This is a genomic window from Hydrotalea sandarakina, from assembly GCF_003254115.1.
In the GTDB taxonomy this organism is placed as follows: domain Bacteria; phylum Bacteroidota; class Bacteroidia; order Chitinophagales; family Chitinophagaceae; genus Hydrotalea; species Hydrotalea sandarakina.
Map to the genome: position 1 here is coordinate 61,458 of NZ_QKZV01000008.1, position 57,671 is coordinate 119,128.

56 protein-coding genes (1 of these 56 only partly in view) are annotated in these 57,671 nt (G+C 36.5%); 32 read left to right on the top strand and 24 right to left on the bottom strand.

Annotated features, from left to right (window positions below; all coding sequences use genetic code 11):
* A partial coding sequence (locus LX80_RS14505; protein WP_170120451.1) for an Ig-like domain-containing protein occupies positions 1 to 2,276 on the bottom strand: 2,276 nt, incomplete at its 3' end.
* A 176-nt stretch (positions 2,277 to 2,452) separates the two neighbouring features.
* On the opposite strand from LX80_RS14505, the gene LX80_RS11685 reads away from it, so the two are divergent.
* The 9 genes from LX80_RS11685 (at position 2,453) to LX80_RS11725 (ending at position 9,922) form a co-directional block, all read left to right on the top strand.
* A complete protein-coding gene (locus tag LX80_RS11685) occupies positions 2,453 to 4,804 on the top strand; it encodes an efflux RND transporter permease subunit (protein ID WP_111296664.1) in 2,352 nt (783 codons plus the stop codon).
* A 135-nt stretch (positions 4,805 to 4,939) separates the two neighbouring features.
* Positions 4,940 to 5,245, top strand: coding sequence for an ArsR/SmtB family transcription factor (locus tag LX80_RS11690; protein WP_111296798.1), 306 nt, complete (start codon positions 4,940 to 4,942; stop codon positions 5,243 to 5,245).
* A gap of 47 nt (positions 5,246 to 5,292) precedes the next feature.
* Entirely contained in the window at positions 5,293 to 5,532 is a 240-nt protein-coding gene (locus LX80_RS11695) for a thioredoxin family protein (RefSeq protein WP_111296666.1), read from the top strand.
* Positions 5,533 to 5,538: 6 nt separating this feature from the next.
* Positions 5,539 to 5,799, top strand: a complete 261-nt coding sequence (locus LX80_RS14590; RefSeq protein ID WP_211307759.1) for a rhodanese-like domain-containing protein — start codon at positions 5,539 to 5,541, stop codon at positions 5,797 to 5,799.
* A 215-nt stretch (positions 5,800 to 6,014) separates the two neighbouring features.
* Positions 6,015 to 6,989: a permease gene (locus LX80_RS11705; protein WP_111296668.1), complete on the top strand. Its 975-nt coding sequence runs from the start codon at positions 6,015 to 6,017 to the stop codon at positions 6,987 to 6,989.
* 10 nt (positions 6,990 to 6,999) lie between these two features.
* Positions 7,000 to 7,449, top strand: coding sequence for a DinB family protein (locus tag LX80_RS11710; protein ID WP_111296670.1), 450 nt, complete (start codon positions 7,000 to 7,002; stop codon positions 7,447 to 7,449).
* An 82-nt stretch (positions 7,450 to 7,531) separates the two neighbouring features.
* Positions 7,532 to 8,272: an SDR family NAD(P)-dependent oxidoreductase gene (locus LX80_RS11715; protein ID WP_245898053.1), complete on the top strand. Its 741-nt coding sequence runs from the start codon at positions 7,532 to 7,534 to the stop codon at positions 8,270 to 8,272.
* Positions 8,273 to 8,389: 117 nt separating this feature from the next.
* Positions 8,390 to 9,289, top strand: a complete 900-nt coding sequence (locus tag LX80_RS11720; RefSeq protein ID WP_111296673.1) for a cation diffusion facilitator family transporter — start codon at positions 8,390 to 8,392, stop codon at positions 9,287 to 9,289.
* A gap of 177 nt (positions 9,290 to 9,466) precedes the next feature.
* Entirely contained in the window at positions 9,467 to 9,922 is a 456-nt protein-coding gene (locus LX80_RS11725; protein WP_211307760.1) for an OsmC family protein, read from the top strand.
* A gap of 70 nt (positions 9,923 to 9,992) precedes the next feature.
* On the opposite strand, the gene LX80_RS11730 is transcribed toward LX80_RS11725, so the two are convergent.
* Together LX80_RS11730 and rpoN are read right to left on the bottom strand one after the other, a co-directional pair.
* A complete protein-coding gene (locus LX80_RS11730) occupies positions 9,993 to 10,658 on the bottom strand; it encodes a hypothetical protein (RefSeq protein WP_111296676.1) in 666 nt (221 codons plus the stop codon).
* A 1-nt stretch (position 10,659) separates the two neighbouring features.
* Complete coding sequence (rpoN, locus tag LX80_RS11735) at positions 10,660 to 12,150, bottom strand: RNA polymerase factor sigma-54 (RefSeq protein ID WP_211307761.1); 1,491 nt, start codon at positions 12,148 to 12,150, stop codon at positions 10,660 to 10,662.
* A gap of 109 nt (positions 12,151 to 12,259) precedes the next feature.
* Between rpoN and LX80_RS11740 the strand changes: the two genes are divergently transcribed.
* Complete coding sequence (locus tag LX80_RS11740) at positions 12,260 to 12,595, top strand: hypothetical protein (protein ID WP_111296680.1); 336 nt, start codon at positions 12,260 to 12,262, stop codon at positions 12,593 to 12,595.
* Here LX80_RS11740 and LX80_RS11745 read toward each other — a convergent pair.
* The 5 genes from LX80_RS11745 to LX80_RS11765 form a co-directional block, all read right to left on the bottom strand.
* A complete protein-coding gene (locus tag LX80_RS11745) occupies positions 12,582 to 13,037 on the bottom strand; it encodes a hypothetical protein (protein WP_111296682.1) in 456 nt (151 codons plus the stop codon). The two genes, LX80_RS11740 and LX80_RS11745, sit on opposite strands and share 14 nt — an antisense overlap.
* Positions 13,038 to 13,055: 18 nt before the next feature.
* Entirely contained in the window at positions 13,056 to 14,273 is a 1,218-nt protein-coding gene (locus tag LX80_RS11750) for a DegT/DnrJ/EryC1/StrS family aminotransferase (protein WP_111296684.1), read from the bottom strand.
* A gap of 201 nt (positions 14,274 to 14,474) precedes the next feature.
* On the bottom strand, positions 14,475 to 15,095 hold the full coding sequence (locus tag LX80_RS11755; protein ID WP_111296685.1) for a class I SAM-dependent methyltransferase: 621 nt from the start codon (positions 15,093 to 15,095) through the stop codon (positions 14,475 to 14,477).
* Positions 15,096 to 15,188: 93 nt separating this feature from the next.
* Positions 15,189 to 15,863, bottom strand: a complete 675-nt coding sequence (locus LX80_RS11760; RefSeq protein ID WP_111296687.1) for an SDR family NAD(P)-dependent oxidoreductase — start codon at positions 15,861 to 15,863, stop codon at positions 15,189 to 15,191.
* Between the two features lie 159 nt (positions 15,864 to 16,022).
* Positions 16,023 to 16,781 carry an SDR family NAD(P)-dependent oxidoreductase gene (locus LX80_RS11765; RefSeq protein ID WP_111296689.1) on the bottom strand — a complete coding sequence of 253 codons (759 nt, stop codon included), beginning with the start codon at positions 16,779 to 16,781 and terminating at the stop codon, positions 16,023 to 16,025.
* 156 nt (positions 16,782 to 16,937) lie between these two features.
* Here LX80_RS11765 and LX80_RS11770 point away from each other — a divergent pair, with 156 nt between their 5' ends.
* From LX80_RS11770 to LX80_RS11780, 3 genes are all read left to right on the top strand, one after another.
* On the top strand, positions 16,938 to 17,594 hold the full coding sequence (locus LX80_RS11770; RefSeq protein WP_111296691.1) for a DsbA family protein: 657 nt from the start codon (positions 16,938 to 16,940) through the stop codon (positions 17,592 to 17,594).
* Between the two features lie 152 nt (positions 17,595 to 17,746).
* Positions 17,747 to 19,282: a S10 family peptidase gene (locus tag LX80_RS11775; RefSeq protein ID WP_111296693.1), complete on the top strand. Its 1,536-nt coding sequence runs from the start codon at positions 17,747 to 17,749 to the stop codon at positions 19,280 to 19,282.
* A gap of 77 nt (positions 19,283 to 19,359) precedes the next feature.
* The gene (locus LX80_RS11780) at positions 19,360 to 19,713 is read left to right on the top strand and encodes a ParB N-terminal domain-containing protein (protein WP_111296695.1); all 354 of its coding nucleotides are present in this window, start codon (positions 19,360 to 19,362) and stop codon (positions 19,711 to 19,713) included.
* Positions 19,714 to 19,722: 9 nt separating this feature from the next.
* Here the strand turns inward: LX80_RS11780 and LX80_RS11785 are convergent, their stop codons facing one another.
* Positions 19,723 to 20,331 (bottom strand): DNA-3-methyladenine glycosylase family protein, encoded by a 609-nt coding sequence (locus LX80_RS11785; RefSeq protein ID WP_111296697.1) that lies wholly within the window; start codon positions 20,329 to 20,331, stop codon positions 19,723 to 19,725.
* A 173-nt stretch (positions 20,332 to 20,504) separates the two neighbouring features.
* Here LX80_RS11785 and LX80_RS11790 point away from each other — a divergent pair, with 173 nt between their 5' ends.
* Together LX80_RS11790 and LX80_RS11795 are read left to right on the top strand one after the other, a co-directional pair.
* Positions 20,505 to 21,266 (top strand): toxin-antitoxin system YwqK family antitoxin, encoded by a 762-nt coding sequence (locus LX80_RS11790; RefSeq protein ID WP_111296699.1) that lies wholly within the window; start codon positions 20,505 to 20,507, stop codon positions 21,264 to 21,266.
* A gap of 182 nt (positions 21,267 to 21,448) precedes the next feature.
* Positions 21,449 to 22,654: an MFS transporter gene (locus tag LX80_RS11795; RefSeq protein WP_111296701.1), complete on the top strand. Its 1,206-nt coding sequence runs from the start codon at positions 21,449 to 21,451 to the stop codon at positions 22,652 to 22,654.
* Positions 22,655 to 22,798: 144 nt separating this feature from the next.
* Here the strand turns inward: LX80_RS11795 and LX80_RS11800 are convergent, their stop codons facing one another.
* The gene (locus LX80_RS11800) at positions 22,799 to 23,182 is read right to left on the bottom strand and encodes a DUF6567 family protein (protein WP_211307762.1); all 384 of its coding nucleotides are present in this window, start codon (positions 23,180 to 23,182) and stop codon (positions 22,799 to 22,801) included.
* 221 nt (positions 23,183 to 23,403) lie between these two features.
* On the opposite strand from LX80_RS11800, the gene LX80_RS11805 reads away from it, so the two are divergent.
* Entirely contained in the window at positions 23,404 to 24,813 is a 1,410-nt protein-coding gene (locus tag LX80_RS11805; RefSeq protein WP_111296703.1) for a hypothetical protein, read from the top strand.
* Positions 24,814 to 24,971: 158 nt separating this feature from the next.
* On the opposite strand, the gene LX80_RS11810 is transcribed toward LX80_RS11805, so the two are convergent.
* The gene (locus tag LX80_RS11810; RefSeq protein ID WP_111296705.1) at positions 24,972 to 26,861 is read right to left on the bottom strand and encodes an OmpA family protein; all 1,890 of its coding nucleotides are present in this window, start codon (positions 26,859 to 26,861) and stop codon (positions 24,972 to 24,974) included.
* A gap of 385 nt (positions 26,862 to 27,246) precedes the next feature.
* On the opposite strand from LX80_RS11810, the gene LX80_RS11815 reads away from it, so the two are divergent.
* The 4 genes from LX80_RS11815 to LX80_RS11830 all read left to right on the top strand — a co-directional run bounded on the left by LX80_RS11815 (position 27,247) and on the right by LX80_RS11830 (position 30,722).
* Positions 27,247 to 29,190 (top strand): sensor histidine kinase, encoded by a 1,944-nt coding sequence (locus tag LX80_RS11815; RefSeq protein WP_170120452.1) that lies wholly within the window; start codon positions 27,247 to 27,249, stop codon positions 29,188 to 29,190.
* Positions 29,187 to 29,801: a response regulator gene (locus tag LX80_RS11820; RefSeq protein WP_111296709.1), complete on the top strand. Its 615-nt coding sequence runs from the start codon at positions 29,187 to 29,189 to the stop codon at positions 29,799 to 29,801. Before LX80_RS11815 ends, LX80_RS11820 begins: the two co-directional genes overlap by 4 nt.
* Before the next feature lie 76 nt (positions 29,802 to 29,877).
* Positions 29,878 to 30,279, top strand: a complete 402-nt coding sequence (locus tag LX80_RS11825; RefSeq protein WP_111296711.1) for an OsmC family protein — start codon at positions 29,878 to 29,880, stop codon at positions 30,277 to 30,279.
* Positions 30,276 to 30,722, top strand: a complete 447-nt coding sequence (locus LX80_RS11830; RefSeq protein ID WP_111296713.1) for a (4Fe-4S)-binding protein — start codon at positions 30,276 to 30,278, stop codon at positions 30,720 to 30,722. Before LX80_RS11825 ends, LX80_RS11830 begins: the two co-directional genes overlap by 4 nt.
* A gap of 39 nt (positions 30,723 to 30,761) precedes the next feature.
* Here the strand turns inward: LX80_RS11830 and LX80_RS11835 are convergent, their stop codons facing one another.
* Positions 30,762 to 32,294, bottom strand: coding sequence for a rhamnogalacturonidase (locus tag LX80_RS11835; protein ID WP_211307763.1), 1,533 nt, complete (start codon positions 32,292 to 32,294; stop codon positions 30,762 to 30,764).
* 263 nt (positions 32,295 to 32,557) lie between these two features.
* Here LX80_RS11835 and LX80_RS11840 point away from each other — a divergent pair, with 263 nt between their 5' ends.
* Positions 32,558 to 33,865 carry a sugar porter family MFS transporter gene (locus LX80_RS11840; RefSeq protein WP_111296717.1) on the top strand — a complete coding sequence of 436 codons (1,308 nt, stop codon included), beginning with the start codon at positions 32,558 to 32,560 and terminating at the stop codon, positions 33,863 to 33,865.
* 22 nt (positions 33,866 to 33,887) lie between these two features.
* Here the strand turns inward: LX80_RS11840 and LX80_RS11845 are convergent, their stop codons facing one another.
* From LX80_RS11845 to LX80_RS11860, 4 genes are all read right to left on the bottom strand, one after another.
* Positions 33,888 to 34,856, bottom strand: coding sequence for an alpha/beta hydrolase (locus tag LX80_RS11845; protein WP_111296719.1), 969 nt, complete (start codon positions 34,854 to 34,856; stop codon positions 33,888 to 33,890).
* 1 nt (position 34,857) lies between these two features.
* Positions 34,858 to 35,604 (bottom strand): BlaB/IND/MUS family subclass B1 metallo-beta-lactamase, encoded by a 747-nt coding sequence (bla, locus tag LX80_RS11850; RefSeq protein ID WP_111296721.1) that lies wholly within the window; start codon positions 35,602 to 35,604, stop codon positions 34,858 to 34,860.
* A gap of 73 nt (positions 35,605 to 35,677) precedes the next feature.
* Positions 35,678 to 36,385 carry a hypothetical protein gene (locus tag LX80_RS11855; protein ID WP_146250493.1) on the bottom strand — a complete coding sequence of 236 codons (708 nt, stop codon included), beginning with the start codon at positions 36,383 to 36,385 and terminating at the stop codon, positions 35,678 to 35,680.
* A 161-nt stretch (positions 36,386 to 36,546) separates the two neighbouring features.
* A complete protein-coding gene (locus LX80_RS11860) occupies positions 36,547 to 37,494 on the bottom strand; it encodes a 3-keto-disaccharide hydrolase (protein WP_111296725.1) in 948 nt (315 codons plus the stop codon).
* 468 nt (positions 37,495 to 37,962) lie between these two features.
* Between LX80_RS11860 and LX80_RS11865 the strand changes: the two genes are divergently transcribed.
* The 6 genes from LX80_RS11865 to porZ all read left to right on the top strand — a co-directional run bounded on the left by LX80_RS11865 (position 37,963) and on the right by porZ (position 47,629).
* A complete protein-coding gene (locus tag LX80_RS11865) occupies positions 37,963 to 38,382 on the top strand; it encodes a DUF5606 family protein (RefSeq protein WP_111296727.1) in 420 nt (139 codons plus the stop codon).
* Positions 38,383 to 38,598: 216 nt separating this feature from the next.
* A complete protein-coding gene (locus LX80_RS11870) occupies positions 38,599 to 41,646 on the top strand; it encodes a glycoside hydrolase family 3 N-terminal domain-containing protein (protein ID WP_245898054.1) in 3,048 nt (1,015 codons plus the stop codon).
* Between the two features lie 72 nt (positions 41,647 to 41,718).
* On the top strand, positions 41,719 to 43,422 hold the full coding sequence (locus LX80_RS11875) for a DUF4836 family protein (RefSeq protein WP_111296729.1): 1,704 nt from the start codon (positions 41,719 to 41,721) through the stop codon (positions 43,420 to 43,422).
* A 17-nt stretch (positions 43,423 to 43,439) separates the two neighbouring features.
* Positions 43,440 to 44,087: an ATP-binding cassette domain-containing protein gene (locus LX80_RS11880; protein ID WP_111296731.1), complete on the top strand. Its 648-nt coding sequence runs from the start codon at positions 43,440 to 43,442 to the stop codon at positions 44,085 to 44,087.
* A 21-nt stretch (positions 44,088 to 44,108) separates the two neighbouring features.
* Positions 44,109 to 45,281 (top strand): hypothetical protein, encoded by a 1,173-nt coding sequence (locus LX80_RS11885; RefSeq protein WP_146250495.1) that lies wholly within the window; start codon positions 44,109 to 44,111, stop codon positions 45,279 to 45,281.
* A 20-nt stretch (positions 45,282 to 45,301) separates the two neighbouring features.
* Positions 45,302 to 47,629 (top strand): type IX secretion system anionic LPS delivery protein PorZ, encoded by a 2,328-nt coding sequence (gene porZ, locus LX80_RS11890; RefSeq protein WP_146250497.1) that lies wholly within the window; start codon positions 45,302 to 45,304, stop codon positions 47,627 to 47,629.
* A gap of 37 nt (positions 47,630 to 47,666) precedes the next feature.
* Here the strand turns inward: porZ and LX80_RS11895 are convergent, their stop codons facing one another.
* The gene (locus LX80_RS11895) at positions 47,667 to 48,077 is read right to left on the bottom strand and encodes a DUF4258 domain-containing protein (protein ID WP_170120453.1); all 411 of its coding nucleotides are present in this window, start codon (positions 48,075 to 48,077) and stop codon (positions 47,667 to 47,669) included.
* 155 nt (positions 48,078 to 48,232) lie between these two features.
* Here LX80_RS11895 and LX80_RS11900 point away from each other — a divergent pair, with 155 nt between their 5' ends.
* The 5 genes from LX80_RS11900 to LX80_RS11920 all read left to right on the top strand — a co-directional run bounded on the left by LX80_RS11900 (position 48,233) and on the right by LX80_RS11920 (position 52,201).
* On the top strand, positions 48,233 to 48,979 hold the full coding sequence (locus LX80_RS11900) for a LiaF transmembrane domain-containing protein (protein WP_111296739.1): 747 nt from the start codon (positions 48,233 to 48,235) through the stop codon (positions 48,977 to 48,979).
* Positions 48,980 to 49,013: 34 nt separating this feature from the next.
* Positions 49,014 to 49,967: an NAD-dependent epimerase/dehydratase family protein gene (locus tag LX80_RS11905; RefSeq protein WP_111296741.1), complete on the top strand. Its 954-nt coding sequence runs from the start codon at positions 49,014 to 49,016 to the stop codon at positions 49,965 to 49,967.
* Positions 49,968 to 50,054: 87 nt separating this feature from the next.
* Positions 50,055 to 50,411, top strand: coding sequence for a DUF4288 domain-containing protein (locus tag LX80_RS11910; RefSeq protein WP_111296743.1), 357 nt, complete (start codon positions 50,055 to 50,057; stop codon positions 50,409 to 50,411).
* A 7-nt stretch (positions 50,412 to 50,418) separates the two neighbouring features.
* Entirely contained in the window at positions 50,419 to 51,471 is a 1,053-nt protein-coding gene (locus LX80_RS11915; protein WP_245898055.1) for a sensor histidine kinase, read from the top strand.
* 1 nt (position 51,472) lies between these two features.
* Positions 51,473 to 52,201: a LytR/AlgR family response regulator transcription factor gene (locus tag LX80_RS11920; protein WP_111296804.1), complete on the top strand. Its 729-nt coding sequence runs from the start codon at positions 51,473 to 51,475 to the stop codon at positions 52,199 to 52,201.
* A 52-nt stretch (positions 52,202 to 52,253) separates the two neighbouring features.
* Here the strand turns inward: LX80_RS11920 and LX80_RS11925 are convergent, their stop codons facing one another.
* From LX80_RS11925 to ffh, 7 genes are all read right to left on the bottom strand, one after another.
* A complete protein-coding gene (locus LX80_RS11925; protein WP_111296806.1) occupies positions 52,254 to 53,528 on the bottom strand; it encodes a metal-dependent hydrolase family protein in 1,275 nt (424 codons plus the stop codon).
* Positions 53,529 to 53,664: 136 nt separating this feature from the next.
* A complete protein-coding gene (locus LX80_RS11930; protein WP_111296748.1) occupies positions 53,665 to 54,303 on the bottom strand; it encodes a peroxiredoxin in 639 nt (212 codons plus the stop codon).
* 110 nt (positions 54,304 to 54,413) lie between these two features.
* The gene (gene dinB / locus LX80_RS11935; protein WP_111296750.1) at positions 54,414 to 55,562 is read right to left on the bottom strand and encodes a DNA polymerase IV; all 1,149 of its coding nucleotides are present in this window, start codon (positions 55,560 to 55,562) and stop codon (positions 54,414 to 54,416) included.
* Between the two features lie 86 nt (positions 55,563 to 55,648).
* Positions 55,649 to 56,053: an acyl-CoA thioesterase gene (locus LX80_RS11940; RefSeq protein WP_111296752.1), complete on the bottom strand. Its 405-nt coding sequence runs from the start codon at positions 56,051 to 56,053 to the stop codon at positions 55,649 to 55,651.
* 3 nt (positions 56,054 to 56,056) lie between these two features.
* Entirely contained in the window at positions 56,057 to 56,581 is a 525-nt protein-coding gene (gene rimM / locus LX80_RS11945; RefSeq protein WP_245898056.1) for a ribosome maturation factor RimM, read from the bottom strand.
* A 91-nt stretch (positions 56,582 to 56,672) separates the two neighbouring features.
* A complete protein-coding gene (gene rpsP, locus LX80_RS14685) occupies positions 56,673 to 57,122 on the bottom strand; it encodes a 30S ribosomal protein S16 (RefSeq protein ID WP_111296754.1) in 450 nt (149 codons plus the stop codon).
* A 149-nt stretch (positions 57,123 to 57,271) separates the two neighbouring features.
* A protein-coding gene (gene ffh / locus LX80_RS11955; RefSeq protein WP_111296756.1) for a signal recognition particle protein crosses the window boundary here: on the bottom strand, positions 57,272 to 57,671 show its end. It continues 923 nt past the right edge of the window; only the last 400 of its 1,323 coding nucleotides appear in the window; its start codon lies beyond the right edge, outside the window — the gene reads right to left on this strand; it ends in the stop codon at positions 57,272 to 57,274.

Genomic DNA, 57,671 nt, shown 5'->3' on the forward strand with positions numbered 1-57,671 from the left:
CCACCCGGTGTGGCATTGCTTACAGTTAAACTGCTGCCGGCGCATACTTGACCACCATTGGTGTTAATCGGTTGTACGGTTGGTAATGCATTTACGGTGATGGTAACTGACTGACTTGCTACCCCGCATTTATTTTGTATGGTATAAGTAATAGTAGTAGTGCCCGGCTGCAACAACTTAATAGTTCCATTTAAACTATCAATCGTAGCAACATTGGTATTACTGCTTGTCCAGAATCCGCCTGTTGAAGTGGTAGAAACTGTTACAGTATTTCCTAAACATACAGAATTAGTTGAAGCATTTATAGGACTTACAATAGGTTTTGCCTGCACAACAATATTTCTACTTACTGTTTGTCCGCAACTATTCGTATAATTTAAAATTGCATTACCTGCTGCAACGGCGGTAACCAAACCTGATTGATTAATGGTTGCAACGTTGGTATTAGAAGATGACCAAGTACCTCCCGGTACAGGATTTACAAATGAAACAGTAGCACCAACACATAGAGTGTCCGCACCGCCTGTAATAGGGGCGGTTGAACGAATATAGAGTACTGTTGTTGCTGTACAAGTAATATTATTAGCTGTGAACGCAATAGTAACAGTATCAATTGAATTATTATCAAATTTTATTTGAGGATATGCACTAGTATTGGTTGTCCCTGCAACATAATTGGTATTACCTCCGGCAACTGTCCATAAATAGGTTCCTGAGTTGCTTCCATAAGCAGGAGCATTTGGCGCATCACTAAATTTTATGGTTCCATTATTACAGTCGGTAATGGCTGGAGGCAATTTTACACTATTAACAGTAAAGTTTTTGTTTACGGTTACACTACATCCATACTGATTGGTAACTGTATAACTAATAGTTGTATTACCTGCAGCTATAGCTGTTACTTTTCCGGTATTATCAATTGTTGCTACACCGGTATTACTACTGCTCCATACACCACCGGGGGTACTATTACTGAGTTGTTCAGTTGTACCTGCACAAGCACCATTATTCCCGGTAATGGGATTTACAACCGGTAAAGGATTAACAGTTGCGTTGACTTGGGCTGTATTAGAACAACCATAATTATCTGTTAGTGTAAGTTGATAATTTCCTGATGCTGCAACTGTAGCATTTGCAATTGAGGGATTCGCAGAAGATGAAGTAAACCCATTTGCACCTGTCCAACTATAAGTATAATTTCCGGTAACGCCACCATTAACTGTAGAAGTTAAATTAAGTGTATTACCTGCACAAATTGGACCATTTGATTGTATCGTTACAGTAGGCAATGGATGTACCGAAAGCTGAATGGTATTAGAGGCCGTAATACAAGAAGCACTGGTTAAACTATTGGCATTAGGACCAACTAAAACACGATACAAACCATTATCTGATACTTGAACACTATTAATGGTAAAGGAAGCATTAGCTGTTGGCGCACCCACATTTTGCCAAGTTACTCCATTATCAGTACTTTTTTGCCATTGGTACGCAGGCGCAGTGAAAGGATTATTAACTAAGTTAGCTACAATATTAGCCTTGCTTCCTACACACACTGAATTAGCAGTTGTAATATTTGCAGTAACATTAGGTGTGCATGCCGTAAACAAAATATCATCCAAAGCCAAATCATTTCCACATTGTGCACCACCGCCATAATAATCTACCATTTCCAGCACTAATGAATTCATTCCTGATGGCAACGCAAATTGAAAACCATATTGATTCCAATTTAAGGGTCCGGCAGCTGGCGATAAGGGAAGATTAGGAGTAGTTACTTTTCCCAACAGGTTGCCATTTAAATCTTTAACCTTAAAAACTACTCTTGCATAAACCAATGTTTTGCCGCAAACTGACTGTGTATTAGGCGAATTAACATTAGCTAACCAAGCAGAAAAATTAAAAATAGAGCCGTCACATAAATTTCTAACGGTGTCTCTAAAATATATAGAATCATTTCCACCTGCATTCACTAAAAACATGTTGCCATTAGGGTTGCCGGTATGGTCGCCCCCCTTGGCCCAATCACTCTTATTGGCATTTTGTACATAGGGCGTAACAATATAATTTCCATCAGTACCTACATTACCATAATTATAATTGGTTGAACCGGGCGGTGCTTTTGAAGTTGCGGTAGAAGAAGCGGCAGTTCCAAAATCTTGTTTGAACACAGGCTGAAGTGCACTGCTGTTGCACAAACCTTGCGCTTGCAATTGTTGGGTAAACCCGGCAATCGAGAATAACACCCATAGCAATATGCGAGTTGGGTTCTTCATAGAAAATTGGAATTGTGGCACTAATTTACGAACTACTTTTAACGAAAGTTTATCAGTTCTATTTTTTAATAAAAGTGTATTTGTATGGCTACATGCTATGTAAATATTATACTACAAGCTCCAGTCTGCATTTTATTTTATTTATTTGCACAACCGGAAAATTTTAAATCTGCATCATGTGGTATTCTTTAGGTAAGTTTATTATAAAAAACAGGGTTGTTTTATTAGCGGCTTTGCTATTATTTATTGGTTTTATGAGTTGGCAGGCCAGCAAAGTGCAAATGAGTTATGATTTCACCAAAGCCATACCCACTAACAATAAAAAATACCAGGAATATGAATCTTTCCTAAAAACGTTTGGAAGCGATGCCGGCGTTATGGTTATTGGCATTCAGGATAGTGCTTTTTACACAACTAAGGTTTTCAATGCAGTTGCAGCTTTGGGAAAATCACTCAAAACCATTTCCGCAGTACAAAATGTATTAAGTATTCCGGATGCTTTTAATTTAGTAAAAGATAGTGCTACAGAAGCGCTGGTTCCCCAAAAAATATTTCACTATCCCTACACCCAACAAGACAGTTTGAATGTTGCAGTTAATCAATTCAATAATTTACCTTTTTACCGAAATCTACTGTATAACCCCGATACGCATGCCTATTTAATGGCAGTTACATTAAACAATGATACCGTAAACAGCAAAGCACGTACCTTTTTAATGCAACGCATTCAGCAAAAAATTCAACAGTTCGAACAGCAATCCGGCATTCAAGCTCACATCAGTGGCTTACCCTATATTAGAACTGTAATGAGTAACCGCATTAAGCAGGAAATGAACTGGTTTATTTTCGGTTCATTTCTACTATCGGCCATTACTTTGTTTTTATTTTTTCGTTCAATAAGTACCACTATCATGAGTTTGTTGGTGGTGGGCTTTGGTGTGGTTAGTACTTTAGGAACCATGGTGCTGGTAGGCTATAAAATCACTTTACTTACTGCACTTATTCCTTCGTTGATAGTGGTAATTGGAATACCCAATTGTATCTATTTTTTAAACAAATATCACTTGGCTTACCGCGATACGGGCAACAAAGAACAAGCGCTTACACAAATGATAGGCCGTATGGGCATTGTTACCCTGTTCTGCAATTTGGCCGCCGCCATCGGGTTTGCAGTTTTTGCCCTTACCAAAAGCCAGCTACTAAAAGAGTTTGGTGTTGTATCGGGTATTAACATCATGCTACTGTTTTTTATCTCACTTATTTTTATCCCAATTGTCTTAAGTTATTTACCTGAGCCTAAAGCAAGGCATATCCGTTATTTAGACAATAAAATATTGGAAAAAATATTAGTAAACATTGAACGTTGGGCATTATATCATGCTAAATGGGTGTATGGTGTAACCATAGTAGTTACCATTATTGCTATTGCAGGTATCTTTCGATTGAAAAGTGAAAGTTATATTGTGGATGACCTTCCCAAAAACGATAAAATTTATACCGACTTAAAATGGTTTGAAAACAATTTTAAAGGCATTATGCCCTTGGAGATTATTGTAGATACAAAAAAGAAAATGGGCTTGGTGCGCTCAACGCGGCCTTTGCAAAAAATAGATGAATTTTCGCAATACATTGCACAAAATCCCAACACGGCAAAACCATTATCTATTGTACAAGGTTTAAAATTTGCTAAGCAGGCTTACTTTGATGGTGATAGTGCCAGCTATACCGTACCCTATGAAAGTGATATGATTTTTTTGGCACCTTATTTACGTGCAAAGGCAGATACTTCTAATAAATCGGGCTTTAGTAAACTAATGAATAGTTTTATGGATGCCGATAAAGAAAAAGCTCGTATTAGCGTGAATATGAAAGATGTAGGTAGCACTGAATTGCAAAAACTCATTCATCAGTTTCAACAAAAAGCAGATAAAATTTTCGATACAGCCGATTATAAAATTACTTTTACCGGAAGCAGTGTTACCTTTTTAGAAGGTTCCAGCTTTATTATTCATGGTTTAAAAGACAGTATTTTTTGGGCATTTTTATTAATTGCGCTTGCCATGTTTTTACTTTTTAAATCAATGCGCATTTTAATTTGCTCTTTAATTCCTAACCTTATTCCATTGGTTATTACTGCAGGATTAATGGGGTGGTTGAATATTCCTTTAAAACCCTCAACCGTATTGGTATTCAGCGTTGCACTGGGCATTGTAATTGATGTTACCATTCGTTTTCTGGTTAATTACAAGCAAGAACTGCCTCACTATAATGGCCAGGTTAAGCAAACTATTGTTCAAACCATTCGCTATACCGGTGTAAGTATTATTTATACCTCATTGGTGCTGATTGCCGGATTTGTTATTTTTTGTTTTAGCAACTTTGGCGGCACACAAGTTTTGGGTTGGTTAACTTCATTTACCTTGGTAATGGGTACCTTAACTAATCTTATTTTATTGCCGGTACTATTAATTAGCGTGGCTAAAAAAAGCCAAAAGAAAAATGAAGCAACACTGAGCTCAATAAAATAGACAATAACACTATCCAAACTTCCTACTTTCACACATCTTGCAATTGGTTGCATTGCTATTTCGCAGCAATGTGACAATGATCACAAAAAGTCAAAAAATATTCATCGTAAATTTGCGATGAACTATTTAATACATATGCAAAGAACAGCCGCCCCTATTGATTATTCTATTCAGGAAGAAAAAATTGCCCGGTATGCCAAGGCCCTAGCGCATCCTATTAGAATAAGAATTTTAAAGTTTCTCGATCAACAAGCTTGCTGCTTTACGGGAGAGTTTACAGAAGAAATTCCTTTAGCGCAATCAACCATATCGCAACATTTGAAAGAATTAAAAGATGCCGGTTTAATTCAAGGAAATGTAATGCCCCCTCGTATAAAATATTGCATAAATAAAGAAGCTTGGATGGAAGCAAAACAATATTTCACAAACTTTTTCTCATAATTTTTTTATTCAAACCAATCGTAAAAAAACGATAAAACAAACAGTATATGAAAACAAACATCAAAGTTTTAGGCCCCGGATGCCCAAAGTGTAAAACCACTTATAACAATGTTTTAGAAGCAATAAAACAAACCGGTATTGATGCCGAAGTGCAAAAAATAGAAGACATAGAAACCATGATGCAATACAATGTATTAACAACACCTGTATTAATGATTAATGAAGTGACAGTTGTAAAAGGTCGCGTTGCCGACATAAATGAAATTAAACAATTACTAATGCAATAACTGAAAATGGAAACACAAAATTTAGTAAAAGAAATTTGCCCAACTACCACACAAAAATGGGTAAAAGAGGGTGCTTTATTAGTAGATGTCAGAGAAAAGGAAGAAGTTGACTTATTAGCTTTTGATGTACCCAATATTGTCAACATTCCTTTATCGGAATTTGAAGATCGCTTTCAGGAATTACCGAAAAACCAAGAAATGGTGATGGTATGCAAAAGTGGAGGGCGCAGTTTACGTGCAGCCGGCTTTCTAATTAACCATGGATAAAATCCTAATCTGGTGGTAAACATGCAACACGGCATTGTACGTTGGGTACAAAAGGGATTTCCGGTAAAAGGGAACACTGCAAGCATAATCAATAATGAACAAGCAACTGGCTGTTGCGATATTATAATTGACGTTACTCAAGGTGATAGCGGATGTTGTAATAACAATAACAGCACAAACAACAATTGTTGCTAAAATTTATAAATAAGCATTTTATGTTTGATTGGCTACAGAATTTCGCAGACTGGCTAATTTATACTGTGTTTGCAATTCCGGCAAACAGCCGCTTAGGTGAATCATTGAATTTTTTTGTTTTTGATACATTGAAAATTTTCATTTTACTTTTTATCATTACCACCATTATGGGTATAGTTAATGCCTATTTTCCGGTTGAAAAAATTCGTAATTACTTAAGTAGAAATAAACTTTATGGGTTGGAATATATTTTTGCTTCAAGCTTTGGAGTAATTACACCCTTTTGTTCCTGTTCCTCGGTTCCACTATTCATTGGCTTTGTAAAAGGTGGCATTCCTTTAGGAATAACATTCACCTATTTAATTACTGCACCATTAGTAAATGAAGTAGCCATTGCCATTTTTGCCGGAGCTTTTGGCTTTAAAGTAACTGCACTATATGTAATCACAGGAATTGTTCTGGGTATAATAGGCGGATTTACTTTAGGAAAATTAAAATTAGAAAAACATTTAACACCCTGGGTTCAAAATATTATTGCAAATGCACACACTGAGGAGGTTTTAGAAGTAGAACATATTTCATTGAAGAAAAGATTTCCCGGCATACTAAAAGAAGCTTTAAACATTGTAAAAAATGTATCCATTTATATCATTATAGGCATTGGAATAGGTGGGGCTATGCATGGCTTTTTACCTACCGGTTTTTTTGAACATTATATTAATAAAGGCCAATGGTATGCAGTACCTTTAGCTGTAATAATGGGTGTTCCCATGTACAGTAATGCCGCCGGCGTAATTCCGGTTATACAAGTATTGGTTGCAAAGGGCATACCGTTAGGAACAGCCATTGCATTTATGATGGGTGTTATTGGACTATCATTGCCCGAAGCTATGTTATTGAAAAAAGTAATGAACTGGAAATTAATTGCGATTTACTTTGGCACCATTGCATTTTTCATGATTCTATCAGGATACTTGTTTAATATTATCTTATAAATCTAAAGTTATGACTACAACTGAAACTTTGTTAACAACCTGGTTAGAAGCGAGAACAAGATTCACGAATTTATTATTGAAAATTGACGAAACAACACTTTCAAAAAAACTGATAGGCACGCAAAACAGTGTAGGATTCTTAATAAGGCATATTGCAGAAGTAGAATTATTGTTTGCCAAAAATGTATTTGGTGCAACAAACATTAATGTTCATGCAAAAACAATCATTGCACAACACGATACCGGTGAATGGACGAATTTAAGTGCATTAATCCAATTTCAGGAAGAAGCATTCAACGGGTTAAAATCAGTCATTGAACAACAACCTGATACAGCCTGGGAAGAATCAATTACAACAAAAGAATTTGGCACCAAAACCAAAGCAGAGGCATTGGGCAGAATAATATCTCATACCGCCTATCATGCCGGACAACTTGCCATTATTTTAAAATACGCTTAGTAAGAAGTGTTATATAATGACATTGGTCATTTTTGAATTGTTACCAACATTTTAATTTCACTTAAAATTGAAAACAATGACCATGAATAATAAAGTTGCCGTTGTTACCGGTGCAGCATCCGGTATTGGCAAAGCCACCGCAGAATTACTTGCTAAACAAGGGGCAAAAGTAGTAATATCCGATATTCAGGAAGTTGAAGGTAAAGCCTTGGCAGATTCTATAAACAGCAACGGTGGCAAGGCCCTATTTATTAAAGCAGATGTTGGAAATGCTTCCGAAATGGAAGCATTAATAATTGAAACAGTAAAAAACTTTGGTGCTTTACATATTGCAGTGAATAATGCAGGTATTGGTGGTGAAAGTAATGCAGTAGCAGACATGAGTATTGAAGGATGGCTGAAAGTAATTAACATTAATTTAAACAGCATTTTCTTTGGCATGAAATACCAAATTCAAGCCATGCTAAATACCGGTGGAGGAAGTATTGTAAATATTTCTTCCATACTTGGCTCTGTGGGTTTTGCAAATGCAGCAGCCTACACAGCTGCAAAACATGGCATAATAGGCTTAACACAAACCGCCGCTTTGGAATATGCCGCAAAAAATATTCGTATCAATGCAGTTGGCCCAGGCTTTATTGATACACCTTTATTAAATGGCCTTGATGCCTCGTTAAAACAACAAATTATAGCATTACACCCTATTGGCCGATTAGGTAAAAGCGAAGAAGTGGCCGCTTTAATTGAATGGCTGGCCAGTGATGCGGCTTCTTTTGTTACCGGCAGTTATTATGCCATTGATGGAGGTTATTTAGCAAGATAAATACTTGCAAAAATTAAAACGAAACGCTGTTGCATAAATAAAATAATTTTAACATACAAAATAAATTACGAAATTTATGCTACGGTACTATTTGCCGGTTTTGCTAAAAAAAGTTACATGCACGACCATCATCATGAACACACACCCAGCCTTAGCAATTTAAACAGGGCATTTATTATTGGCATCATATTAAACACGGTATTTGTTATTATAGAAGTCATTTCAGGGTTTTATTACAACTCTATGGCTTTACTTTCCGATGCAGGACACAATCTAAGCGATGTGGCCAGTTTATTATTAGCCATGCTGGCATTTAAACTTTCCAAGTCAAAAGCAACTGAAAATTTCACTTATGGATATAGAAAAACCTCAGTACAAGTTTCCTTACTCAATGCCATAATACTGTTAATTGGTATTGTAGCTATTATTTGGGAAAGTATTACTCGTTTTAAAACACCCGAAAAAACCAATGGTGAAAATATGGCCATTGTTGCTGCCATTGGCATTTTTATAAACGCTGCCACCGCTTTGCTTTTTCTAAAAGATAAAGAAAAAGATTTAAACGTAAAAGGCGCTTATTTACATATGGCTGCCGATGCAATTGTTTCATTAGGTGTGGTAATTGCAGGTATTGTAATTATGTTCACGCATTGGTATTGGTTAGATGCAGCCTTAGGTATTGCCATTGCCATTGTAATTTTATTTAGCACACTCGATTTACTGAGAGATAGCTTTAATTTAAGTATTGATGCCGTACCGAAAGGCATTCACGTTGCAGACCTACAAAAGCAAATGGAAGCAGTACCCGGTGTAATCAGTGTTCATCATTTGCATGTATGGGCTATTAGTACCACTTACAATGCCCTAACAGCGCATATTGTAGTAGCAAACAATACCAACATAAATACTATTACCAATATCAAGCAAAATATTAAGCACTTGTTAGAACATGCCAACATTCAACACAGCACATTGGAATTTGAAATGGACTGTGATGAATGTGAAGAAGAAATTTAAAATTGAACGAAAAAAAGCTCAACGATTATTCGAATGTTTTTATTAACAACCATTAATACAGCAAACAACCAATTAAAAAATAAGCTGACAATCAATATGCAATCAGCAACGCCCATCTAAAGTTTCAAAACTTTATAGCAAATCATTGCATATTCAATTCAACTAAAATTTATCATCATGGAACCACATTTTTATCAAGTTGACGTAACCTGGAATTCAGAACGCAAAGGAATTATGTGTTCACCCGAATTAAATAATGCATCAGGCAGTTGTATTGAAGTAGCTACTCCACCAGACTTTCCCAAAGGAATGCCCGGCATTTGGTCGCCCGAACATTTGTTTACCGCTGCAGTAAGCAGTTGTTTAATGACTACCTTTTTGGCTATTGCCGAAAATTCCAAACTAACGTACACGCATTTTAGTTGCAGTTCAAAAGGAAAATTAGAACAAGTTGACGGCAAATTCATGATGAGTGAAGTGCTGCTGGAACCTACCCTTATTATTGAAGAAGAAAAAGACAGAGAGCGTGCAGAACGAGTTTTACAAAAGTCTGAAGCCGCTTGCTTAATTTCTAATTCCGTAAAATCAAAAATTACAATGATTCCCAAAATTATTGTTCAAGCTGCAAGCTAACAAACCTAAAATAAACCTCAGCATTAGCCTATAAAAATGATTGAACCAAAATACTAATAAAGGCCGGTTATTACATTACAAAAAAATAACCAATTAACTGGCAGGCAATACCCAATAATAACCCTGCATAAATTTCCTGATTAGTATGTTCATTCAACAATAAACGGCCGGTGCTTACCAAACCGGTAAGTATGGCTGTAATACTTATAGCCATACCCATAGGTGCATGATAATAAAACGATAATAAAATCATGGCAGCCAACAAGCTGCCCATTGCAATACCATGTAAGCTGATTTTTATAAAATTATTAATTACCAAACCTATTGATGTAGAAATAAAAATCCCGAAATAAAAATACTGCAATGCATCGGGCTGGTTACTCATGTTTTTACTTAAGTAATACATCCACCAATAAAAAAACATGGTAATCATGTAGGGCGCAATGCGTTCCTTGGCTGTTCGCAAATAAATACTTTGAATAAACTTTAATTTGTATAACAAAAACACACCAAAGGCCGGAAAAAAAGCCGTCATCCAAAATACACTAAACACCTTCAACTTAAGTTGATAAACCGTAATATCGGTAAACAAAAAAGGAAAGCGATACACCAAAAAAAGAAAAAAATAAGTGGGTATAAATAACGGATGAAACAAATACGATAAAAACTTAGCCGGCAAAACCAACCATAAATTTTTAGCGGAAGTATATTGTTGTTCACTATTTTCTGCCATCATATTATAATTGTTTACGCAAACGCGCTACCGGTATATTCAATTGTTCGCGGTATTTAGCAACAGTTCGTCGGGCTATATTATAGCCTTTTTGGTTTAATAAATCAGTTAATTGTTCATCACTTAAAGGCTTACGCTTTTCTTCCCCTTCAATTAAATCGCTCAGTATTTTTTTAACCTCACGTGTACTTACTTCTTCACCACTGTCGGTACTCAAGCTTTCACTAAAAAAGTATTTTAAACGGTAAGTACCAAATTCTGTTTGCACAAATTTGCTGTTGGCAACCCTACTTACAGTTGAAATATCTAATCCGGTTTTTTCGGCAATATCTTTTAAAATCATGGGCTTTAAATTGGTTTCATCGCCCGTTAAAAAAAACTCTTTCTGGTGGTTCATAATGGCTTCCATGGTAACCATTAAAGTTTGCTGGCGCTGTTTTATCATATCAATAAACCATTTTGCCGAATCAATTTTTTGTTTAATAAATAAAACAGCTTCTTTTTGGCGTTTATCCTTTTTACTGCCCCGCTCATATTCACGCATCATTTCGCGGTAGGTGTCGCTAATACGCAAATCGGGTGCATTTTTATTATTCAAACTTAATTCAAGTCTTCCGGCATTGTTAAAAATAAAAAAATCGGGCACTATATACGTATCCGCTTTATTGGTTTCGCCGGCATCACCACCGGGTTTCGGATTAAGTTTTATAATCTGTTGTATTACTTCCTTTAATTCCTCATCAGACAAGTTCATGCCGCGCTGAATTTTTTCGTAATGCTTCTTCGTAAACTCATCAAAATATTTTTGTAAAATTTCAATAGCCAATTCAACGGAATGTCCCTCATGTTTTTTTCTTTCCAATTGCAGTAATAAACATTCCTGCAAATTGCGTGCAGCCACACCGGGTGGATCAAACTGCTGAATTTTTTTTATTAATGCTTCTACTTCTTTTTCATTGGTATCAATATTTTGCCTAAAGGCCAAATCATCTACTACCGATGATATTTCGCGTCGCAAATAACCATCATCATCTAAACTGCCAATAATTTGTTCCGCAATTTTATATTGCCGCTCATCTAAATGCAATAAACCCAATTGTTGCACCAGTAATTCATAAAAACTGGTTTCACTTTTAATGGGAATTACTTTGGCATCATCCAATTCCGGATAATTTTCATCGCGCATTTTGTAATCAGCAATCTCCCCATCTTCATCTGCCACATATTCACTTAAATCTAAATTCTCATATTCATCCTCACTGCCATCTTTATCAAAATCTTCTTCTCCACTGCTATCAAATTCATCTATCATTTCCGGTTCCATACCCTCTTCATGTTCATGCTCCTCCATTTCAAGTGCCGGATTTTCTTCCATTTCTTCCTTAATTCTATCTTCCAAATATGCGGTAGGTACCTGCAACAACTTCATTAACTGAATTTGTTGGGGCGATAATTTTTGTAATAGCTTTTGCTGTAAACCCTGACTTAATGCCATAATTGTTGCTTCCTCAAAATTTTTTTATGTTACCGGCTGCAGCAATGCTATTTAGCACCGGTTGCGTCGCACACTGCAACGTTTTGTTCACTGTTCAGCTAAACAAATCATGCAGCCTACACAAAATCGCGGTAAATTTACAAACAATGCAGGCAACATGGTTACGAAAGTATTCGGTTTACTTCTCAATTTACTGTTAATTACTGCTGTGCATGCACATGCACAATCTTCAGAAACGAAGTACAATGCAGCTTTTGCCGATACTTTGCACACAATGCCTTACCATCTTAAACCCAATTTTTACACCCAACATTTGCCCTTTTTTTGCCGTGAAGAATGGAAGTGGGAGCAAAAAACCAAAATACCCTTGCGCTTTAGGTTGGGTAGTTATCAATATGTAAATAAATTAGAAGGCAAGTTACCCAACATTGTTAACGCCGAATAGCAACACCATTGGCTTTTGCTTGTTGCTGAACTGCTGCAAAAATTTGCTGAATTTGATGAGGTTCATACCCTAACTGTAAATCAATTGCTGCCTGCTGCCCATTTTGTAAAGTCAATAACAAAGTATTAGGTTGTATTTCAATGGCATTCATGCCCGACCAACTATAGGTTTCCGCAGCTTTAAAAAAAGGAAAATGCCAGGTAATGCCTTCCTTATCAACCAATAAATAATGTCGTGGATTTTTGGTACTCACTAATCGCAATACACAATAACCTATCAACAATAAGGCATACAACATATTGAAAATACTTCGCTTGTCGTGCCCATGAACATATACCGCAATCTGAAACGCAATAAAGGCAATATTTAATAGAATAATGGCATATAATAATTTGCGTTGCCAACCGGGCATAACACTGCCCTTATATGGATAAAGTGCCATAAATAAAATTGTTATTGTTTATGCATGAACAGCCTGTTGTTGTAAAACCTTTTCAATGGCGGCCACCATTTTAGCGCCTTTTTCCGCAATTTGCTCAGGTGTCCACAACAAACTGATTGAAGTTGAAATGCAACGACTCATCACAGCATCACTGGCCGCAAAGTTTTGTGATTGAATTTTTTGCAAAGCCACTTGCTGTGCAGTATTTAGCGCATTCAAGGCTACACCGTTTTTTAAATGATACCATTTGCGTATGTAGTGCCAATTATTATCAAACCAATAAAAATTACCCGCCAATATGCCTTGGGCCTTCATTTCAGCAACAACGGCACGAGTAATATTCTCAGTTGGCAAAAACCAACTTAAAAAAGTACAGCTATCTCCTGAAGGATCTGGTATTGATCTGAAACTTACAGCCGGAACTTTTTCTAAAATACTTTTTAGTTGCGCATGATTACTGCGTTGTATGGCTAAGAACTGCGGCAGTTTTTTAATCTGCGCTAATCCTACGGCAGCATGTAATTCACTAATGCGAAAGTTATAACCTAAAAACGGATGCTCATCTGCACCACGATCAACACCTTTGTGGTCGTGACCATGATCGGTATATCCATCACATTTTTCATAGGTTGACTCACTATTGGTCATTACCACACCTCCTTCGGCACAGGTAATGGTTTTTACAAAATCAAATGAAAATGTACCTGCATCGCCAATGGTACCTAATGCTTTTCCTTTATAAGTTCCGCCAATACTTTGGCAGGCATCTTCCAATAAAATTAAATGATGTTTTTTGCATATTTCTTTCAAAGCATCTAAATCGGCCATGCTGCCACACATATGCACCGGCATTACACATTTGGTGGCAGGTGTAATGGCAGCCTCAACAGCAGCAGGATTCAGCGTTAATGTTTCATCTACATCTACCAATACCGGAATTGCACCTACACTTAATACTGCTTCAAAACTGGCAACAAAAGTAAAAGTTGGCATAATTACCTCATCGCCTACACCTATACTTAATGCAGCCATTGCGGTAGTTAATGCAGCTGTTCCACTACTCGTTAATTGTGCATATTTACAGCCAAAAGTTTGGGTAATGGCCGTTTCTAATTCTTTTGCCTTCCAAATACCTTTACGTGCTCCATCAAAACCATAACGCATTAAGATACCGGTTTCCAGTACCTCATTCACTTGTTTTTTTTCTTCTTCGCCAAATAATTCAAAACCGGGCATATTGTTATTTTTAAAAATTAAAAAGAGTAGGTGGCAAAATTAGCAAAATATTGCGGGATGCATCATTTTGTATCATGAACCTTTTATTGCACACAAAATAGCTTCTATCCCAATCAAATTTCTGTACCTATAGAAGATTAGAGTAAATTAATTTAAAATGCTAAAAATTTATAAAGTATTTAATATGCACTTTAATACTTTTTAAGCTACATCTTTCTTTTTAAAACTACAAAACAAAAAATTTTGAACCGTATGAAACGGTGTTATATGGTCTTCTGTAATACAACGGATTTTCGCAAACCCCATTTGCAATTCATTCGTTAATTCATCCTCACTATACTTGTGTACGGGCAACCCACTGCATTTATCAGGTCCTTTATCCGAAAAAGTACCAATGGTTAAATAATTACTTACTGCCTTTCGTGCTTTTTCCAAATAAGCATGCACTTGTTCAGCAGTTGTTAAAAAATGAAAAGTTGCTCTATCGTGCCAAACATCATAAGTTTCGGTAGGTTCAAAATTATTAATATCACTTACAATCCATTTCACTTTATCGGCCTTTGCACCCAACCTTTTTTTGGCTTTTTCCAAAGCAGTGGCCGAAATATCTAAAACGGTAATATTTTCAAAACCTTCTTGCAATAAATAATCAACCAGTTTACTGTCACCACCGCCAATATCAATAATTTTTGCGGTTTTGGGTAGTTGAAATGTATGTATAAACTGTAATGAGGTAGTGGGTATTTCCTGAGTCCAACTTACCTCATGTGGTTGTTTGGTACTATACACCTGTTCCCAATGTTGTTGTAAAGTATTTTCCATAGTACAAAATTGATATACTTAAGTTAGTCATTTTGTAATAAAAGTTACAATTAACATTGTAGCCCAACATGAAAAAAATTTCTTTTGGCTTTTTTAAACCATCATTACCATAGGCTCCATGCTATTTGAATGAACAATGGCATAGATTTTATCGGCAATGGTTTCGGGCAATGTCCATTTTGAAAAATCGGCATTCGGCATAGCAGCCCTGTTTTGTGGAGTGTCAATAATATTGGGTACAATTACGTGAATTTGTACCTGCGTTCCATTTGCCTCTGCTTGCATTATTTCTGCTAACCTAAATAATAGTGACTTGGACAAACCGTAAGCGGTTACCCCTTTGGCATGCTGTGTATTTAACCCCGCTTTTGAACCTGTTAAAAACAAATGTCCTTTCTTTTGCTTTAACATTTGTAAAAAAACCGGGCGGGCAATGTTGTAAGCTGTTTCAAAATTCAGCGCAAGTTGTTGTTGCATTTTGTTCAAATCAGTTTCAGCAATAGTGCCCATTACAAACCCACCCGCCGTTAGTACCGCTACATCAATATTTTGTGTTTCAGCAATAATTGCCTGAATACTGGTTTCACAATGTTGTTCATTTAACAAATCGGTTGGCAATTGCGTAACCGATAAATTTTTCCAAGCATCTATTTGAGATATTGAATGCACTAACGCATATACCTTGTATGCCTCAGTAGCAAATTTTTGTACTACTGCTTTACCCAAATTACCGGCTGCTCCGGTTACTACTATTGTTGGCTGAGACATTATAAAATGGTTTTAAAAATGAATGATAATTTTTATTAGAATTGAAAGTAGTTGCAAACATTCTCCCAAATAGCACTTATAATATTATAAAATTATGTTTATTAATAATCAAAACCAAGTGTTATAAATGCCTTTATTATTTCAGTCAAAACATTTTTGTTACATGGGCAGTGTAACCCCGGAAAGCCGCTCACAAATTTGTAAAAATTTTTCTTGCACTAATAAATCATTCGCAGCCGGCAAATATTGCGCCGGTTGTTGATGATAAAAATATTGTCCGCGCACCAATGCTGCTGCTTCATTGCTTACTGCCAGCCAAACCTGTGTTTCATAACCTTTTTGCAAATCATCCGGCGCACCGGCACCGCCCATTTTAGTAGGTACCCACCCCGGATGCAAGGCATTGGTGTAAACCTTGGGCCATAGTCGGCTAATTGCCATTGATAAAATTAAGTTATGCAATTTGGTATCGGAATAAGATATGTGATGATGTTGAATATTTTTCATTAATGCATCCATGTTGGGATTGCCCTGCAAATGCATTATGGAACTTACATAAATTAATCTTTTAGGTACATGCATTAATGCCGTTAAAATATAAGGCGCTAAACTGTTCACCAAAAATAACTCAGGTAACTCCCCTTTATAATGGTTGGTAGAATTATATATGCCTGCATTATGAATAACGGCATCAAAAACTCCTACTTCATTTGCTGCATTGGCCAATGAATGAATAGCATGTATGTCAGAAAAATCGGCTATTAAAACATTAGCAGCCTCAGGTAATTTGGCTTTTAATTGTTCAGCCCTGGTTGTATTACGTGCATGCAGTACAACGTTATGCCCTAAGTTTATCAATTGTTTTGCAGCCAAAAAACCTAATCCGTCGGCTGAGCCGGTAATGAATATGCGTGCCATATACTTGCTTTCAAATTTTAAAATTAGGCATAAAAAAAGATAAAGCGAATTACACAAATGTTATTTTGTTAAAATGTTTTCAACTTACGAAACAATAAACACAACATAGTTAATAATGAAGTAATTTGCTGCAATTTTTACTTGCAATCATATCATATGCAACCTATTCTTATTTATTGTTACGATGCCTATTGTGGATGGTGCTACGGATTCAGCCCGGTGTTAAAAAAAGTTGCTACTGAATTTTCAAATCATTTTAGTGTTGAGGTTTTAAGTGGCGGTATGATTTTACCGGAACAACCCACCCCTATTGGCGTAATGGCTCCGTACATTCAACAAGCCTACAAAACTGTTGAAAACACTACCGGAATAACTTTTGGCGAAGATTATTTGTGGCATATTTTTCATCCGGAGTTAAGCGATTGGTTCCCTAATTCCGAAAAGCCGGCTATAGCACTTTGTATTTTAAAAGAATATTTCCCCGAAAAACAATTGCAGTTTGCCGGCGATTTGCAATATGCCTTAAATTTTGAAGGGCGCGACTTAACAGATGATGAAGCCTATCGGCATTTATTACATCAATATCAAATTCCCGAAGAAGAATTTTACCGAAAACTGCATGAAGAAACTTACAAAGAAAAGGCCTACTATGAGTTTGCGCTGTGCAAACAATTAAAGGTTACAGGATATCCTGCGCTTTTATTACAAACCTCAGAAAGCAAATTATATTTGTTGGCAAAAGGATTTACCGATGAAGCAACACTTCGCCAACGCATTAAAAATGTATTAAAAGAGGTACAAATACTACCCTAATTGCTACCATTAATAAAAAACTATTAAAACAAAAGACCTTAATTCTTTAACTTTCGTTCTGATTGAATATATCAGCATATTCAATTTTTTCGGGCTACGCAAGCCCATTTAGTTTTTTCAACATGCATTATTGTTCATTAAAATAAAATCACATGAAGAAAATGTACTTATTGCCTATTTTATTAGTAGGTATGAATGTAGGCATTATTGCACAACCTACACCACCAACCCCTCCTAAACCTGCAATGGATACCACTATTGCTAAACCTGTTGTATCAGTTACACGCCATAGCATAGTAATTGCCGGAAAAACCATTAATTATACTGCCACTGCAGGTACACTTATTTTAAATAATGAAAAAGGTGAACCCATTGCCAGTTTTGGTTATGTAGCATATACAAAAGATGGTGTTACAGATTTAAGTAAACGCCCGGTTTTATTTGGATATAACGGTGGCCCCGGCTCTTCTTCATTATGGTTACATATGGGTGCATTAGGGCCTCGCCGTGTTGCGGTGAATGATTTATCCGGACCTACCCCACCCCCTTACAAAGTTGAAGACAATCAAAATTCTATATTAGATGTTACCGATATTGTAATGATAGACCCTGTTGGTACAGGTTTTAGCCATGCCATTGGCAAAGCACAAAACAAAGATTTTTGGGGTGTTGACCAAGACCTTCGCTCTATCAGCAATTTCATTAAAGAATACATTACGGAAAACGATCGTTGGAATTCGCCCAAATATTTATTAGGTGAAAGTTATGGCACCATGCGTTCAGCCGGTGTTGTGAATTATTTGCAACAACGGTTGGGCATTGCTGTGAATGGCGTTGTATTGGTTTCTTCAGTATTAGACTTGCGTCAACTTACTTTTGGTGCAGGTGATGATATATCCTACGTAATGTATTTACCTACTTATGCTGCTACAGCATACTTTCATAAAAAGTTACCCAATCAACCAGCCGACTTTAAAGCCTTTATTAATGAAGTTACAAATTATGCCAAAGGCACCTATACAACTGCATTAATGTTGGGCGATAAAATTGATGCCGCTACAAAAAATGCCGTTGCTGAAAAACTGGCAGCATATACCGGTTTAAGTAAAGAGTATATTTTAAAAGCGAATTTAAGAGTAAATGAACCTCAGTTTACACAAGAACTGCTGCGCGACCAACACCTAACCGTTGGCCGATTAGACAGTCGCTTTACCGGAATTAATCAAAATTTATTAAGCGAAAATGCCGAGTTCGATCCGCAAAGTACAGCCATTACTCCTGCCTATACAGCAGCATTCTTAAATTACTTGTATGGTGAATTGAAAGTGAATAAAAATATGTATTATCACATTTCTGCTTACAATGCGGAAGGATTTCATTGGGACTGGCAACGCAAAGGCGGCATGTGGGGCGAAGGTGTATATCCACCCACCACTGCGCCTGACTTAGCCAATGCCATGAGCAAAAATCCAAATTTAAAAGTTTTAGTGTTTAATGGTTACTATGATTTGGCTACACCATTTTATGGTACTGAATACACTATGGACCATTTAGGATTGGAACCTGCTATTCAAAAGAATATTAGTATGAAATATTTTGATGCAGGCCATATGATGTATATCCACCCAGCGTCATTGGTAACTTTTAGAAAAGATATTGTTGATTTTATAAACAGCACAAATCCTTAACAAACCCATCTTTAAAACCGGTGCCAAAAGTGCACCGGTTTTATTTTATACTAACTTAATTAGTTAAATATTAACCCATGCAAAAAATTTGGTTAGCGAATCCTGAACCACACGATTTTCCTGCTGCTACCGATTATTTAGAATTATTATATCCAATAACCAAAGCCAAACAATTAAGCGCTAAACTTAAGCAAGCAAAAACTATTTCCAAAAAAGCAAAAGACATATTAAGGGCTGCTCAATTGCCTTTGTTACCTGCCGATAATATTCATGTAAAAGAAAATATTAAAAAAGTAAAAAAAGGCGGAAAATTATCACCCATATTGTTGGTTAGAGGAAATGAAAAACTAATCATTGCTGATGGTTACCATAGGTTATGCGCCATTTATTATTTATCGGAAGACCTTGAAATACCCTGCCGACTTGTTTAAAAAATCATCTTATAAATTTGGCGGATTGTCTTTCCAATGCCATAAATGTAAACAAGCATAAGTTCTGTAAGGCTTCCAACGGTTGGCAATTTGTGTAAGTTTTTCACGCATAGCAGTTTTAGGCATTTCGGGTAGTCCATAAATAAGTTGTATGGTTTGTTGTATACCTAAATCATCAACAGGAAAAACATCTTCTCTGGCCAATGTAAACATTAACAACATCTCTACCGTCCACCTGCCTACCCCTTTTATTTGTGTTAAATACTCAATCACTTCATCATCAGTCATTTGCTTGAGTTGTCGATATTCCATTCCCTGTTCTAAAGCAAACTCAGCTACGTTATGCACGTAGTTTGCTTTAGCATGCGATAAACCTATACTTCTTAATTCTTCATACGAAGTTTGTGCAATATCAATAGGTTCCGGTATAGTAGTATATAAGTTCAAAAACCTACTCTTAATAGCAGCTGCTGCTTTCACCGATAGCTGTTGCCCAATAATAGCATTACATAATTGCAAGTAAATTCTTTTCCTTCTTTGCAACTGAAACGGTGTATGGTGGCGAATGATAGCGGCCAACTTTTTATCTTTTTGCAAACAATTCAAATAATGACTCATAAAATTCAACTATTCAATACATAAAAATTAATGCAAATAAAAAATCTTTTACCACTTAAAATACTATATTCGTAATATTATAATTTTCGAGATGCTTTATATTTCGCAATAATTCCATTTACAAATAAAAATAGGTAGGCTTTTAACAAAGAAAAGAACAAAACTATTTAAACATGAAAAAACATAACATCATCTGGTATTTCATATTGCTATTAACATCTATTAATGTTGCAAAAGCACAGGAGCAGGAGTATATTTTGTATAAAAATTCAACCGGTATTTCACATAACAATATTGATGCAAAACAAATGATGAAAGTTACGCCCGGCGAAGATTATTATCATGCTAAAACTTATTATATCAGTAATAATCGTTTGGCTACGGAAGGCAATTATTTAGATAACTTTTGCCTACAAGCTGATGGCCCTTTTAAAAATTATGATGAAAATGGAGTATTACTGGATTCAATGCTATTTAAAGAAGGTATTTTAATAGAAAGAACTGCATTTTATACCAACGGTAATAAAAAATCGCATTATGTAAAAGCACATGATAAAGTACCTGCTGTTCAATTGGGCTGGGATGAGCAAGGACAGCCTTTACCTAATTATATAGCCGTAAAAACACCTGAATTTGTGGGTGGTATTAAAGGGTGGCAAAATTTCATCAACAAAAATCTGGATATAAAAGTGGCTATGCAACCCAATATTCCTTTAGGAATTTATACAGTTAAAATGGATATATGGATAACAAAAAACGGAAAACCCACTCAATTTATAGCTATTGATCCACCAGAAAAATGCAAGCCCTGTTTGTTAGAAGCCATTCGTGTTTTAAAATTATCGCCAGTATGGCAACCGGCATTTTTTGATGGGGTGGCGGTCGATTTTCCTATGCTATTATCTATGAGTTTTAATACCACAATGGCTAATTAATTTGGCTATCATCTACCATTCCTATTTTATACAAATAGGTATCACTCGTTACGTGAAGTAGTAGCATGCCATTTTTATCATTTGTCAAATTCAGCATGTAGCATATCTCTACAAAAAAAATGTTGGTAATTTGCTGTATCATTTGTCGGAGATAAAATATTCCCGGCAGAGTTGTACCCGGTATGATTCATAATATTACTTCCTTTATTAAAACCCGTACGGCTTTAGCGGTGGGTTTTTTATTCGCCACTTCCAGTTTAATATTCGGCATTTGGGTGGCTGCCATTCCCGGTATTAAAAGTCGTATGCATTTTTCCGATGGCTCATTAGGCCTATCCCTTTTACTTTCACCTTTAGGGGCTATTACCGGCATGCTGCTATCCACCCGAGTATTTAGTAAGGTACCGGTAGGTAAATGGATGGTAGGTGGATATATTGCCATGGGTTGTATAATGATAGCCCAAATTAATTCAGCTAATAGAATCATGTTTTGGACATGCTTATACTGCTACGGACTCATTAGTTTTTTAAATGGTGTTTCAAGTAATGCCACAGTTAATTTGTTAGAAAAAAAACACAATCGTTTGTACATGAGTACCTGCCATGGCATGTATAGTTTGGGTGGTGCCGTTAGTGCAGGAATAGCCGCATTATTATTTTTAATTCATATTCCGCCCGGCATTCAAATAATATTGGTGGTATTGTTTATTGCTACCATTATTTTAATGAATAAAGCTTATTTATTAAGTAATACAGAAATTATTCATTCACGCTCACAAGTTAAATTACCCTCGTTAACCATATTGGGAATTTCATTTATTTGTATGGTAAGCTTTATGGCAGAGGGCTGTGTAGCAGACTGGAGCGCCATTTATTTTAAAGAAGTATTACACGCCCCCAAAGCCATGTTAAGCCTGGGTTATGCCGGATTTTCAGTTGCCATGACTTTCGGAAGATTAAACGGCGACACCATGATTACCAAATTGGGCAGTAAAAATATGGTAGTATATGGAGCTTTATTGGCAGCAAGCGGTTTCTTAGTAGTGGTTACTGCATATCTGCCATTCATAGCAATTATTGGTTATGTAATGATAGGATTAGGCAGCTGTACCATTGTGCCTATTGTATTCAGAGCTTCGGCCAATATACCCGGTGTAACAACAGTTGAGGGTTTTGCCATGGTTACCACCGGCGGATTGGTAGGATTTTTAACCGGCCCATCCGTAATAGGTTTTATTTCAGAACATGCCGGACTATCCAAAGGTTTATCTTTATTAATTTTAATGTGTAGCTTATCTGCTTATGTAGCTTATCGAAATCCGTTTATCACCAACAAAAAAAATATTGCAGAAGCGCCTGCTGTTGCTTATGACGAACAATTATACTAAATAAAAAATCCTATTTTGATTTTGGGTGAAACAAAATAGGAAACAAAACACTACCCCTCTCTTTTTTTAACCATGAAAACCAAACGCCAATTTTTTTATTGTGTTATTCATGACTTATTTAATATTATTCATACAATACCATAATCACTGCCCTCCACCCACAAACTCAATTACATGCGCTTGTACGTAAACTTCTTTTCGGAAATAAATCGGAAACAGTATTTGCACTAAATTTTCTTCAGTAGTAACATTTACAACTGCCCTGGCACTTCCCATTAAATTGGCTTGCTTTAACATATCGGCCTTTGCCATTGCAACCAGTGCTTTATGCGATAAACCACCAATGCCCAATACATAAGTGGCTTGTGCTTTGCCGGTTACCAAACCAACCACTTTATAATTTTTTTGAGATAAGGTTACATTTGTTACATTATTATTTAAGTTGGCAGTTAATGCCGTATTCATTCCACAACTGCTAAAAAGCATTACTATTAAAATGACAAAAAGTGCATTTTTGAGTTTCAACATAAACTTGGCTTTATAAAAAGATATTTGGTTGAATTGTGTTACAAGTAATTGAGCCTGAACACATAACAAAATTACTTTGCCAACAACCTAAAGTTGAAAATTTGGTAGATAATTACATTATTTAACCGGTTATGCCTTTTTTTTGCATAAAAGTCAAGAAAACAGTATATTTACATATTAGTTATTAACCAAATAACTTTAAAAAGTTGAACTACCCCTCTATGAAACTATTGATTAAATGGTTATGGATAATAGCTTTTTGCCATGTATTATCCATAGCTAATGCACAAAATGATACCCTGCATCACCCGGAACTAGAGGTGTTATTAAAATATCCTAAGTCCTTACAAATTACAATACCCGGTAGAAATGGACAGTTTGTCAATTTATCACATCCATGGGAAAACCAACGACAGGTACTTTTAAAATCAGATACCGCTATTTATCTTTTTATTGATGGTTCCGGTATCATTTACCAATACAAGCATCAGCATTTTGTTAGGTTAGACTCTACCATCTACAGGGGTTATAATTATGGCGCTTTCCCTTTCATCTATAAAAATGAACTATATAATTTAGGTGGCAGCGGCTATTGGCGAATTACAGGACATTTACGAAAATTTAGCAATAAGGCACATGAATGGTACATCATTCCTTTAAACGAAGAAAACCCCATACTCAATGAACCCAACGCCAGTATGATTTGGTATGATTCAAAAGCAGGAAAAATTTATTGTGCCAATTTTATTGATAAGAATGAAGGCATAAAAAAACAAACAACACAAAATTATAATCAATACAAAGTAAAAGTACTTGATCTAAATACTATGAATTGGACCAATTTGGGTACCTTAAATAGAAATTTATGGGCATTTACAAAAACTACACAAGAAGTTGTTATGACCCCTTGGGGCGCATTGTTAGACAATGACGGGAAAAAACTATTATGGGATTTTGAAAAAAACACTTTGTATCGTTTGCCATTAGAAAATGACAAAAGCCAATTTATTACAACAAATTATTTAAATGGAAACTTGTTTTGCATAGATTCTACCCTTTATTTGTGTGAAAGAGATAAAATTGATACCATTCCACTCAGTTTGGCTGAATTTGAAAATACGGGTATTCCCATATATGTTAAAGAAACAAATCAACCCAAAAACAATAACACACTTGTTGTAATTATTGCTGCATTGGTAGTAGTGAGTGGTGGATTAATATTTTGGAAATATTATAAGCCAAAAAAACATCAAACTTCAATACAACAAATCGTAAATAATAATCTGGGTGGCGAAAGCAGTTTACCGACTAAAAGTTTTCCCGAATATACCGATCAGGAATGGGAAGTAATAAAACTAATTTTACAACGCACACAAAATAATGCACCCACTACCATTGATGAATTAAACAGCATATTAGGGTTAAAAAATAAAAGCCTGGAAACACAAAAAAGCCAACGTCATAAAATTCTTACTTCCATTAATCAAAAGTACTTAGCCATAAAAGGCAGGGAACTGATTATTCGTGAACCCGATGCCATTGATAAAAGGATTAAAGTGTATCATATTCATCCTAATGCAATAGATGAATTAAAGACGAATATGAGTACAATTAATGAAGGCAATATTTAGTAATAACACTTGTACTGAGTGAATGAAATAATTTTTGATACTGAAAAACTTTTTACAAAAACGTAATAAGGGTGTAAAAGCAAAAACTTTTTTCACATAATACACCACCATACAGGTTTATGAAATGAATAGGCATAAAACATCATTGCATTAATCAGTTAATAAATGGGCACATCGGTAAAAGTTCCCTTAATATCACCTGCAAAACCCTCGGTAAAGGTTTCTGTCATAGCATCACCCTTTCGTATGGGTTTGAGGCCTTTAATCATTATTCCAAATGTAAAATAGCCGCTTGCTTTACCATTTTCAACTTTTTCAATCACAAACTTGCAAGCAGGCGAAGCCGGCGGGAAATGACGAATTAATCCGTCATCCACAAAATTGGCCAAATGCCCGTTTGCTATAATTGATGTGAACTGATGTATGTAAGGTTTTTTTTCTGTTCCATAAAATAAAACAGCTTCATTATTTTTTATTTCCGCATATTGTTTTGTACCAAATAAGGGTTGCTTTTCATTAATTTCACGGAAATTGAAAGTTTCGGGTTTTAAATTATTATTCACAGACACTAAATGAATCTTAACAAAATTTTCCTTGCTATTGCCCTCTTCCTTACTTGCAATGAATGTAAAAGTATTTTCACCTGTTCTTATAAACTGGGCAAAAGGTAATTGTGTATTTAAAATTTTACTTTGCAATTGTAAATTGGTATTAGATGCAGCACTGTTAGCCTTTGCAGTTGTTGCACCAGCAGTAGTAGTATTGGCGGAATTGGTTTTGTTTTGGGATGATGCATTGGCATTAGAGGATGTATTAATATCATTATTATTGGTATAATTATCGGCTTCCGGTTTAAATATAAATTCTACTCGCCTATTTTGGGCTTTACCTTCCGGTGTTTTATTGTCGGCTATGGGTTGTGACTCACCACGACCTTCTGTGGTAAGTTTAGATGCATCAACATTATATTGACTAACCAAAATATTTTTTACGGTTTCGGCACGTTGTTGCGAAAGCTTCAAATTCAAGGCATCATCACCGTCACTATCGGTATGCCCAACAATTTTTACCGGCGTAGTGCTTTCTTTCAATACTTTACTCACTTCTAACAACGCACCCATGCTTTCCGGTTTTAAATTAGATGTACCGCTATAGAATAATAAATTGCTGATTAATTTACCTTCTTCAACTCGAGAACGTGTATCGGGCACTTCTTTTGCCACACGTATATTGCTTACATAATAATCTGTTCCACCAACACTCCCAAAATTAAACCCGAACTGATTAGGCAAATAAGTTTCATTAACAGCCGCCAAATCATATAATTTTCTATTGTTCCACCACATTCTAAAGCGTTTCCCTTGCACACTCATGCTAATATGAACGGGCATTAAATTGTTGTAAGGCAACTCTTCAGACATATTATCAGACAGGCGCTTATCAAGATTGCTGAGAATAGCACGACTTTTATTTTCACCTGCAATGATAGATTCAAAATATATGGCAGGTTTAGCACTTTGCAAAATACCTTCATCAGTTACTAAATTACCACCGGTATTGTACAAAACGATATCAAGTCTTGGATCGGCAGAATTTCGCACAATCAATAAATCAAATTCAATGGTAAAATTATTTCCCCAACTTTGTTTTTTGTTACGCGACATATGTGTAGCATTACTGCCGGCCATTTTAACCCATTTACCTTCCAAGCCATCAATAGTTACCACTTCGGCCGATTTAGAAGTTATCCATCCTGCCGGGGCTTCACCAATATTATCATTTTCAAAATTATCAAAATACAATATGGTATTGCCCGGAACAAAATCAAACTTACTGTACACTTTTAAATCGGGTTGTCGCGATTGACCATTAGCCGTTGCATTGTCACCCCCATCAGATTTCTTTCCATCATCATTTGATTTGGGCGCATCAACATTATCTATTTTTTTTGAGATGGCTTGTTCTGCTTTCTGCTGCAATTTCTTTAATAACTGACTGTGGGTATTGTTTGCAAAAAACAATAAACCCAAAAGAAGAATGAATTTCATATATATGTTATTTATATTTATTAATTTAATACTATATAGAAGTAATCACTAACAGTTTACACAAAATGAAGCAGATAAAATGTACTTAAAAGCAAATCCGAAATCAACAAGCCACTTATACTATTATCGATATAAAAACACCAATAAAATTGATCCTATGAAGCATGAGCATCCTTAAAAATCAAGCAGCAATGAATTATGATACTAATCTTAATTCCACCGTAAAGTTGGAAAAAAAACACTGCAATGGCATCCCCTAAAAAAGGGATTCATTTTAAAAAAGAAAAAATCACCTAAAAGGGGGAATGTAATTAGTAAAATAATTGAATTAATTTGTTAGGGCACTAATTGATTAGTGAGCAAGATGAAAAGGTTATCTTTTATAATGAGCTTTTTATGTATTCAAATAGTATTGAATGCACAAAGAATGAACATTGACAGTTTAATGCAACATGTACAAAGCATGCCCAATGATACCACAAAAGTGAACAAACTAAATGAATTAATTGGGTTACTGCAATTTCAAAATCATGATAAAGCGGAAGAATTATCGTGGGAATCTATTCAACTGGCTCAAAAATTAAATTATACATTAGGGCTGCTGATTGCCAGAAGATTAAGAGGCGTATTGTACATTGACAAAGCACAATTAGATAGCGGCAAATATTTTTATGATAAAGCATTGGCTTTAATTAAGCATTCAACCCAACCGGCCTTCATAAAACAAAAGGGATTATTAACCCACAATTACGGAGTTATTTATCATCAACGTCAATTGTACGATTCAGCCACCATGCAATACTTAGAAGCCATAAAAATTTTCAAAAGCATTCATGAAGAAGGATTAACGTTTTTCCCTTGCTTAAATTTAGCTACTATTTATAGTTTTTTAAACGAGAACAACAAAGCATTGTATTATAGCAAAGAGGCCATAAAAGGAGCAGAAATACTAAACGACAAAAGCAAGTTGGTAATAGCCATTAATCAGGAAATGTCAGTTCATATAGCCTTAAAAAATTTTGACAGCGTGCATACACCTTTACGAAGAAATATTGTACTGGCTAATTCACTGCAACATTTCTATGCCGAGGGAAAAGCCTATCACTTGTTGGGCAAATTTTTTTCGGAAGGAAAAAGAATGTTCGATTCATCTATTGAAAATAAAAAAAGAGCATTGGCATTAATGCAAAAAATTCGAAATCAATATGAAATAACAAGCCTTACGGAAGATATTGGTTTTGATTATTTACAAAAAGGCGATTACAATGATGCCAAATATTATTTAACTCAATCTATTAGTCTGGCTGAACAATTTGGATTAGACCAAATTAAACAATATGGTTTAGAAAACATGGTAACAGTAGAAGAAAAATTAGGAAATATTCCGGCGGCTTATCAATACCTAAAAGCGTACACTACTTTAAAAGATTCACTGGAAATTCGTTCGAATAAAAATTATTTGTTTGAGTTAGAAGCAAAATATCAAAATGCGAATAAAGAATTACAAATTGCACAATTAGAGTCTGAAAAGAAAATTCATGAACTAGCATTGAAACAAAATAAAATTTGGAATTATATACTCATTGCAGCATCCATAACATTATTTATAATTGGTACGCTTACCTATCGCAATTACAAACATAAACAAACACTGCAACAACAACGTATTATTGAACTGGAAACACAACAACAACTGGCTGCCACAGAAGCAATTCTGAAAGGTGAAGAACAGGAAAGAACCCGCTTAGCCAAAGATTTGCATGATGGATTAGGTGGAATGTTATCGGGTATTAAATATAGTATGAGCCTTATGAAACAAAATTTAAAAATGACACCCGAAAACGAACAAGCATTTGAACGAAATTTAGACATGCTGAATTCATCCATCAATGAAATGCGCAGAATTGCGCATAACATGATGCCCGAAGTATTACTTAAATTTGGATTAGATGCTGCTTTACATGATTTATGCCAGCAAACAAATGAAACAGGTGCCATTGAATTAAAATATCAAAGTATTGGCATTAAGGATAAAGTTTTTGAACAAACAACAGCCATCCATATTTATAGAATTGTACAAGAGCTGATTAATAATATTGTAAAACATGCCCATGCACAACAAGCCATTGTACAAATTACAGACGATGACAATATTATACACATTACTGTTGAAGATAACGGCAAGGGCATGCCGGAGAATAAACAAGCACTTTCAAAAGGAATTGGATGGAATAATATATACAGCAGGGTAGAGTATTTAAAAGGGAAGGTAGATATTCAATCTGCACCGGGAAAAGGTACATCTGTTCAAATTGAACTTAATGTATGATAACAAAACTGTTCATAGTAGATGACCATTATATGGTAATTGAAGGCATTCATGCGTTACTGCAAAATGAAAAAAACATTGAGTGGATAGGGCATGCTATGAATGCAGATTCATGCCTGGCTTTTTTACAACACCAACAACCCGATATTATATTAATGGACATCAGCCTTCCTGATACCAGTGGTATTGACTTATGTAAGATGGTTAAAACAAAATATCCGGCTATTCATATAGTTGCCCTTAGCACATTTAATCAACAAAGCTTTATAAAAAAAATGATGGAAAATGGGGCTTCCGGTTATTTATTAAAAAATGCTTCCACAAAAGAAATTTTAGATTGCATTGAAACTACCATGAAAGGTAAATCTTATTTCAGCTTTGAAGCGGCACAAACATTACGGTATCATTCCGATGATGAAATAATTTTAACTCTTCGTGAAAAAGAAGTTTTAATGCTTATTGCCGAAGGATTAACGAATCCGGAAATTGGACAGCGTTTATTTATCAGCACTGCTACAGTTGATTCACATCGAAAAAACATCCTCACTAAATTCAATGTAAAAAACACGGCGGCATTAATACATGCAGCCGTAAAAAAAGGCTTCTTATAAATTGCCTTTTATTTAAAGAAATTAATCATGCCATTACTCGGTTATTTTGGTACATTTAAGTACTAAATTGTAATGTATGTCTGTTACTGCTACTATTCATCAGGAACAATACCAAACCCTTTTAGATACACCATCGGGTATATTCATAGCCGATGAACATATTGAAGTGGGCGGAACACAAAAGGGAATGAACCCACATGAGTTATTATTGGGAAGTTTAGCATCCTGCACCGCCATAACCTTACGCATGTATGCCAATAGAAAAGAATGGCCATTAGAGAGTGTTCAGGTAAACGTGAATATTACAGTTGAAGCAGATGCAACCAAGGGTACCATTATTGAAAGAACCATTCAACTAAACGGCAATCTTTCTACCGAACAAAAAGAAAGATTATTGTATATTGCCAATCGTTGCCCCATACACAAAATCTTGTCAGGAGTTTTACACATAGCAACCAATTTAAACAACGGTATATGAACAAAGAAACGCTTACAAAAAAATACACCAATGGTACCATTACCATTGTGTGGAAACCGGGTGTTTGCATACACTCAGGTATTTGTGTCAGGGGCTTACCCCAGGTTTTTAATACAAGTTTAAAACCCTGGATTAATATGCAGCAAGCTAGCACCGAACAATTAATAGCACAAGTAAGCCAATGCCCATCGGGTGCTCTATCGTTTTATCATAATGACGAACAAGATGATCTCACCATTCAGGTAGATGCAGAAACAAAATTAGAAGCAGTTCCTAACGGACCACTATTGGTGTATGGCAATGTACTGATAAAAGATGCCTATGGACATGAAACCAGAAAAAACAAGGTAACTGCTTTTTGTCGATGCGGACATTCAGGCAACAAACCCTTTTGCGATGGAACACACAAAAAGATAGGCTTTAAAGATGGAATTGAGCCATGAGCTAATTCTTACCTCGTTTTATCTTTTTAAACAAAAAATTTACTGTACTTTATCTAATTGCAAAACCGGAGCATTCTGAATGGATATTTCTTTGACCTGATGAAACACAGCCGGTTTCACACCTTTTACCAAAGGTGCGGTTAGTCCATCTATTTGCAAACCAAGTACATTGTTAGCATAGATGACAGGGCGTTCATCGGGCTTTATGGTTTGTAGCTGAATATTAGTTAAACGCATTTGTTTTACATTTCTTAAAAATAATCCATAAGCCGGCGTAACGCCTAATAAATAAGGTTCGGGATACCCTTTTCCCAATTCGGGAAATACCCTTTGTGCACTGTACTTTGAGCCGCCACCTTTATACTGAATAGTAATATTGCGCAACTCAATATTTTCAACCGGTTGATTCGGAACACCCGTAATTTGTATGCCACTAAGCGTATCGGCATTCAATATGCGAACATTGCTTATGTAAATATTTTTAATTGTACCGGTATGTGTTGTTGCTAGCGGCCCCCTGTTTCTGTTACCCAGCGTAATATAAATAGGATAATGATGCACATTATCCATAACAATATTATCTACAACAATATTATTCATTTCACCGCCATCTACTTCTTCTAAAGCTAACCCATCACAATATCTGAATATGCAATTACTGACAATGCAATTTTTAAACCCACCATTCGATTCGGTTCCAAATTTTATTCTTCCACCCGACCAACCTACCGCTGCCGGTATGCAAGTTCCATCTAATAAAGTGCCTTCTTTAAAAGCAGAAACAGTGCAGTTAGTAATGATAACATTTTCGGTGGTTACTGGTTTGTTTAATGCATAGGAAGCCTTGGGGCATATGGCATCATCATTGGGACTATTGACTTTACAGTTGTTCACGGTTACATTAGCACAAGCATCAATATCAATTCCATCACGATTGGTGTCAATCAATAAATTATCAAGTGTTACCCAGTTACAACCGGTTAATAAAATAGCAAAATGACCACCATGGTAAATGGTAACATCTCTAATAAAAACGCGTTTACAGTTTTTTAATGCAATAGCTTTATCGGCTTTTCCAATAGAGCCCTGAAGAATATTTCCTCCTGCCTCATTGTCTTCACGGGTAATAGCACCACCGTCAATCATGCCACTTCCCGTTATGCTTATATCGTGTAAATCTTCTCCCCATATTAGACTATTATGAAAATAGGTATGCCCCCCATCCTGGTATTGTGTATAAGGAAAAGCTTCAGCAGTGTCATAAACATTTAATTCAGGATTGGCGCCAACAATTACTGCACCACTTGAAAGATAAATATGTACGTTACTTTTCAAATGAATGCTTCCACACAAATACTTTCCTGCCGGAATAAATACAGTACCGCCACCTGCTGCAGCACAAGCATCAATAGCTTTATTAATGGCTATATGATCTAAATGTTCGCCATTTCCAAAAGCACCATAATGCTTAACATTAAAAATGGCATCACTAATATTATTGGATTGTGCTTTAAGTGAACATTGCATTATCAAATACAAAAATGCCAGGCAGATTAACTTCATTGATTTCATGGGAAAATGTTAGCTTAAAAGAATTTAGAGCCATTAAAGTTAATGCTTGCTGCTGATTTCATACTTATAAATCAGATTAAACTTCTGCCCAACTTCACTACTGCAATAAACCATATTTCAATTAAATGACTGAGTAGGGATGGTTGCTCAGCAATTTTTTGTCATCTGCCTTTTCTTAATTACATTCGGTAAGGGTGATGAAAAATTCATACCTCACTCATTTGCAATCATTTCATTTTTTGAGCAACAACTAAACATGCCGTATGAATAAAAAATTAGTTTTATGGTCAATTACCGTTGGCTTGGGCGGTTTGCTATTTGGTATGGATGTAGCTGTTATATCCGGTGCAGAACAAGCCATACAACAACTGTGGCAACTGAGTAACTGGATGCATGGTACGGCAATAGCTATGGCATTATATGGTACTGCATTTGGTGCAGCCTTTGGCAATATACCTGCCAATAAAATAGGCAGAAAGAAAACACTGTTTTGGATTGGTGTTTTATTTTTAATCACCTCAATCGGGGCTGCCGTCTCAACTAACGTATATGCATTTATGTTATTCCGTTTTATTAGCGGATTAAGTATTGGTGCCTCATCCGTAGTTGCGCCGGTGTATATTTCAGAAATTGCCCCACCAAAATACAGGGGTAGAATGGTAATATCATTTCAATTAAATGTGGTAGCGGGTATATTAATTGCCTATTTCTCTAATTACCTGTTACAAGGTTTTGACGGTAAAAACGATTGGCGTTGGATGCTGGGTGTTGTTGCTATTCCTTCTGCTGCATTTTCCATACTAATGATATTTACCCCTGAAACACCCCGTTGGTTGGTATTGTATAAAAAAGATGATGATGCCGCCAGAAAAGTATTGGCCCTTACGGAAGACAATACCGATCATTTAATTGAACGTATTAAACAATCGGTTAGTTCCAATACAGAACGGTTATTTCAAAAAAAGCATCTTCGACTGCTGATATTGGCGTTTCTTATTGCATTTTTTAACCAGCTTTCCGGCATCAATGCCATCATTTACTTTGCACCTAAGGTTTTTGAAATGGCAGGCATAGGCCGAAGTGCTGCATTATTTTCAACTGTAGGTATTGGTGTAGTGAATTTAATTTTTACTATTATCGGCTGGTCGTTGATTGATAAATTTGGCCGCCGAACGCTAATGTTTATCGGATCTTTCGGATATATTATTTCCCTATCATTAATTGCCATTGCTTTTAATAGTGATAACCATAGCTTGATTGTTTATTATGTATTTATGTTTATAGCAGCGCATGCTATAGGCCAAGGAGCGGTAATTTGGGTATTTTTATCTGAATTATTTCCCAATGCCATTCGTGCCAGCGGTACATCGTTCGGCTGTTTAACCCATTGGTTTTTTGCAGCATTGGTTGCACAAGTATTTCCATTTTTTGCAGCTACGGTTTCAGGCACCGCTATTTTTGGCTTCTTTGCCTTTATGATGGTATTACAACTTTTGTATGTTTGGAAAATGATGCCGGAAACAAAAGGCATTGCGTTAGAAAATATGGAAAGCACCCTTGTATTACATTAACATCAATATCAATTTTTTAAAACTATGGCAGTGCATGTATAAATGCGGTAATGGTTTTAACCAATTGGGCATTAATGGGTAAACTCGGATTATTGTAAGTAGCAATATTGGCATTCCTATCGCCATTTACATTCTTAAAAATATGATTCATCCCGGGTATCATAACCAATTGGGCGGCAGGATCAGCTTGCGCTAATAATTTTGCATCGGCTTCCGAAATTTGTATATCGGCCGTACCTTGAATAATACAAACGGGCATATCCTTCAATGCAGCAATAGCTTTTGCAGGATTGTATTGAAACCACGAAATTAAATAAGGCTGAACCGAAGGGCGAAACAAACTATACAACAAAGGATTGACATAACGTAAAGTATCCCCACGTTGTAAGGTATCTATATCAGCATAAATCATTTGTTTAAATGGTTCCGGCTGCGTAGCCAATTGAGTTTTTAAAATATCAGCCGCAGGCATCCCCGCCCCTGCTATCGACACAAAGGCATTCGCGTTATGCTTTGCAGCCAACATACCAATGAGCGATCCTTCACTATGGCCAATAACAACTATTTTATTGAATCGCTTATCTTTTTGCAATAATTGTAGCCAGCCAATGGCATCATTTACATAATCATTAAAGCGAATATCTTTTTCTGCCTTTAAGGCCGCAGCACTGGCTCCCACCCCACGTTTATCGTATCGTACACTGGCAATACCATATTTAGCCAAACTATCCGCTAACATTCGCAGGCTGCCATTGTGCATGGTAGGATTATTTCCATTTCTGTCTGTAGGACCGGAACCGGCTATAATTAAGGCTACAGGTATAGGTGTATTTTTTTCCGGAAGGGTTAAGGTACCTTCAATAGAACCGGATGCCGTTTGCAAAACAATAGGAGTTTCATGCACTGCTGCCGGTGTTTGAGCAAATGATGAAGAAAATACAGTAGTGATACCAATGATAAAAGTTATGAAAATAAATGTATGCTGTTTCATGTTAATGATTTTGTTGCAAATAATTATCTACCAAATGGGCGGTATGTTGCAGATTTTGAGGACTATAACCATCTAAATGGCCGGGAATAACGTAGGTGGCACGGGCAAAGCGTTGTATGGTTTTTTGAATTGCCAATCGCCATTCGGGCACATTAGCATCCGACAAATTACCAATATCATTGGTTGCTACACTTTTAATAAAACAGCCACCGTACAATATTTTTTCTTTTGGAAACCACACGACAATATTATCGCCACTATGGCCGGGGCCGGGATAGTAGGTTTGCAACTGTACATTACCTACGGTGAAAACAGTATCGTTGGCAAAAGTATATTGTGCTAATCCTTCCTTTTTTTTGATACACAAGTTCTGTGTTTGAAGAGAACTATAGGTTTTTATGCCTTTTGAAGCGTAATAAGGTAAGCCAATGGTTCTATCTGCATGAAAATGGGTTGCAATGCACAACACCACCTTTTGATGGTGCCGTTGCCATATGGAATCTAATAAAGGTTGCAATTGGGTAGTATCCCATGGTGTATCAAGCAATATCACCCCTTTATTAGAAACCACATACATGCCATTAGCCGGATACGGCAACCCATCTACGTTACCATAGGTTATATAAACATAAAAATTGTCGTGCAAGGGTCGAATTATAAGTGGCGCATGATTGGACTGAGTAAACGCAATTAAGGGAAAGTTGAATAAAAGAAAATACCGTATGAAAAAATGATACCAAGGTTTCATGGCAAAAACAAAATATAGGGAAAGGTAAGCAGAAGTAACGGAATGGCTATCATTCTCTGAGCCACAATTACCTTTATTGCATAGATTGACTTTTCTTAAAATCTACTTTTAACACCATACCCACCTGTAATCCAATACCATTATTTGCAACATGATTGATTTGACCTTTCACATCAAAAATTCCTAATTCAGGAATAATACCAACTACGGAATTCAAATTATGCGCCCACCCAATACTTCCACCCCAAATATTAACGTAGTTATTGGCTTTACCACCTAGAGCCGTAGGAATAATGGTTTGTAGTAGCCTTCCATTAAAAGTGATGGAAGAATTTACATTCAACTGTCGTGTAACAGACACTGCTGTACCCGGCGACCAGGCAGATTTATGATTATCTAAAATGGTTAAATAGGCATACCCGCCACCCACAATAACAGCCACTTGATAGGGTGCAGTTGTAGGTGTCAATCTTATTTTAGCATCAAAAGCACTGCCTAATGTTGGGCCTACAGATGACCAAGGCATGGTAACGGTACATAATCGATATCCAATATCCACATTTCTTGAAATTCCCAAACGTAAACCGGCATGTGCTAAAAAGGGGGTGAAATTATTGGTAGCGGGATTTTTTATAAAAGTTACCTGACCACCGGTTCCACTTATGAAAGCGAAATCTTTAGGCGCTACTGTTGCGGCTGTTCCAAAATTCAATAACCATTGCGCTTGCAATTGATGAACAAAGCCACAAAACGCCAATATGATGAGCATTTTTTTTGTCACTGCTTGATCGTTTTATTGAGTGTTGGTATTTGTATTCATAAAACTAAGCAAGCAGCGCTAATTCCATTCATAAAAAACCCCTATAAGTCAATAAGGCTAAACTATACGCACTAATGCGGTTAGAAACTCATTGAACAAACATTGATGACAAATTATACTGTTTAATTCTTAGCGGGCGTAATAATAATATTTCTAAATTCTATGGGACCATGATCGCCTTGAAAATAAATGGGCCCCGGGGCGGCTTCATCACTATCTAATGCACCACCGGTAATGCCGGGTATTTCACGGTTACAAATTACTTTAACACCATTGGCAACAACGGTAACCATTCTGCCAACCAAAGTAATATCAAACGACTGCCATTCACCGGGCGATTTGGCTACCATTTCACTGGGAGCAATAAATCCGTATATCGCACTGAATAAACCAACAGCCGGCTCTTTGCCCTTGCTATCTATAATCTGCACTTCATATCGGCCGCGCAAATACACACCACTATTGCTTTCTGCCGGATATTTGAATTCAACGTGCAATTTAAAATCTTGAAATTTTTTATCGCTTACCAGGTTAGAACCCGAATGCGGGCTTTTCAACACACCATTTTCAACCACCCATTGGTTGGGCCCCATGGCATGCCATCCGGTTAAATCTTTACCATTGAATAAACGAATAGGCTCACCCCATACCACCGGCTTATTGCGATGCAAGCGAGGAGCTCTATGTGCAGTCCAGGTAAAATTTTCGCCCTCACTGCTTATGCCGGTTCCAACCAAACTATCCCCCTGTAAGGTACCTTCAATACTCAAATATTTAGTTGCTGCTTCCCATTGGGGTGGAATAGCAAAATGCATTTTATTGTTTTCGAAAAACACTTCCGAAATAGGGCGTGCACTGCCACCGGGACCTACAAATTGCCCCACCAACGTTTTCAAGCCGGAATGATAAACGCCTAACCAGGAAGGCAATGCCTTTCCGTTTACATGCAATACCATATCCCAACTGCCTTCTAAGGGCGATGCTTCGGGTGGTTTTACTATTTCCTGCGCCTGCGCGTTAAAAATGTGCATAACTAGCATGAATAAAGGAAGGTAAACAAACTTTTTCATAAGCTTAATTGATTAAATGGCTAAGCAATACAATGGACTATCCTTCAACAAATAGTACTTGATAGGTGATTGAAATTAAAGTTTTTGAGGGAGGCGACAAAGAAAAAAAGCAATTATATAAAAGGTGATTAACATTTTTAGGGTAAAATATAGGGATCCTAACTAATACCACCAAAATTCCGCCAGCTTGTCACATCTCTTTAACCCAATCTGAGTCGAACCTGACTCGAGACTGATTCGACTCAACAGCGTTGTGCAACGCTGTTGATGGGGAGAAATATCGAATTTGCCTGCTGTCATATTTGCAGTATTCATTACCCCTTAACGGCAGGCATTAGGTAAGGTATTCTCCCGATGTAGAAACTATTGAAAAGCAGTGGTTTACACGAAAGTTCATGCATTTATAAAAAATGTTTATCATTGTTTTTGCATCTTTCCCTTTACTTTGCAGCCAATAAAAATGGAAGTATGGAATATAGAAAGTTAATTGCTATTTCGGGCATGAGTGGTCTTTATGAGCTGGTGGGCAGTAAAACCGACGGTGCCATTGTTCGCTCATTAGAAGACAATACCACCAAATTCGTCAGCAGCCGTAAACACCAATTTTCACACATTGAAAGTATTGAAATATTCACCATTCGCGAAAATGTGAACCTGGTTGATGTGTTTAAAGCAATGGATAAAAGCAGTGAAGTCATTCCTTCCGAAAAAGATCCCAAAGCCATTAAAGATTATTTTAAAAAGGTTTATCCGGAAATGGATTTTGACCGTGTTTATGCCAGCGATATGAAAAAAATGGTACGCTGGTACGGCATTATCAAACAAAACGATATTCCGTTTGAACTGCCTGACGATGCTGAAGCTACCGAAGCTTCTAACGAAGGTTAATGTTTCATCATAAATCTTTCCATAACGCTGTACCCTTTGGGTATGGCGTTTTTTTTACCACTCCTGTATATTCCTGCAAAAAAATTCGGCTTTTTGCCTGTTTTTCTTAATTTGTGCTGTACCTATTGGTTATGCATTGAATCAGCAACATGCAGCATTTAACCTAATTCAATCGTTGAACTTATGCCTAAATGTTTCAATAAAATAAATTTTGTAATGAAGTCTTTCAATCTTATTTCATTTTCCGGCAATGCACAATTCAACACACAGCACTCAAAATCACCACGCTTTGCAGGTTATTTATGTATGTTATTAAGTGCACTAATGTTTTCCACGAAAACTATTCAGGCACAAGACTTTTATAAACATTCAAAAGCGGCTGACAAATGGGTAAACCATACATTTAAAAAAATGAGCAAAGCCGACCGTATTGCCCAACTAATGATTGTACGTGCCCATAGTAATTTGGGGGAAGAACACCTACAAGCTGTTACACAATTGGTACAACAATACCATGTAGGGGGTTTATGTTTTTTTCAGGGCGGACCGGTAAGACAAGCCTTATTAACCAATTACTATCAAAGTATTGCAAAAACCCCATTAATGATTTGTATTGATGGCGAATGGGGACTGGGCATGCGCTTGGATAGTGTAATACCTTTTCCACGACAATTATTATTGGGTGCCATTAGCGATAATGCACCTTTAATGTACACAGTAGGAAGAGCTATTGGCGAACAATGCAAACGCATGGGCATTCAGGTAAATTATGCACCCGTAGTGGATATTAATAATAACCCGCAAAATCCGGTGATTAACGATAGAAGTTTTGGAGAAGATAAATACAAAGTAGCATTATACGGTACGGCCATTATGCAGGGTATGCAAAGCGAAAACATTATGGCTTGTGCCAAACATTTTCCCGGACATGGTGATGTAGCTGTTGACTCACACAAAGACCTGCCCGTTATTAATAAAAGCATGGCTCAGTTAGATTCATTAGAGCTTTACCCATTTAAAGCATTGATAAAAGCAGGTGTGGGAAGTGTTATGATGGGGCACTTATTTGTTCCTGCTATTGATACCACTGAGCACCTTGCCACCTCAATATCAAAAAATGCAGTAACAGGTTTACTGAAAAACCAACTTGGCTTCAAGGGTATTACTTTTACCGATGCATTGGAAATGCAGGGTATTGCTAAATTTTTTCCTGCCGGACAAGCTGCACTGCAATCATTAATTGCCGGCAATGATATGTTGTGCTTACCCGGCGATGTGCCCGGCAGTATTCAACTGATTTTACAAGCCATTAAAGACAAGAAACTAAGCTGGGACGATATTAATGCAAGAGTGAAAAAAGTTTTATTGGTTAAATACAACATGGGCTTAGCGAAATTTACGCCTATTGATACTACTAATCTGGTAAACGACTTAAATAGTAAGACTGCCCAACTAAACGAAACTTTAGCCCAACAAGCCCTTACCGTAGTTTCCTTAAACAACAATGCCTTAATTCCGGTACGCTCAACAAAAAAAATAGCTTACGTTTCTATTGGCGCCAATGGAATACCGTTTATTGCACAACAATTACAAAATAATTATGGCACCCGTATATTTAGTTTTGCCAATAAAGCAAAAATGGGTAATGAAGTAATGGATAATTTGAATAGTCAGGAACCTTTTGCAAAATCAGACTCTGTTACTGCCAATCGTTTATTGCAAAGCATTACAGCCAATCAGTATGATATAGTGCTGGTTGGTTTGCACAATTATAGTCGCCGCCCTGCCAATAATTTTGGCATTGATGCTCCCTCGGTTTATTTACTGCAACAATTGCAGCAATTGCCCAATGCCATCATCATTACATTTGGTAATCCTTATGCAATTAGCAATGTATGCAGTGCACCCAATTTAGTTTCTGCTAATGAAGATACCCATGATACCCAAATGGCTGTTTACAAATGGTTGACTGATAGTTTAACAGCAAAGGGAACATTACCTGTTTCGGTTTGTACAAATTTACCTTACGGTACCGGATTGCAGTACAACAGTTGGTTTCCAAAAACAAATCCGGAATTAGCAGGAATGAATGCTACAACCTTATTACAAATTGACAGTATTGCACAAGAAGGCGTAGATAAAGGTGCCTATCCCGGTTGTGAAGTATTGGCTGCACGCAATGGAAAAGTGGTATATAATAAGGCCTTTGGCTATTTAAACCCTGATCAACAAATTCCGGTAACCTTACAAACAGTTTACGATTTGGCCTCAGTCACTAAAATTTCAGCCACTACTGTAGCTGTTATGAAATTAGTAGATGAAGGAAAAATTGACATTCAAAAAACGTTAGGCGAATATTTGCCCCAGGCAAAAGGCACCAATAAAGCAGGTTTGGTATTGAAAGATATATTATTACATCAGGCCGGTCTGGTACCATTCATCAGTTTTTATAAAGAAACCATTGATTCCGTAACGGGCAGGCCTTTACCACAATACTTTGCTACACAAAAAGATGCGCAACACCAAATAAGGGTTGCAGAAAATCTCTACCTTAGAAACGATTGGGAAGACACCATTATGCAACGTATTATGAAAAGTAAGTTATTGCCGCACGGACATTATGTGTACAGTGACAATGACTTTATTCTGTTGGCTAAAGTGGTGGAAGCAGTTACCGGAAAACCCCTTAATGAATATGTGAGCGAACAGTTTTATGAACCTTTGAAAATGACATCAACTACATTTTCACCTCGCAAAAAAATTCCTTTAGACCAAATTGCTCCTACAGAAATAGAAACACATTTTCGAAACCAGCAAATGTGGGGCGATGTGCATGATGAAGGTGCTGCAATGTTGGGTGGCGTAGCAGGGCATGCCGGTTTATTCAGCAATGCATATGATTTAGCCCAATTGTACCAAATGCTGTTGAATAAAGGTACCATGAATGGGAAGCGATATTTATCGGAAAAAGTTGTGAATGAATTTACCGCCTATAACAGCAATATCAGTCGTCGTGGATTAGGATTTGACAAACCGGAAAAAAACAATGCCAATTCCAAAGATCCGTATCCTTGCAAAAGTGCCTCACCACTAACTTTTGGCCACACCGGCTTTACAGGCACCTGTGTATGGGTTGACCCACAATACAACTTGGTGTACATTTTTCTGAGTAACCATGTTGACCCTACACGAAATAATAACCTGCTGTTTAACCTGCACATACGGCCTAATATTCAGGAAGTATTGTACAAGGCCATACAGTAATAAGATAAATTGTTTACATTTATGGAAATTATGATTTAAATACTTCCATCAACCACTGCTAAAAATACTTCCATGCAACGCAAACCTTTTTATTATGGTATTTTATTGGCAGGCATTTGTATGCTCGCAGCCTGTTCCTCTAAAATGCCCAAAGAATTACGCCTCATTCCTAATGATGCATCTACCGTAATTTGTATTAATAATGATCAAATAAATACCAAACTAACTACCGCAGGTATTTCCATAGATTCTGTGATACAACAACTCATAAAAAAAGATACAGGCAATAGTGAATTAGTACATCAGTACCAGCTATTACAAAAGGCCGGTATTAATTTTACCAATAGGGTAATGATTTTTAAGACCACTAAGGTATATGCCAACAAATCATACAGCAACTTTTTAAGCATGATTATTGGCATAAATGATAGCAGTAAATTAAGTGCCTATTTAACACAAATTGATTATTTAAAGGGCCGCGATATTCATAAAGAAAAGGAATATGCCTTTATACAAATGGATGGCAAAGGCATTATTTCATGGAACAAGGAAAATGCCATCCTTACCATGCAAGATTATACCGAACAACCCAGAGGCTTATTTCCCGATAGCATTATGCGGGTAAATGAAACAGATAATATTAGCCAGGTTGATGAATTGAAAAAAGAAGTGAATCGCTATTATACGGAAAGCAATAGTGCATCAATAAGTGTAGTACCGTTAGTGAAGGATTTATTCAAACAATCGGCTGACGGATATTTTTATACAAATAGCACAAATGCACTTAGCACATTAAATATGGGCATGCTGCAGTTGCCTAAATTAGCTGAATTGTTGAACAACAATATTACTACCGGTACTTTTAATTTTGAAAAAGGTAAAGTAGCAGCTAATACCAATTTCTATCCCAACAAATTAATGAAAGCTATTTTACAAGCATACAAAAGCGGCAAGGTTAATACAAAACTCATAGAACATTATCCCTCAAAAAACATTGATTTTGCCATGCTTATGGCATTTAATCCGAAAATTATCAATGGCATTTTACAGCAATTAGATGTAGCACCGTTGGTGAATGGATTTTTAGACAAATCAGGCATTCCATCGGATGCTGTTTACAATGCCTTTTCAGGTGATATGGCATTGGTAATATCTGATATTAACCCTAAAAACTATGCACAAAACAATAATCAATGGGGTAAATATTTGTTGAACATGGCCATTGGTAATGACAGTAGCTTTCATAGCATTATGGATAAAATTGCCGAAATGGGATTCATAACAAAAGAAAAAGACACTTACCAATCGGGCAAGTTGATGCGGGATATGCATTTAATACTTTTTGCGAATAATAAAAACATGATTATTACCAACGATAGTGCATTGCTGGTTGCTTATAATAATAACAATGCGCCTGCACCTTTGAGTGACAATGTTTTGCAACAAATGCAAAATACCAATACATTCATGTACAGCGATATTGGAAAAATAATTGACGAATTTGCAACCGACAGTAGCAGTTCAAATGAATTGATTCATCATACCTTCAAAGACATCGTTATAAAATCAGAACCATTTAATGGCACAAATACTTCAAGCAATTTTGTATTACGCATGCAAAATGAATCGCAAAATAGTTTGGTAAGCATGCTGCAATTATTCCCTTACATTTCTGATCAAATGCAAAAGAACAGAGCAGCACGCAAGCAAGATGGGAAAGGTAATCCGGAATCTATTTTCAATGTTCCGTTTTCCTCACGCCTTGGTAGTTTATAATTTGAACCATTAATGCAATGCAGTTACAAATTCAGCAAGTGGTACCCATACCCCTAAAGCCCAATTTATTAAATAGGCAAAGTGATATTTGGTTGAAGGGAATTACTTTTTTACCCGGAACAAGGGTTAAGATAAAAGCAGCCAGTGGTACCGGCAAAACTACCTTCATTCATTTTTTATACCATTTACGCAATGACTATGAAGGCAACATTTTTTGGGGAGATACTGATATACAAAATTTTACACCTGCGCAGCTGGCACAACATCGCCAACAAAAAATAAGCATTGTTTTTCAGGATTTACGTTTATTTCCCAACCTAACAGCCCGGGAAAATATTGAACTAAAAAGAGTGATGCAACAGCCACTCTATCCGGAATCTACCATTAAAGAAATGGCTGAACAATTGGGCATTACGAAAATATTACACCAACGGGCAGGCATTTGCAGTTATGGGGAACAACAACGTATTGCCATTATTCGGGCATTAATGCAACCTTTTGAATGGCTGTTGATGGATGAACCCTTCAGTCATCTTGACCAAGAAAATACCCGAAAAGCAGCAGCACTGATTACGGAAGAATGCAATAAAAGAAATGCAGGTTTTATATTAACCGATTTAGATGATGATCATTATTTTACTTACCACCAAAATTTAGTGTTATAATTGCAGGCCTGGAATAACATATTGAAAAAAATTATTAAAACCGCTTCAGGAAGAATACGACTGATTTTAGCAATCATGGGACTTTCCGTTGCCTTGTTGTTAATACTTTCAGCTGTTCAATTACAGGCTAATTATCACGACTTATTGCACAGCAAAAGCAATCAAGACAGTATTGCCAATTTTTTGGTGGTAAACAAACAATTAACCAATGCCAATTATGGCAACACTACCTTATCTGCTACAGCTATTGATGATTTAAAAAAACAGCCTTTTGTAGATGCAGTAGGCATTTTAACCCCCAGCAGATTTAAAGCATCCATTGAAAGTTTCAGCAGTCAATTCCCATTTTATACCGACATCTCATTTGAAAGTGTGCCTGCTGCTTTTATTGATGTGGATAGCACACAATGGCAATGGCAACCCGGCAATGATATTGTTCCCATGATTGCGCCTAACCTATTTCTGGACTTTTATAATTTTCAGTTTTCACTATCGCAGAATTTGCCGCAACTCACACAAGAGATTGTGAAAATGATCATTTTTAAAGTGAATATACAAACGCCGAATGGGGTTGTTTCTTTAAAAGGAAAAGTAGTAGGCTTTAGCGATAGAATTACTTCATTATTGGTACCGGAATCATTCATGCAATGGGCCAACAACAACTATGGCACACTGAATAATGCGCAACCTTCAAGAGTAGTTATTCGTACCAAAGACCCGGGCAATCCCGCTTTGGTGCAATACTTAAAAGACCATCAACTTACTACTGATGCCGACAAAACACGCTTTAGCAAATACCGTCAAATTGTAAATGTTGTTGTACAAATTAGTGGCGTAACCGGCGGTATTTTATTGTTGTTTGCCTTACTCATTTTTTCCTTATTTATTCAATTAACCATTGCTTCGTGTAAAGAGGAAATACAATTGCTTGTTACTTTAGGTGCGGCCCCTAAACAGTTAAGAAAATTTTTAATGCACCGATTTTTTCCGCCCAATGTATTGATTATTATTGGTACTTTAATTATTGTAGCAATTATTCAATACCTGGTGGCTTTACGTTTGCAAAAGCTTTACATGTTTATTAACCCTATGCTTTCTATTTACACTTTTGCCACAGCGTTATTGTTTCTGCTAATTTTGTGGGTAGTGAATTATACCACAATTCAACGATACATTCAGAAAGAAAACTTATAACATTACTTAGCTTTAACGCCATGCGGCAATATTTTAAATATTTTTTGCGCTTAAGTTTCCTTGTTTACAGCTTATTTGCTATAGCTACTGCTATTACGGCACAAAGTAATTTACAACCCATTGGTTATTGGCGTGAACACTTTAACTATCAAAACACCACAACAGTTGTACAGGGAAATAAACTGTATTGCGCCACTCAAAATAATGTTTTTAGTATTGATGCAGAACAGAATGTTGAACGTTACAGCAAGGTTACAGGACTGAATGATGTAGGTGTTAGCACTATTGGGTGGGATAATACAACGCAACAATTGGTTATTGCCTATAATAACAGCAATGTAGATGTACTGAAAGGCAGTATCGTTACCAATATCAGCGATATTTTAAGAAGCAATATTAGTGGCAATAAAAGCATTAACAGTATATTCTGCAATGCAGGATTAGCCTATCTTTCCTCAGGATTGGGCATTATAGTGGCCAATTTGCAAAGCTATGATATTAAAGACACTTGGATTATTGGCAATAATGGAAATCAAGTAAACATTAACGCATGTTTATTATTCAATCAACAATTTTATGCCGCTACGGATGAAGGGTTAAAAACAGCACCGGCTATTGGGCTAAACTTAGCCAATTACAGCAATTGGAACAATATCAGCGGCACCAATGGACTTCCTGCCTTACCGGTTAATAATGTAATAGCGGCCAACAATACGTTGTACGCGCAAATTCAAAACAGTATTTATGTTTTACAAAATAACAATTGGTCATTATGGTACAATGATTCCAATTGGCCTATTACGAAAATTGAACCTGCAGGCAATAACTTATTAGTGTGTCAACGAACAGCAACCGGCAATAGCAGGGTAATAACATTAAATAATACTGCTACCATTATTAATACCATTGCTGTTCCTAACGTTATATCCTTTCCGAAAGACGCAATTATGGTAAACAATACCACCTGGATTGCAGATTATTATGGAGGACTTTCTGCATTCAACAACAATAGCTATCAACGATATATACCTAATGGGCCTTTAGGACCTGCCAGTGGCGATATGGTTTTTAATAATCAAACTTTATATGTTGCAGCCGGCAGCGTAAATGCCGCTTGGAATTACCAATACAACAGAAACGGTATTTATATTTTACAGGATGGTTCCTGGAGTGATATTGGCGCTTTTAATACACCTATTTTAGATAGTACGCTTGATTTTATTACTTTGGCTGCCGACAAAAGAGATGGCAGCATTTGGGCAGGAAGTTACGGAGGTGGCTTGGTGCATATTAATAACAACAACATTCAAATTTTTAAACAAAGTAACTCTACCCTACAACCCGCCATTGGTGACCCTACCAGTTATCGTGTTAGTGGCTTAGCTTTTGATGCCAACAATAATTTATGGATTGCCAATTACGGTGCACCGCAAAATTTACAAGTACTTCAAAATAATGGCAGCTTCAATGCCTTTGCTATCCCTTTTAGCTTAACCGAAAATGCCGTTAGCCAAATTGTAATAGATGATGCGAATCAACTTTGGATTGTTAGTCCTAAAAACAATGGACTCATTTGTTACAACTATGGCAACAGCATTACCGCTACCAATGACGACCAATGGCGAATGTTACAATCCGGCGTAGGAAAGGGAAATCTTCCCAGCAACAATGTTTACTGCTTAGCAAAAGATAAAAATGGATTTATATGGGTAGGTACCGATAATGGCATAGGCGTTGTGCAATGCGCTGCCAATTATTTCCAACAACCTTGCGATGCCGTATGGCCCGTTATTCAACAAGACCAATTTGCAGGATATTTATTTCAAGGCCAACAAGTACAATGTATTGCAGTGGATGGAGCAAATAGAAAATGGGTAGGTACCAACAATGGCGCATGGCTGGTTTCAGCGGAAGGCGATAAAATTATTCAACACTTTACCGTCAGTAACTCTCCGTTACCCGATAACAATGTGCAAAAAATTAGCATAGAACCCACTACCGGTGAAGTATTCATCAGCACATTTACCGGCATTATGAGTTACCGGGGTACTGCTACAGAAGGTAGTAGTACCAACGATAGTGTATTGGTGTTCCCCAATCCTGTTCCACCTGGTTATACAGGCACTATTGCTATTAGAGGTGTGGCAGAAAATGCCTTAGTAAAAATTGCCGACTTATCAGGGCGATTGGTTTATCAAACACAAGCCTTGGGAGGACAAGCCGTTTGGAATGGTTTAAATTATAAGGGCGAAAAAGTAGCCAGTGGCATTTATTTGGTATTGATACGTGATCAGGTTACAGGTCAGGAAAAGTTGGCTACAAAGATTGTGATCATCAGTGGCAGGTAGATGCATGAAATGCTTCAATAAAACAAATACAACACCGTTAATTACAACTGCAAGGCCATTCCGTACGCAAATCAATACAAGTTATTACTGTTAATACATCATTACATTCAGCCACTATAACACGCAAATATTGATTTTCCGCTGTTATTCCTTCTAAAGCATAGCGTTTATGGCAATCATCAGCCTGCAAATTACTTTTCCGGTAATCAATTTTCCCATGCGCAATTATTTCGGCAATTTCCTGCTCAGTAATATGTCTGCACTCCATACGGCAGCGGGCATGCCTTGAATATCGAATATATTTTGGATGAGGATTAAATTGAGAAGGTACACTGACACTTGTATTTGCAGCAGAACCGGTTACAACACCCTGTTGAGAGGGATTATTACAAGCCCATAGTAATAGCAAAATCAGCCCCCATTTCAGGTATTTTGTAAAAATATGCATGCCCAAATTTAGTGCGATTCCAAAATTTTTCATACCCTGTTAAAATTTCGCCGCCTTATTTCGGTCACTCACCGCCCAATATTTGCCGTCTGCCTAACAACCATTGTACACAGTAAAAGGCCGGCATAGTTTTGTGCCGATTAAATCAAGAAAATATGATTCCGTCACAAAACAGAAGCAATGGCAGATTATTCACCGGTTTAATTTTAATTGTCGGTGGGCTTTTATTGTTAGCTTATAAAATGGGCTATCCCATACCGGCATGGGTATTCTCCTGGCAAATGCTGCTTATTGTAATTGGCATTTTAATTGGCATAAAAAATCGGTTTCAAAATTTTGGATGGCTAATCCTTATTGCAATCGGCAGCTTTTTCTTGGTTGAACAGGAGTTTGCCTTTGCTGCCTTTCACCAATATTTTTGGCCAACATTTTTAATATTAGCAGGTATATTTTTTATTTTAAAACCCAAACGAAACCATTCAGGTTGCAAAAAAAAATGGCAACAAGATTACCAAAATATTAATGCTGTAAACAGCCCTGCCAATGTTCAAATTAATGAAGATGATGCCGTCAATATTAATTCCATTTTTAGTGGCATACAGCATACTGTAATTTCCAAAAATTTTTTAGGGGGAAAAATCAATAGTGTTTTTGGTGGTGTAGAAATAGATTGTACACAAGCTGATATTCAAACTGCTGCTTGTTTACAAATTGAAGCCGTTTTCAGTGGCGTTAAACTAATTGTTCCTCAAAACTGGAAAGTACAAAATGAAATGGACGGCGTATTTCATGGTGTAGATGATAAAAGAAAATTCAGCACAATTAACATGGATAACGACAGTAAAATACTTACACTAAAAGGATCTGCCGTGTTTGCCGGCATAGAAATTAAAAGTTATTAGTAATAACCGTTTGTTACAATTAAAACTAACCTGCATGAATCATAATAACAACCATAAACAAACTATTCTGGGCGCCGGTGGCGCTATTGGTACCGAACTTGCTAAAATACTGCCACATTACACATCAAACATTCGCTTGGTAGCTCGTAACCCCAAAAAAATAAATGCAACAGATGAGCTGATGCCGGCCAACCTGCTGAACAGAGAAGCCGTATTTAAAGCAGTGGAAGGCAGCAGTATTGTATATGTATTAATTGGCTTTGCCTATAACACAAAAGTATGGCAACAACAATGGGTGCCATTTATAAAAAATGTAATTGATGCCTGCCTTCAGTACCAATGTAAATTGGTGTTTTTTGATAATGTGTATGCGTTAGATGCCAATCAAATAGAACATATTACTGAACGTTCAGCCATTCATCCAATTAGTAAAAAAGGAAAAGTTAGAGCAGAAGTTGATAATCTGATAATCAATGCCATTGAACAGCAACAATTACAAGCCATCATTGCACGTTCGCCCGATTTTTTTGGTACTACAATTGACAAAAGTTTATTAATGACAATGGTTTACCAAAATCTATTGAAAGGGAAAAAAGCACAATGGATTTGCAATGCGAATGTAATTCATAGCATGGGTTATACACCTGATTTAGCGAAAGGCACTGCTTTATTAGGCAATACCAATAATGCGTATAACCAAATTTGGAATTTACCTGTATCAGACCAAACCCTTACCGGAAAAGAGTGGATTGAACTGTTTGCACATGCTATGCAGGTGCCGGCCAAAATGCAGGTATTACCCAAATGGGCTATTCAAACTTTGGGCATATTTATTCCTATTATAAAAGAGTTAAGTGAAATGACTTATCAGTATGATAGAGATTATTTTTTTGACAGTACCAAGTTTATCAAAACATTTGAATATGTGCCCACTACCAATTTTGCCGCGGTAAATGAGGTAGTCAATACATTAAAGGCAAATAAATAAATGGAATAATGTACTGAAAAAATACACCAATGGATATCCGTTAAAAGCAAACAAACAATTAATAAAACCGTTGAAACAACTTTTTTTATGAAATATTATATCGCTAAAATGGTGTTCAAAATACAATGCGGCAATGGTAACCATATTCCGCAATTTGATGAACAAATAAGGTTGTTTTATGCCAATAGTGCAAATATTGCCCTTCAAAAAGCAATTAATACGGGCAATGAAGAAGCACAAACGTTTATTAATAACAACCACCAGCTAGTACAATGGATATTCTTAGGCATTACCGATTTATTTGAAATTGAAAAACTTACTGACGGCATTGAATTAAGTTCATGCATTAAGGAAATTGACGAAGCAGAAAATTATGAGTATTTTACTCAAAAAAAGGCTGCCCAACTTCAAGAAAAACTTTTATTAACTCAAACGATAATTTAATCGGCAAGTGACTAAATCATTTTTCAACGGCAAAAACCGTATTATAGCCCTCGCCATTTGGTGGATGCTTTGGATAGTATGGCAATGGAATATTTTAATTATTTCAGGCCTAAACGTTTTTGTTGCAGCTTTCGACAGTTTATTGGAGAATTTGTTGTTATTCGCCAGCAGTTGGATCGTTATCAATAATATGCGTTATTATTTGCCCAAGAAAGAAAAATATGGATACACCATTATTACAAGTCTTATTTTGAGTTTAGCATCTGCTATTACAGCACAAATAATTGCACAACTATTATTTCCCAATAACATTTCCTATTTGCAACTTTTAAGAAGCACCTTATTTATACGCTGGGCATACGGGTTTTTAATGTTGAGTTCTATTACACTTGCTGGAATGATATGGTACATACAATTAGAAGCACAACAACAAGAAGCACAACAAGAAAATTTAACCAATTTGGCTAAGGAAGCTGAATTGGCAAAACTGCGCCAGCAATTACAACCCCATTTTTTATTCAATAGTTTAAATTCAATTAGTGCTTTAACATCTGTACAGCCTGAAAAAGCCAGGGTAATGATTCAACAATTATCTGAATTTTTAAGAGGCACTATTCGAAAAGAAGAACAATGGAATACATTAGAAGAAGAGCTTTCCTACATAAGCTTATACTTATCCATTGAACAAGTTCGCTTTGGCCATCGTTTATTAACCAACATCCAATCTAACGAAAATGCACTACCGTTAGTACTTCCCTCACTGTTAATTCAACCATTGGTTGAAAATGCCATCAAATTTGGACTTTACGATACTATTGGAGAAGTAACCATTAGTATTTCGGCAAAAGTTGAAAAAAATTATTTGATCATCACTGTTACTAATCCCTATGATGCAGAAACAGCTAATACCCTTAGCGGAACAGGCTTTGGTTTAAGTGCAATTAAGCGAAGATTGTGGTTATTATCTGGGCGCAACGATTTATTAGTAATTGATAAAACCAATAGCCGGTTTTCTGTAACACTGCAAATTCCGCAACCGTTAAAACCAACAAATGCATAGTATGAAATGTATTATTATTGATGATGAGCCTTTAGCACGCAGTATTATAAAAGAATATTTACAGGCATATCCTAGCATTGAAATTGTAGCTGAGTGCAGTGATGGATTTGAAGCGGCTAAAAGCATTCAGCAATACCAACCCAACTTACTGTTTTTAGATATACAAATGCCGAAAATAAACGGGTTTGAATTGTTAGAATTAGTAGAAACAAAAGCGTCGGTAATTTTTACTACTGCATTTGACGAATATGCTTTAAAAGCATTTGAACAAAATGCCATTGATTATTTGCTAAAACCTTTTAGTAAAGAACGATTTCACAAGGCCATTGAAAAAGCCTTGCACAATTCCGATTATAATAACACAACTTCTTTACCTGAAAATTTATTCAATACCACACTTCCTGCCAATCGCATTGTAGTAAAGGACGGCAGTAAAATAAAAATCATTCCATTATCACAAATACATTTTTTAGAAGCGGCCGATGATTACGTAAAAATTATTACAACAGAAGGTACATTTTTAAAGAAAAAAACCATGCAGCATTTTGAGCAAATGTTGCCCCAACAGCAGTTTGCCCGAATTCATCGATCATACATTGTAAACCTGCAATTCATTACCAAAATAGAGCTATTGGAAAAGGAAAATTATGCCGCCATATTAAATACCGGACAACAATTACAGGTAAGCAAAACAGGATATAGTAGATTAAAAACAGTATTAGGAATATAAAAACGGAATGCCATTTGTGTAAAACAGCATTCCGTTTGAAAAAAATGTTGAATTATTCTGATTTATATACTTTACCGGCTTTCATTACAAAAACCACTTTGCCCATAACTTTCACATCTTGAACGGGATCACCATCTACAGCAACCACATCGGCCATCTTGCCTTTTTCCAAACTACCTATTTTGGTATCGCCAATTAAATCGGCTGCATTAACAGTAGCTGCTTTAATACATTCTAAAACAGGCATACCGGCTTCGTGCATATAACCAAATTCCATCCAGTTTTTACCATGGTTGTACACACCTGCATCTGTACCAAAAGCAATTTTTACACCGGCTTTATACGCTTTAGCAAAAGTGCCTTGTATTACACTTCCAATTTGTAAAGCTTTGGCGCGAATAATGGGTGGAAAATATCCCGGCATTTTTGCAGCAGAGTCAGCTACTGATTTTCCGGCTATAATTGTAGGCACTAAATAAGTGCCTCTTTCTTTCATTAACTCCATTATTTCAGGTGTCATGTAAGTACCGTGTTCAATAGAGGTAACACCGGCCAATACAGCTCTTTTCATACCTTCAGGACCATGGGCATGTGCAGCTACCCGCATACCATAATCTTTAGCAGTTTCTACAATGGTTTTAATTTCATCTTCAGTAAATTGAGCACCTGCTCCATCCTTTTCAAGGCTTAATACACCTCCGGTAGCGGTAATCTTAATTAAATCTGCACCATCTTTATAATGTTGCCGAACCGCTTTGCGGCACTCATCATCACCATTTACCACATTTTCATTTAACTGTGGCAACATCATTAAATCTTCTCTTAACCCGTTGGTGGGATCACCGTGTCCGCCTGTGGTAGAAATAATAGAACCTGCCGTAAAAATACGAGGGCCAATAACTTCACCCTTATTAATAGCATTGCGCAATGAGATATTTACTCCACTGCCACCCACATCGCGTACAGTAGTAAAGCCGGCCATTAAAGTTGTTTTAGCATAAACCGCAGCCTGAAAGGCAATATCAGCGGGGTTTTGGGTTAAGCGCTTTAACATTGCATCGGGACTGGTTTGGCTTTCCAAATGCACATGCGCATCAATTAAACCGGGCATTACAGTATATTTTTTTAAATCAATTACTTTATCACCTGAAGCCGGTGCAACATAACCTTTTTGTATGTCCGCTACTGTATCGGATTGTATAATAACGGACATACCTTGCTGTACAGATAAATTTTTAACATCAATTAATTTGCCGCAATAAATGATTGTTTTTTGTGCATTTGCTGCCTGATAAAATAACAAGGCAAAGAGTAGCATTTTTTTCATAACAATTTGTTTGGTTGAAGCAGTTAAGTTAAGCAAATTAAATTGTTCAAACATTAAAAAGCACTGATAAATTAGCAATGAAAAAGCCTCTGAAAAGTCAGAGGCTCAAGCATAACAAGTAAAATGAAAACAAAAATTATTCTTTATCAGGCTGTGGTGTGTAACGTAAATAAGGTTTTACTACTTTAACGCCTTTAGGAAATTTAGCAGGTGCTTCTTCTGTGCTTACACCTAAACCAATAATCACGTCATCACCGGGATTCCAGTTGGCCGGAGTTGCAACAGGATACTTTGCACTTAATTGTAATGAATCTAATACACGCAAAACTTCATTAAAGTTGCGGCCTGTTGAAGCAGGATAAGTAATGTAAAGTTTTAATTTTTTATCAGGACCAATAATGAATAAAGAACGCACGGTATGTGTTTCAGATGCATTGGGATGAATCATATCAAACAACTGAGCAATTTTCTTGTCTTCATCAGCAATTATCGGAAAATCTACATGCGTGTGCTGGGTTTCATTAATGTCATTAATCCATTTTTTGTGGCTTTCCACATCATCTACGCTTAAAGCCAATACCTTAGTATTGCGCTTATCAAATTCAGCTTTTAATAAAGCAGTTTTACCTAATTCAGTTGTACATACCGGCGTATAATCGGCGGGGTGTGAGAATAAAATACCCCAGCTGTCGCCTAAGTACTCATAAAAATCAATGTCGCCAATTGAGGTTTTTGCTTTGAAATTGGGAACGGTGTCTCCTAAATGTAAGCTCATAAACTATAAATTTAAATGGTTCAGAAATTCAACTTTTGGGAATCAGGTGCAAAGATAATTACTCTACTAATTTGGTAGAGTATTATTTCCATTGTACTAAAAATTTAACATTACACACTCCTTCCTTTTCGCAGTGCAAAGTTACCATATTTGTTTTTTACAGCATCAATTGCTTGGTATAAGTTAGCTTTTGTGTGCGTTGCATTAAACAAATCGGGAGGCTTTCCATATTTATTCAAATTACTTAGCCTAACACCCAGTAAACGTACAGCTTGTTTACCGGAATACAATGTGTGCAACAATTGCTTAGCTACGGGTATTAATTCATCATCACAAAATGTAAGCGGAATGGTAACTTGTTTAGATTGTGTAGTAAAATCGGCATAACGTATTTTAACGGCAATACAGGCAGTAAACAATTTATCCTGTCTAAGTTCATAGGCAACTTTTTCCGTCATCTGCACCAACTTCTTTTCTAAAAATAACCGGTCAGTGGTATTTTCCGAAAAAGTTTGTTCCGTTGAAATTGATTTGGCTTCATGCGCTTCATGCAATGGCGAATCATAATGCCCATTGGCTATGGTATGCAAAGTTTGCCCCCACTTACCTAACTTTTGTTCTAAATGCGAGGGTGCAAATTGTAATATATCATGAATGGTATGAATACCCATTTGTTGTAAAATAGGCAAAGTATGTTTACCAACACCGGGAATTTTTTGTACAGGCAAGGGTGAAAGAAATTCTTTTTCGCGGCCGGGTTGCACAAATAGGTATCCGTTAGGCTTCGCTTCATCGGTAGCAATTTTAGCAATTAACTTAGTGCTGGCTAAGCCAAAAGAAATTGGCAAACCGGTTGCAGTAATAATTTTTTGGCGTAAATCTATTGTCCATTGCAAAGGATTAAAATAAGTATCCATTCCTGTTAAGTCAATATAAAACTCATCAATACTGGCTTTTTGATAAGCCGGTGCTGCATTGGCAATTATTTCCGTAACACGATTGGAAAAAAAACTGTAATCTTTGTACGACCCGAATATAACAATGGCATTGGGACAAAGCTGCAAAGCCTGCTTCATAGGCATGGCACTATGAATACCAAATTTTCGAGCGGCATAACTACAGGCAGCCACCACCCCTCTTTCACGACTTCCGCCCACTAAAACCGGTTGGTTTTGCAGTGAAGGATTTTTAAGTATTTCCACACTCACAAAAAAGGAATCTAAATCAAAATGGGCAATATAACGCTGTGGTTGATGCATATAATTACAGCAACTAAATTACTGAGATAAAGAAGAATAAATGAAACCTTTCACCAAACACCCATTTTCTGCTTAAAGCCATTTTATTATCGCAATACTTGCAGAATGGCATCATCTATCCGCCTTGGATGAAAATTAGCCCGATGTACCAAAGCCCAAATGCTGGTAGCTTTTACAATGGTTTTGTTATCGCTTAAACGAACTATGGTATAATGACGTTGCCAAGTTACGCCGGTATGTTGGCCCGGCCAGGTAGTTATTTCCAACTCATCACCCAAAAATGCACCTGCCAAATAATCTATTTCATGCCTACGTACCACCCATAATACTTCTTTATGAAGTGCTTCAGGAACTTTTTGCATCCAATGCTGATAAGCAGCATCTTGCAACCATTGCACATACACCACGTTGTTTACATGCTGTAAATGGTCTAAATGATTGGCCGATACCGTAATTTTATAGCGATAGGGCGGATATACTTCCTCTTGCATACATTATAAATAAATAGCCAATAATCCTTCAGGCAATTTTACCCAAACTTCTTTTTTCTTCCTGTCAATTTTCAATAAGGTTTCTTCATGCAAAGGCACTAATACCTCTTTTCCTTCTATGGAAATTTGCACCAATACCTGATGGGGTTGCTCAATTACTTCCTCAATTATCCCTAATACCTTATCATCTTCTACAACTTTATAACCCAACAATGCAATAGGAGCGTTGGCACTCATTAATGCCAATGCTTCGGCTTCAGGCAACCAAACATTTTTATTTAAAAAACGCTGTGCAGCCTCTTTAGTGGGCACACCTTCTAACTGCACCCAAATTTCTTGTTCATTTTTGGCTTTTACCTGCTCAATAAAATAAGGTAAATAGCTGTTTTTTTGCTGCTCAATAAAAAGTGCTTTAATGCCCTTCAGTGTAGTTTTTTTACCCAATGCATGCTGCACAAGCACCTGTCCGTTAGTACCAAAAGTAGCTACAACTTTTCCAATATGAATATAAGGTTGAATGGGATGCATGTTTAAATAATAGGCTCAAAGTTATATTTCTAAAATAAAAAAAGCCCGATTACCAAAATGGCTAACGGGCTAATTTTTTGTGCAGGGCTTACTATGCTTCTGAACCGCCTTCAGCTGGTTGTTCTTCAACCTTTTTAACTACAGGTTTGTGTTCCTGACGCTGACGCTTTTGTTGTTTGTGTGCATCGCTTCTGCGTTTTAACTGGGCTTCATGCTCATCGTGCCATGCTTGAAATTTAGCCATAGCGGTAGCATCATCAAATAATCCCAGTGAAACACCACGCAACAAATGCTTCAGATACAAAACACCTTTGAAAGAAAGAATTCTTCTTACAGTGTCGGTAGGTTGTGCTCCTTTATGTAACCAATCTAAAGCTTTCTGACGATCTAATTGAATGGTTGCCGGTACGGTTAAAGGATTGTAAGTGCCCAGTTTTTGGATGAATTTACCATCTCTGGGTGCACGGGCATCGGCCACTACTATAAAATAGAAGGGGCGTTTTTTACTGCCGTGTCTTTGTAATCTCATTTTTACTGCCATGTTAAATAGACATTTAAAGGCGTTAATAAATAGGGTTTCGTTCAATTTGGACGGCGAAAATAACAAACGATTACTTTTCCGCCAAGTTTAGCTAAAAACTTTTTATAATTTAATACAAAATTATGAGTTTCATCAAATTTTAGAGGGGTTTATCGTCTAAACCCGGGCATTCTGCCACCCATGGGCAATTTATTCATGGCTCCCATCATTTTTTTCATTTGCTCAAACTGCTTCATAAAAGCATTCACTTCCTGAATATCTTTACCGCTTCCTTTCGCAATTCTTGCTTTTCTGCGCTGATCAATTAAGTCGGGATTCGCTCTTTCTTCCGGTGTCATAGAATAAATGATGGCTTCAATTCCCTTAAATGCATCATCATTAATGTCTATATCTTTAATGGCCTTGCCTACACCGGGTATCATTCCCATTAAATCCTTTAAGTTACCCATTTTTTTAATCTGCTGCAGTTGCTCCAAGAAGTCCTGAAAATCGAACTGATTTTTTCGAATTTTCTTCTCTAATTTTTTGGCCTTTTCTTCATCAAATTGT

Coding starts and splice junctions, on each gene's coding strand:
- LX80_RS11725 (WP_211307760.1), top strand. CDS start 9,467: ATGGAACCACATTTTTATCAAGTTGACGTAACCTGGAATTCAGAACGC.
- LX80_RS11895 (WP_170120453.1), bottom strand. CDS start 48,077: ATGCATATTTTTACAAAATACCTGAAATGGGGGCTGATTTTGCTATTA.
- LX80_RS11775 (WP_111296693.1), top strand. CDS start 17,747: ATGAAGAAAATGTACTTATTGCCTATTTTATTAGTAGGTATGAATGTA.
- LX80_RS11920 (WP_111296804.1), top strand. CDS start 51,473: ATGAAATGTATTATTATTGATGATGAGCCTTTAGCACGCAGTATTATA.
- LX80_RS11795 (WP_111296701.1), top strand. CDS start 21,449: ATGATTCATAATATTACTTCCTTTATTAAAACCCGTACGGCTTTAGCG.
- LX80_RS11940 (WP_111296752.1), bottom strand. CDS start 56,053: ATGCAAGAGGAAGTATATCCGCCCTATCGCTATAAAATTACGGTATCG.
- porZ (WP_146250497.1), top strand. CDS start 45,302: ATGCGGCAATATTTTAAATATTTTTTGCGCTTAAGTTTCCTTGTTTAC.
- LX80_RS14590 (WP_211307759.1), top strand. CDS start 5,539: ATGGAAACACAAAATTTAGTAAAAGAAATTTGCCCAACTACCACACAA.
- LX80_RS11820 (WP_111296709.1), top strand. CDS start 29,187: ATGATAACAAAACTGTTCATAGTAGATGACCATTATATGGTAATTGAA.
- LX80_RS11810 (WP_111296705.1), bottom strand. CDS start 26,861: ATGAAATTCATTCTTCTTTTGGGTTTATTGTTTTTTGCAAACAATACC.
- rpsP (WP_111296754.1), bottom strand. CDS start 57,122: ATGGCAGTAAAAATGAGATTACAAAGACACGGCAGTAAAAAACGCCCC.
- LX80_RS11690 (WP_111296798.1), top strand. CDS start 4,940: ATGCAAAGAACAGCCGCCCCTATTGATTATTCTATTCAGGAAGAAAAA.
- LX80_RS11835 (WP_211307763.1), bottom strand. CDS start 32,294: ATGAAATCAATGAAGTTAATCTGCCTGGCATTTTTGTATTTGATAATG.
- LX80_RS11745 (WP_111296682.1), bottom strand. CDS start 13,037: ATGGCACTTTATCCATATAAGGGCAGTGTTATGCCCGGTTGGCAACGC.
- LX80_RS11685 (WP_111296664.1), top strand. CDS start 2,453: ATGTGGTATTCTTTAGGTAAGTTTATTATAAAAAACAGGGTTGTTTTA.
- LX80_RS11910 (WP_111296743.1), top strand. CDS start 50,055: ATGAAATATTATATCGCTAAAATGGTGTTCAAAATACAATGCGGCAAT.
- LX80_RS11770 (WP_111296691.1), top strand. CDS start 16,938: ATGCAACCTATTCTTATTTATTGTTACGATGCCTATTGTGGATGGTGC.
- LX80_RS11870 (WP_245898054.1), top strand. CDS start 38,599: ATGAAGTCTTTCAATCTTATTTCATTTTCCGGCAATGCACAATTCAAC.
- LX80_RS11815 (WP_170120452.1), top strand. CDS start 27,247: ATGAGCTTTTTATGTATTCAAATAGTATTGAATGCACAAAGAATGAAC.
- dinB (WP_111296750.1), bottom strand. CDS start 55,562: ATGCATCAACCACAGCGTTATATTGCCCATTTTGATTTAGATTCCTTT.
- LX80_RS11790 (WP_111296699.1), top strand. CDS start 20,505: ATGAAAAAACATAACATCATCTGGTATTTCATATTGCTATTAACATCT.
- LX80_RS11780 (WP_111296695.1), top strand. CDS start 19,360: ATGCAAAAAATTTGGTTAGCGAATCCTGAACCACACGATTTTCCTGCT.
- LX80_RS11875 (WP_111296729.1), top strand. CDS start 41,719: ATGCAACGCAAACCTTTTTATTATGGTATTTTATTGGCAGGCATTTGT.
- LX80_RS11800 (WP_211307762.1), bottom strand. CDS start 23,182: ATGTTGAAACTCAAAAATGCACTTTTTGTCATTTTAATAGTAATGCTT.
- LX80_RS11900 (WP_111296739.1), top strand. CDS start 48,233: ATGATTCCGTCACAAAACAGAAGCAATGGCAGATTATTCACCGGTTTA.
- LX80_RS11860 (WP_111296725.1), bottom strand. CDS start 37,494: ATGAAAAAGTTTGTTTACCTTCCTTTATTCATGCTAGTTATGCACATT.
- bla (WP_111296721.1), bottom strand. CDS start 35,604: ATGAAACCTTGGTATCATTTTTTCATACGGTATTTTCTTTTATTCAAC.
- LX80_RS11840 (WP_111296717.1), top strand. CDS start 32,558: ATGAATAAAAAATTAGTTTTATGGTCAATTACCGTTGGCTTGGGCGGT.
- LX80_RS11740 (WP_111296680.1), top strand. CDS start 12,260: ATGCAGCCTACACAAAATCGCGGTAAATTTACAAACAATGCAGGCAAC.
- LX80_RS11865 (WP_111296727.1), top strand. CDS start 37,963: ATGGAATATAGAAAGTTAATTGCTATTTCGGGCATGAGTGGTCTTTAT.
- LX80_RS11705 (WP_111296668.1), top strand. CDS start 6,015: ATGTTTGATTGGCTACAGAATTTCGCAGACTGGCTAATTTATACTGTG.
- LX80_RS11710 (WP_111296670.1), top strand. CDS start 7,000: ATGACTACAACTGAAACTTTGTTAACAACCTGGTTAGAAGCGAGAACA.
- LX80_RS11750 (WP_111296684.1), bottom strand. CDS start 14,273: ATGCCCGGTTTTGAATTATTTGGCGAAGAAGAAAAAAAACAAGTGAAT.
- LX80_RS11925 (WP_111296806.1), bottom strand. CDS start 53,528: ATGAAAAAAATGCTACTCTTTGCCTTGTTATTTTATCAGGCAGCAAAT.
- LX80_RS11805 (WP_111296703.1), top strand. CDS start 23,404: ATGAAACTATTGATTAAATGGTTATGGATAATAGCTTTTTGCCATGTA.
- LX80_RS11730 (WP_111296676.1), bottom strand. CDS start 10,658: ATGATGGCAGAAAATAGTGAACAACAATATACTTCCGCTAAAAATTTA.
- rpoN (WP_211307761.1), bottom strand. CDS start 12,150: ATGGCATTAAGTCAGGGTTTACAGCAAAAGCTATTACAAAAATTATCG.
- LX80_RS11845 (WP_111296719.1), bottom strand. CDS start 34,856: ATGAAACAGCATACATTTATTTTCATAACTTTTATCATTGGTATCACT.
- LX80_RS11830 (WP_111296713.1), top strand. CDS start 30,276: ATGAACAAAGAAACGCTTACAAAAAAATACACCAATGGTACCATTACC.
- LX80_RS11825 (WP_111296711.1), top strand. CDS start 29,878: ATGTCTGTTACTGCTACTATTCATCAGGAACAATACCAAACCCTTTTA.
- LX80_RS11720 (WP_111296673.1), top strand. CDS start 8,390: ATGCACGACCATCATCATGAACACACACCCAGCCTTAGCAATTTAAAC.
- LX80_RS11930 (WP_111296748.1), bottom strand. CDS start 54,303: ATGAGCTTACATTTAGGAGACACCGTTCCCAATTTCAAAGCAAAAACC.
- rimM (WP_245898056.1), bottom strand. CDS start 56,581: ATGCATCCCATTCAACCTTATATTCATATTGGAAAAGTTGTAGCTACT.
- LX80_RS11695 (WP_111296666.1), top strand. CDS start 5,293: ATGAAAACAAACATCAAAGTTTTAGGCCCCGGATGCCCAAAGTGTAAA.
- LX80_RS11755 (WP_111296685.1), bottom strand. CDS start 15,095: ATGGAAAATACTTTACAACAACATTGGGAACAGGTGTATAGTACCAAA.
- LX80_RS11905 (WP_111296741.1), top strand. CDS start 49,014: ATGAATCATAATAACAACCATAAACAAACTATTCTGGGCGCCGGTGGC.
- LX80_RS11765 (WP_111296689.1), bottom strand. CDS start 16,781: ATGGCACGCATATTCATTACCGGCTCAGCCGACGGATTAGGTTTTTTG.
- LX80_RS11880 (WP_111296731.1), top strand. CDS start 43,440: ATGCAGTTACAAATTCAGCAAGTGGTACCCATACCCCTAAAGCCCAAT.
- LX80_RS11785 (WP_111296697.1), bottom strand. CDS start 20,331: ATGAGTCATTATTTGAATTGTTTGCAAAAAGATAAAAAGTTGGCCGCT.
- LX80_RS11715 (WP_245898053.1), top strand. CDS start 7,532: ATGAATAATAAAGTTGCCGTTGTTACCGGTGCAGCATCCGGTATTGGC.
- LX80_RS11760 (WP_111296687.1), bottom strand. CDS start 15,863: ATGTCTCAGCCAACAATAGTAGTAACCGGAGCAGCCGGTAATTTGGGT.